The following is a 57,671-nucleotide window of genomic DNA, read 5'->3' as shown; positions in this document are numbered from 1 at the left end:
AATCTTTTCACATTCAAACGGACCATACGCTTCAGCAGTATCAAACAAGGTTACTCCATTATCAAAAGCAGATTGAATGATGTTGTGCATTTCCTTGCGTGATGGAACAATTGTATGATAGGTTCTGTGCATATTTTGAACTCCAAGACCAATTGCTGAAACTTCTAATTTGCCTAATTTTCTTTTATCAGAAACTAACAAAGAAGTGTTGTCGTTTGTCAAGCTATTTTGGTTCTCATTGGATGTTCTAGCTAAAGCATCAAAAGGTAAAATAGCACTTCCTGCAATGGCTAATCCTGCTGTTTTTAAAAGGTTTCTACGGTTCATAATTTATTTTTTAAAGGTTAATGTCTTTTATAAATTTACTCTGTATTCACTTAAATTTTTTACCATTTGTGGATTTCGATGATCAAAAAACAGACTTTGGTTTGTGTCTATTACTGCTATGGCTTTCATATCTTCATCAGAAAGTTGAAAATCGAATATATTGAAGTTTTCTTCCATACGTTCTTTTTTAACCGATTTAGGAATTACAACTACACCACGTTGTGTTAACCAACGAAGTACAACCTGTGCAACCGACTTGTTATATTTATCGCCAATAGACAAAAGAATTTCGTTTTGAAAGATGTTATTTTTTCCTTCTGCAAATGGTCCCCAAGATTGGATTTGAACCTTGTTTTCTTGAAGAAATTGTTGGGTTTCTGCTTGTTGTAGAAAAGGATGTGTTTCAATTTGGTTAATAGCTGGAATAAAACCACTATTCACAATTAAATCCATTACTCTATCAGGATGAAAGTTTGCTACACCAATAGCTTTAATTTTTCCTTGTTGTACTAATTCTTGCATCGCTTTCCAAGAACCAAAAACATCTCCATAAGGTTGATGAATAAGATATAAATCAAGATAATTTAATTGTAATTTATTCAATGATTTTTCAAATGCTTTCATTGTTTTTTCATATCCCATATCTTGTACCCAAATTTTGGTTGTAATAAAGAATTCTTCTCTTGAAATACCACTTTTCCTAATAGCATTACCAACGGCTTCTTCATTCATATAGGATGCAGCAGTATCAATTAGACGATAACCACTTTCAATGGCTTCTAAAACTGCTTTTTCACATGCTTCTGCATCAGGTATTTGAAAAACTCCAAATCCTAAAATTGGCATTTCTATTCCGTTGTTTAATTTTATTGTTTGCATTATTTTGTATTTTAAAAATTTGATTTATTATTCCAGAAAAAGCGAACTTATATTTCTGTTATGCAAATTTCCTCTAGAAAATCGAAGTGGAAAGTATATTGATTACGGATTGTTCTACCAATATTACTTATTGCTCTAACAGCGTGGTCATTGATGTTGTTAAATGTCTAAATTTGTGTCATCAAATGAGTGAATTTATGGAAAATATAGTCAAGTTTGAGACCATTAGTCAATACAACGATTTTAACAATACGGAAACTTTGCATCCATTGATCAGTGTCATCGATTTTTCAAAAGCAAGTGAAAGATCCTGGAATGGTCAAAAAAGTGTCAAGATTTACTATGGTTTTTATTGCATTTTTTTGAAGGATATAAAATGTGGTGATTTACGTTATGGCTGCAATTATTACGATTATCAAGAAGGGACATTGGTTTTTACCGCTCCTGGACAAGTAATGGAGATCGAAACTACAGGTGAGGTATATCAGCCTAAAGGATATGCACTGGTTTTTCATCCTGATTTAGTACACGGTACATCGCTTTTTAAAAGTTTGAATGATTATAATTTCTTTAGTTACCATACTAATGAAGCTTTACACTTATCAGAGCGTGAACGACAAATTGTTTTGGATAGTTTTTCCAAAATAAAATCGGAGTTAGAAATTGGTGTGGACAAGCACAGCAAGAAACTGATTGCTTCTAATATTGAGTTGTTCCTCAACTATTGTGACCGATTTTATGACCGGCAATTTATAACTAGAGAAAGTGTAAATAAAGGTGTTTTAGAAAAATTTGAAGATATTTTAAATCATTATTTTGCATCAGATAAACCCAATACTATCGGTTTGCCATCAGTTGCCTATTGTGCTGACGAACTGCATTTATCAGCCAATTATTTTGGTGATTTGATTAAAAAAGAAACTGGGAAATCGGCTCAAGAGTATATTCAAAATAAAATAATTGATGTAGCCAAAAATCAAATTTTAAGTGATAATAAAACAGTAAATGAAATTGCTTACGAACTCGGTTTCAAATATCCTCAACATTTTTCAAGATTATTTAAGCAAAGGGTAGGTTATACTCCGAATGAGTACAGAAGTTTGAATTAAAATAATAACGCAAGTTCCTAAATTAGTAAACTTGCGTTTTTTGATTTTTTACATTGATAATAAATTTATCTTTCAAAATCTTCATTTCCTCACTCACTTTTTCTTAGAAATATTTAAACTTCCAATTCGTTTGTAACCAATTCAAGGTTTTTTGATTGATTCGAAAACAACAAATCCTTTTTTTCTATTCGTTCCAATTCCACAGTGAAATGACGCATAATAGGCGCTTCCCAAATAATGGTGAAGCCACTTTTCAGCTCCTCGCGACGATCAAAAACATTTTTTAATGCCACTGCCACATATTCCATGTGATTATTGGAATACACCCGTCGGGGAATTGCCAAGCGCACCATTTCCAGCTTGGGATAACGATTTTCGCGTGTTTCTGGGTCACGGTCGGCCAGCAAAATACCAATTTCGACACCACGAATTCCTGCCTCAATATACAGTTCAACCGCTAGAAGTTGCGCCGTATATTCCTTTTGCGGAACATTGGGCAGCATTTTTTTTGCATCCACAAAAATAGCGTGTCCACCAAAAGGTTCTTGTACCGGAATGCCAAATTCTTTTAATTTGGAACCCAAAAAGGCCACCTGACCAATACGGGATTCCAGATACGAAAACTCGGCAGATTCTCTCAAACCTTGTGCCAAAGCGCCCATATCACGTCCTGCCATACCGCCATAAGTGATAAATCCCTCATAAATAATGTTGAAAGTAGATGCTTGACGGAATGTTTCTTGGCTGCGCAAACCGATAAAACCTCCAATGTTAACGATACCGTCTTTTTTGCTGCTCATGGTGCAACCTTCCGCATAAGAAAACATTTCCAAAATAATTTCCTTGATGGATTTATCTGCATAACCGTCTTCACGAACTTTGATGAAATAAGCATTTTCAGCATATCTTGCCGCATCAATAAATACCGGAACACCGTATTTCTTTCCCAAAGCCGAAACTTCACGCATATTTTGCATCGAAACGGGTTGACCACCAGCGGTATTATTGGTAATCGTTATTAAAATAAGTGGTATTTTTTCTTTAGGATTTTCCTGAAGCACTTTTTCGAGCTTGTTCAAGTCTAAATTGCCTTTGAATGGATGATAAACTGAAGTGTCGAAAGCTTCGTCGATGGTAACATCTACAGCTTTGGCTTTACGAAATTCAATATGGCCTTTGGTCGTGTCAAAATGCGAATTTCCGGGAACAATGTCTCCGTCTTTGACAAGAACCGAAAAAAGCACGTTTTCGGCAGCCCGACCTTGATGAGTTGGCAAAAAATATTCGAAACCCAGCAGTTCTTCGATAGTGTCTTTGAGTTTATGATAGGAAAGTGAACCGGCATAACTTTCATCCCCAAGCATAATTTCGGCCCATTGTTTGTCGCTCATGGCGCCAGTTCCTGAGTCGGTTAACAGGTCAATGGTTACTTTGTCCGAGCTTAATTTAAAAAGGTTGAATTGACATTCTTCAATCCATTGTTTGCGTTGTTCTTTTGTGCTGACAGGCACATTTTCGACCATTTTAGTTTTAAACGGTTCTATATAGGGAAGTTCCATTTTTTTTGTGTTTATGTTAATGATTTGCGTTGAAAAGAACTTCAACGCAAGAAAATAGTACAAAGAATTACTACGACAAAAAAGCGTCTCGTCGTTTGATATTTCGATATCTGAAAATATCTATTGTAATATTTATCATTGGGTTCATTAACATCCCTTTTTTATCTACAAAAATGCTCCTTTGGAGCCTTGATTGCCAGAGTACAAAAGTAATCAATTTTAAGATTACTTTTTTAAATTTAGCGATTATTCAATCTTGCTTTTTCCTTGATGATGTCGCTTATTTTTCGGTTTTCGATTTTGCTTTCCAACCACGAAATGATATCGAGATACAGGAAAGCCCTTTTTTCGTAGGTGTTTTTTTCCAATTCAACAAAACGTTCCTTCACTTTTATAAACTCCTTTTTGATGTCGCTTGGATAAATGGTGTTCAGTTTTTTCAAAAAGCGGATGATTTCTTTTTGCACTTCATGCAAATCATTCATTTTAATCAAAAATTTATAAGTGCTTATCAACTGGTTTTCGATGTTGAAATCTTTCCCGGATTCATAATGGGCAATCAAGCACAATAATCGGGCAAAGCACGCTAAATCTTCCCGAACATATAGGTTTTTGTTGTTGATGATTTTTTCCAGGTAAAAGATGCACTCCGTATATTTTTCGGTGCCAAAATAAATACAGGCAATTTTATAGTAAAACAACATTTCGTGATGTTCGTCCAGATGCTCGCTGTGCAACTTTATTTTGTCCAAAACTTCGGGAATCAGGTATTCGCTTTCGGCAAAAGTACCTTCGAGAATGTGGTAATTCAATTTGTTGTTGTACAAATACAGGAACGACAGTGAAGTAATATTGTCGTTGATGGGAAATTGGGGATCGTTGATGGTTTCTTCCAGCATTTCCAAATATTTCTTGAAATTGGTCTTGTATTTCAACATGAACAAAGATTCCAACAAATAATGGTTTCCTTTCAAGAAAAACACGGGATTGAGAAAAATCATGTTCCTGTTGTCATAAAAAAGCGTCACCCATTTGTGCGAATATTTATAGCAGGACAAAAAGTCCTGAACCAGGAAACTGCGCCAGAGATAGGCATTGTAATACCAGTATCTTTCCCGGAATCCAAACTTTTTTTCGTCAAATTTAGAAATGTGTTTGTTGAAATAATCATCGATATATTTGTACTCCGCATCGCTTTTTACATAACCTGTTTTCAGCATGATGCCGTACAATTGCAGGGATAAATTCGACAATTTGCTGGAGATGGTGTTCTTGTAATTCAATTCCTTGGCTTGAACGACCAATTCATCGGCGCGACCTTGAATACTTCGGGTAATGTATTGGGATTCAATCAGTTTTTCGAATTCCACGATTTCATAAGCCATGTATTTCTCGTCGTTCTCCATGGCTTGCTGCTTGGTTTTGTCCAATATTTTCAAACTTTGCTTGTACAGGCCTTTGTTATAAAGAATGACAGCAAAATCGATTTGTTCCCGCAATTGGTAACGTATGTTTTGGCTGGGAATATTCAACCGAATACTTACCAAAATTTGTTTGTATAAATAGGATTTGAGATTGGATAATTGCACCTTTTTGATGATGCCGTTTTTCAATATAATTTTCTCGTCGTAGACTTCTGATTTGTCCAAAATGTTGAATAATTCAATGAACTTTGTATTGGAACTTGTTTCAAGCCGACTCGCAAAAATCTTGAATTGTCTTTTTTCAGATTTAGAAAGTGATTTAATCAATACAAATAAAGAATCTTTTTGATGGTTAGCCATTGTAAAATATAATGATGTAACTTATTGTTTTTTAGATATTTACAAAGTTTTTATTTGTTTTATAAATAGTATAATCTATAAAAATGAATTTTATTTTAAAGTAATGAAATCTATTTTTGTTCGAAGATGTGAAATTACATTAAATATTTTAAAATGAATAGAGAGAAAGTCCAAATTTTTGATACCACTTTACGAGATGGGGAACAAGTCCCAGGATGCAAATTAGATACCAATCAAAAACTCGTTATCGCAAACAGGCTTGACGAAATGGGAGTTGATGTTATCGAAGCCGGTTTTCCAGTTTCAAGTCCAGGCGATTTTTTATCCGTTTCAGAAATAAGCAAAATTGTAAAAAACGCCACTGTTTGCGGTTTGACCAGAGCAGTAAAAAACGATATTGATGTTGCTGCCGCCGCTTTAAAATATGCAAAAAAACCTCGTATTCATACCGGAATTGGAACATCGAATTCACACATTGTACACAAACTCAACACCACGAGAGAAGATATTATTGCCCGTGCAAAATATGCCGTTTCTTATGCCAAATCCTATGTTGAAGACGTAGAATTTTACGCGGAAGATGCCGGAAGAACCGAGAATGATTTCTTGGCTCGAGTCTGTGAGGAAGTCATAAAATCAGGAGCTACCGTACTTAATATTCCGGATACAACAGGATACTGTTTGCCAGAAGAATACGGTGCAAAAATAAAATACTTGAAAGAAAACGTAAAAGGAATTGAAAACGTAATTATTTCTTGTCACTGTCACAACGATTTAGGAATGGCCACTGCCAATTCTATTGCCGGAGCCATCAATGGAGCCCGACAAATAGAATGTACCATAAACGGAATAGGGGAAAGAGCCGGAAACACGGCATTGGAAGAAGTAGTGATGATTTTCAAGCAACATCCTTACTTGAATTTGGATACCAACATCAACACCAGAGAATTGAACGAAATGAGTCGTTTGGTTTCTGACAGCATGGGAATGATTGTACAACCCAACAAAGCCATTGTGGGTGCCAACGCCTTTTCACACAGTTCCGGAATTCACCAAGACGGCGTCATCAAGAACAGGGAAACTTATGAAATCATGGATCCGTTGGAAGTGGGCGTCAATGAATCTTCCATCATTCTTACCGCCAGAAGCGGTAGGGCAGCCTTGGCTTACAGAGCCAAAAAAGTAGGGTATGAGTTGACAAAAATACAATTGGACATCGTATATGTAGAATTCTTGAAATTTGCCGATATTAAAAAAGAAGTTTTGGATACCGATATTCATCAAATTATTGAAGCTTGCAAAATACAAAGTGAATTGATAAGAAATTAGTATTCCGTGTTCTGTATTTTTACAACATTAAGTAAAAAAACGACAAGAAATTATAAATTTAATTTCCCAACCCCTTCTTAGTTTGGAAAGCGTCAGGGAGAGAAAAAATAAAAAAATGAACTTAAAAATAGCAGTACTTTCGGGGGACGGGATAGGTCCAGAGGTAACTTTGCAAGCCAAAAAAGCCTTGTACGCTATTGGCGTGGTTTACAATCACGAGTTTGTTTTTGAAGACGCTTACATAGGAGCCATCGCCATTGAAAAAACGGGCAAACCGCTTCCGGAACAAACCTTGAATTTGTGCAGAAACACGGATTCTATTTTGTTTGGAGCCATTGGAGACCCAAAATACGACAATGATCCGAGTGCCAAAGTACGTCCTGAACAAGGATTGCTCAAACTTCGAAAAGAACTGGGTTTGTTTGCCAACATTAGACCCATAAAAGCCTATCCTAAATTGATGGATTCTTCTCCCATAAAGAAGGAAGTATTAAAAGGAACCGATTTTATAGTTTACAGGGAATTGAACGGCGGCATGTATTTTGGAGAAAAAACCATGAATGAAGCCGGAACTTATGCTTCGGATTTGTGTGAATATAACGAAGACGAGATTGCAAAAATCACGCATTTGGCATTCAAAGCCGCCCAAACCAGACGCAAGAAAGTAACCTTGGTGGACAAAGCCAATGTATTGGAAACTTCCCGTTTGTGGCGAAAAGTGGTTTCGGAAGTTGCCAAAGAATATCCAGAGGTAACTTTGGAATGTTTGTATGTTGACAACGCTGCCATGCAAATTATTTTGAACCCAAGACAGTTTGACATTTTGCTAACCGATAATTTATTTGGAGATATTTTGTCCGATGAAGCCAGCGTAATTTCAGGTTCAAAAGGATTAATGTCTTCTGCATCGATAGGAGACCAACATTCCCTTTTTGAACCCATCCACGGTTGTTATACCGAAGCCAAAGGAAAAAACATTGCGAATCCAATAGCATCCATACTTTCGGTAGCCTTGCTATTGGAACATTTTGGATTGTCGAAAGAAGCCAAAAAAGTCATCGCAGCTGTAGAAAGAACCATTATCAACAATGTCGTCACGGTAGATTTGAAAGTAGATTCCCAATTTGGGACGAATGAAGTAGGCGATTTTATTGCCAATTATATATTAAATGAAGGTGATTCTTATTTCAAAAATGATTTTGTGCAAATAGGACAATCAACCATCGTTTAAGGGATAAAAAATAGACATCGTAATTGAATATAATCATAATTTTATAGTTCCCTTTTTTTATTTCATTTGTTTTTATACATTTGATGCAGAAAAAAAGACAAATGAAATTATTCGCAATTATTCCTTCAATTATTAATGTCAATGTGGTAATCACATGTGCAGGAGGAATGTTATAGATATAATTAAAAAAATATTTAAAACCTTCCGATGATTTTGGAAGGTTTTTTTTTGGCCTAAATTTAAAAAGAATACAAAAATAATGGAATTAAACAAGTACAGCAAGACCATCACCCAAGACGTAACACAACCTGCTGCGCAGGCAATGTTGTATGGAATTGGCTTGACCGAAGAGGATTTGAAAAAAGCCCAAATCGGTATTGTCAGTATGGGATATGAAGGCAATACTTGTAATATGCATCTGAATGATTTGGCCAAAGATGTCAAAAAAGGGGTATGGGATGCCGATTTGGTGGGATTGATTTTTAATACCATTGGCGTAAGCGACGGAATTTCAAACGGAACCGACGGAATGCGTTATTCCTTGGTTTCCCGTGACGTAATTGCCGATTCCATCGAAACCGTAATGGGAGCGCAATGGTACGACGGATTGATTGCCATTCCGGGTTGCGACAAAAATATGCCGGGAGCCTTGATTGCGATGGGAAGAGTGAATCGTCCATCCATTATGGTTTATGGAGGAACGATAAATTCCGGAAGATGGAAAGGGGAACACCTGAACATCGTTTCCGCTTTTGAAGCCTTGGGAAAAAAATTTCAGAAAACCATTTCCGACGAAGATTATAAAGGAGTGATTCAAAATTCTTGCCCAGGACCAGGTGCTTGTGGCGGAATGTACACTGCCAACACTATGTCCTCGGCCATTGAAGCATTGGGAATGAGCTTGCCTTACAGTTCGTCCAATCCCGCTTTGAGCGAAGACAAAAGACGCGAATGTGACGAGGCTGGAAAAGCCATCCGAATTTTGCTGGAAAAAGATATCAAGCCTAGAGACATCATGACTCGCAAGGCTTTTGAAAATGCCATTACTATCGTGGCCGTTTTGGGAGGTTCGACCAATGCCGTGATGCATTTGATTGCCATGGCGCATGCTGTGGATATCGAAATTACCTTGACAGATTTTCAAGAAATCAGTGATAAAACCCCGGTACTTGCCGACTTAAAACCAAGCGGAAAATATATGATGGAAGATTTACATGCCGTGGGCGGTGTTCCAGCGGTAATGAAATATTTGTTGAAAGAAGGATTCATCCACGGAGACTGTTTGACCGTAACCGGAAAAACAATCGCCGAAAACTTAGCCAACGTACCAGATTTGCAGGACGGTCAAGAAGTGATTCATGAAATCCAAAAAGCATTAAAATCGACTGGAAACATCCAGATATTATACGGAAACTTGGCATCTGAAGGATGTGTTGCCAAAATAAGCGGCAAAGAAGGAGAATATTTTGAAGGAACCGCCGTTGTTTTCGAAAGAGAATTCGATGTTATTCCGGGTATTCAAAACGGAATGGTCAAACCTGGGGATGTAGTCGTCATTCGGTATTGTGGGCCAAAAGGTGGTCCAGGGATGCCGGAAATGCTCAAACCAACCTCTGCCATCATGGGTGCAGGACTGGGAAGCAGCGTTGCCCTGATTACAGACGGTAGATTCTCTGGAGGCTCACATGGATTCGTGGTAGGCCACGTAACACCAGAAGCTTACGACGGAGGCGGAATAGCCTTGGTTGAAAATGGGGATTTAATTACTATTGATGCCGTGAAAAACACCATCAATCTTAAGATATCTGATGCAGAATTTGCCGAAAGAAAAGCCAAATGGGTTCAACCCGCTTTGAAAGCGACAAAAGGAGTTTTACTTAAATATGCCAGATCGGTTTCGAGTGCCTCGACAGGATGCGTAACCGATAAATAGTTTTCAGTTGGCAGATTATAGTTTGTAGAATACAGTTTTAAAATAATATAATAAATCTCCTTTGCCAATGTCGGCTTTATGTCTAGGCTTGGTTGGAGAGAGGAAAAATAATAATAACAATAATGAAAAATAATAAAATATCAGGCGCAGAAGCTGTTATACGATGTTTGCTGGAAGAAGGAGTAGACTTGGTTTATGGTTATCCAGGTGGTGCCATTATGCCGGTTTACGACGAATTATATAAATTTAAAGACGAATTGCACCACGTTTTGGTGCGTCACGAACAAGGAGCAACACACGCGGCACAAGGTTACGCCAGAGCAACTGGAAAAGTTGGCGTTGCCATTGCCACTTCGGGACCAGGAGCTACTAATTTAGTAACCGGAATTGCCGATGCCCAAATAGATTCCACACCCTTGGTTTGCATCACGGGACAAGTTGGGAAACATTTATTGGGTTCAGATGCCTTTCAGGAAACCGACATTATCGGAATTTCTACTCCGGTAACCAAATGGAATTACCAAGTTACGGAAGCTCACGAAATTCCGGAAATTATCGCAAGAGCTTTTTACATAGCAAAATCAGGACGTCCGGGACCAGTTTTGATTGACATTACCAAAAATGCCCAATTTGACGAATTGGAATTTAGTTATAAAAAATGTACCAGCATTAGAAGTTACAATCCAAAACCAACGCTGAATCTTGAAAAATTGCAAGAGGCAGCAGATTTAATCAATTCTGCCAAAAAACCTTATATCCTTTTTGGACAAGGAATAATTCTTGGTGAAGCGGAAGCCGAATTAAAAGCATTAGTGGAAAAATCTGGAATTCCAGCCGCTTGGACACTTCTGGGACTTTCTGCACTGCCAACGGATCATCCGTTGAATGTGGGCATGTTAGGAATGCACGGAAATTACGGACCAAATTTATTGACCAACGAATGCGATGTTTTGATTGCATTAGGAATGCGTTTCGATGATCGTGTGACTGGAAATTTGGCCACTTATGCCAAACAAGCCAAGGTAATCCATTTTGAAATTGATCCATCGGAAATCGACAAAAATGTAAAGACAGACGTTGCCATTTTAGCCGATGTCAAAGAATCTTTGCAAGCATTGCTTCCTCTTATCGAAAGCAAAACGCACGATTCTTGGCACAATGAATTCAAGAAAAAATATAAAATCGAATTTGACAGTGTCATCAAAGAAGAATTAACGCCAACCAATGGCGGAATTTCGATGGGAGAAACCATCGAAATGATCAACAAACATTCTAAAGGAGATGCCATAATGGTTTCAGACGTTGGACAACACCAGATGTTTACCTGTCGCTATTCCAAATTTAATTCCTCTAAAAGCAACATTACTTCAGGAGGTTTGGGAACAATGGGATTTGCTTTGCCTGCAGCCATTGGAGCCAAAATGGGAATGCCGGATCGCGAAGTGGTTGCCATTATTGGAGATGGCGGTTTTCAAATGACGATTCAAGAATTGGGAACTATATTTCAAACCAAAGTTCCGGTAAAAATTGTGGTGCTCAACAATGAATTTTTAGGAATGGTTCGCCAATGGCAAGAACTGTTTTTTGACAGCAGATATGCTTCCACCGTGATGACAAATCCAAACTTTATTGCCATTGCAGAAGGCTATCACATTAAATCAAGAAAAGTGACCAAAAGAGAAGAATTGGATGGAGCCGTTGCCGAAATGTTGGCTTCAAAAGAATCTTATTTCTTGGAAGTGATGGTAGAAAAAGAAAACAACGTATTCCCAATGATTCCAACAGGAGCTTCGGTTTCAGATATGCGATTAAGTTAAAATTATGGAAAATAAAATATTCACCATTTCTGTTTATTCAGAAAACAATGTAGGTTTATTGAACCGGATTTCAGGAATATTCTTGAAACGCCACATCAATATTTTGAGTTTAAATGTATCCGAATCGGAAATTGAAAACGTTTCCCGATTCATCATCGTGGTCAACACCACCGAAAAATGGGTACATAATATTGTAGGTCAAATCGAAAAACAAATCGAAGTCATCAAGGCTTTTTATCATATTGACGAAGAAACCATTTTCTTGGAAAGTGCCATCTTCAAAATTGAATCGAGCTTACTTTTCGACGAAAGACAAATCCAGAACATCATCAAGGAAAGCCACTCTGAAATCGTAACCGTGTCCAGAGACTTTTTCGTGATTTCAAAATCAGGAAAACGCTCTGAAATCAACGACTTGTACAACAAACTAAAACCTTTTGGAATCATGCAATTCGTTCGTTCCGGAAGAATATCCGTTTCCAAGGAAAAAATGGAAATATCAACTTTATTAGAGGAATTAAAATCATAAATTAAATACTAAACAATGGCAAATTATTTCAATTCATTACCACTTAGATTACAGTTAGAACAATTAGGCGTTTGCGAATTCATGGACCAGTCCGAATTTTCAAATGGAATAGAAGCACTTAAAGGAAAAAAAATAGTTATCGTAGGTTGCGGCGCCCAAGGTTTAAACCAAGGTTTGAACATGAGAGATTCAGGCTTGGATATTTCTTATGCTTTGCGTGCTGAAGCCATCGCTCAAAAAAGAGCTTCTTTCATGAATGCTGCCGACAATGGATTCAAAGTGGGAACTTATGAAGAATTGATTCCAACGGCCGACCTCGTTTGCAATCTTACACCAGACAAACAGCACACTGCGGTTGTTACGGCTATTATGCCATTGATGAAACAAGGTTCCACATTGGCTTATTCGCACGGTTTCAACATCGTGGAAGAGGGAATGCAAATTCGTAAAGACATCACGGTTATCATGTGTGCACCAAAATGTCCAGGATCTGAAGTTCGTGAAGAATACAAAAGAGGTTTTGGTGTTCCAACTTTAATAGCGGTTCACCCCGAAAATGATCCAAACGGAGAAGGTTTCGAACAAGCAAAAGCCTATGCCGTTGCCACTGGTGGACACAAAGCAGGAGTTTTAAATTCGTCTTTCGTTGCCGAGGTAAAATCGGATTTGATGGGAGAACAAACCATTCTTTGCGGAATGTTGCAAACCGGTTCCATCTTGTGTTTTGACAAAATGGTTGAAAAAGGAATCGAGCCAGCTTATGCCTCAAAATTAATCCAATACGGTTGGGAAACCATCACGGAAGCCTTGAAACACGGCGGAATCACCAACATGATGGATCGTTTGAACAATCCTTCAAAAATCGAAGCGTTCAAAATTGCCGAAGAATTGAAAGACATCATGCGTCCATTATTCCAAAAACATCAAGATGACATCATTTCTGGGGAATTCTCAAGAAACATGATGATTGATTGGGACAACAATGATGTTAATTTATTGACTTGGAGAGCTGCAACAGCTGAAACTAATTTCGAAAAAACAGCTCCAACAGCTGCCCACATTTCGGAACAAGAATATTTTGACAACGGAATTTTGATGATTGCAATGGTAAAAGCCGGTGTTGAATTGGCTTTCGAAACCATGACAGAATCAGGCATCATCGAAGAGTCGGCTTATTATGAGTCTTTGCACGAATTGCCTTTGATTGCCAACACTGTAGCCAGAAAAAAATTATACGAAATGAACAGAATCATTTCTGATACAGCAGAATACGGTTGTTATTTATTTGACCATGCCTGCAAACCATTATTGGCTGATTTTATGAAAACGGTTGAAACCAATATCATTGGAAAACCATTTTCTACCACAAACGGAGTTGACAATGCAGTTCTTATTGCTGTAAACAAAGAAATTCGTCAACATCCTATCGAAGAAGTGGGAGCGTGGTTGAGAGAATCGATGACGGCAATGAAAAAAATTGGTTAATACGACATACACCTTTGGTGCGCAGGGATTTTGACAAACATCTTTATTGGCTAATATAATTGAATTAGTTAAAACATATTAAAGAAATCAATTAAAGATAGTCATTTTACATTCACTTAACTTGAAAACCGAGTTGAAGGTTAAGTGAAGTAGTCCCGAGTAAAAATTAAAAAAGCGAGATAGAATTTCTATTTCGCTTTTTTTTCGCCATAATATTCGTTCTCTTTACAGGTTTAATTTAATCCCAGTCTTGATTTTAATTTCAGGAAAAGCAAGGCAATTTTATAAGCATCTTCTGTAGAGGAATTCCTGTCACTTTTAGGAATTTTGTAAATATTGCATAATTCTTCAAGAGAAAATTGTTTGTTATTGATGTCCGTCAGTTTTCGATACATCACATCAATATCCAAAGCTTCGTTTTTTAATCTTCCACAACCCAATCTTTCCAAGGCTGCATTGATCATTTCCACGTCAAAATCAATGTGGTGTCCCACCAATACCGAATTTCCGATAAATTCCACCAAAGCTTGGATTGCCTCGGGTTCTCCAAGTTTTTTCATTTTGGTTTCAATGGTAAATTCATTTGAAATTCCGTTGTCGTGAAAAAATTTGTATTGTGCCAAAATGGTTTCAAAACTATCTGCAATGATGATGCTATTGTTGATTACCGAAAAAGCGCCAATCGATAAAATCACGTCTTTTTCAAGACTCAAACCGGAAGTTTCAGTAGATAAAACAACGAAACGCTTCGATTTTTTGTCAAATTTAGAAAGGTATAACTTCCAAAATTCAGGATATTCTTTATTGATGTTTTTTATCCAGTCTAACATTTTATGAAAATTGGGTAAGTTGAAACTTTGTTTTAATTAATTCTTCTAATTCTCTCATTGGAGCCAAAGCATTTTTTAAATTTTCCTTGTCTATTTTTGACAATTCTTGCAAATTTATAAATTGTCCCGAATTATCATTTTTTAACCCTTCCAAAGTCCTGAATTTAGACAAAATCAAAAAGGCTTCGGCACAATTTAAATAAATCTCTGCATTTCTTGGATCCACTATGGCCAATTGCTTAAATCTCATGTATGTATTATTGACTCCTCGAATGTTGTGGCTCAACGAAAATAATCGGGCTCCATCAATAAGCGGCATCAATGCACGCGTTTTGATGTCGAACTTGTCCTTGTTTATGCCTTCTTCTTCCACATTAAATTTCTTGAAAAAACTTAATGGAGCATTTTTTCTCAAGGCGTCATTTCCAAGAAAATCAAAGAACAAGACATTGTTTTTTGCATTATTGAAAATAACATTCTCCATTGCTTCCTCTATTTTTTGTTCTCCAAAAGCTATTTCGAAGTCAAAGAAAATACTACTAATTTCATTGCTGTTTTCTCCTGGAGTATTCATCCAATTGTCATATTGTTTCACCCAGTCAGTCAGCGATTTACACCAAAGCATATTGCTTCCCATGTGTCCGTTTGGACAGAATTCATAACCCACTTTTTCCAGAATGGCAGTCGTCCTTTTTCCTAATTTCAGGAAATAATCTTTTACGTCCCTGTACTTATCTGCAGTGACGTCTTCAAAAATCAAAATACTGTCCTGGTCTGTGGGCAATAATTGCTCTTTTCGTCCTTGACTACCAATGCTCAACCAAGCAAAACGGACAGGAGGGGAGCCCAAATCCAAAATGGACAATTCAACGGAACGCTTGATAATAGCCAAATTGATTTCGCTCGCAATATTGTTGATATTGGCAATGGATACATTTTTGTGAATTGATTTTTGAATAAGAGTGGTCAATCGGTCACGAATTGATTTTAAATCTTTTGCCGATTGGGAACGTTTTATCTCTTTTATCAAAACCCCGGGATTATTGGCTTGGGCAACAATTAAATCGTGTTCTGAAATAATTCCTTTAATTTCCGATTTATCGGAACCATCTTTGGTCACGCACAAATGCGTCACGTTATTTTTTAACATTATCAATTGCGCTTCGGCCAAAGAAATGTTCTCCACAACGGTTACCACGGGCGATGACATGATTTTGTCAATTGCGGTGTTGATGGAAAATCGTCCTGTCGCAATTTTTGCACACATATCAGTATTGGTAACTATTCCTACAGGAAAATTATCTTTGGCAATGATGGCGCCAGTAGTCAAGGAATCCGTCATTTGTTGGGCGACTTCTTGAATACTTTTTGTTTCGTCCACTTTTACAGGAGAATTATTGTAAGCCAATAACTGAAAATATTGAATTTCAGATTGTTGGTTCGAATAGTAAACGTTGTCAGAAATTAGTTTTCCACGAAAATTTTCCTTGTCATTGGGATTACTTGTATTTGTTGCAAAACTTTGCAAAAGGAAGTCCAAAACCTCCGAATTATTGGCAACAAAAGGACGGAAAACAGCGATGGGAATAGCATAAATAATGCTTTCTTCACGAGCTTTGGCCGTCATCATGTAATTGTTTTTGGCAAAAAAAGGACGTAGACCAAAAATATCTCCATCAACACATTTATTCAATAATGTTTCCTCGGCATCGGCAATTACGGATAAATTGACAATTCCCGAAGCAACCACATAAAAGCTATCGTGTAAAGCATCGTTTATTTGGAACAAAATTTTGTGTTTCTCCAAATTTATCACGCGAATGCTTGTAGCAATTTCTGATAATTCTTGAAAATTCAAATGATCAAACGGCGGATATTTTTTTAAAAAATCGGCAATGTGTTCTGCAATTGTGTTCATAAGGGTTTAAATATAGTCGAATGTAAAAATAATGAATTAAAAAATTATAATACCAGCATTGATGTAGTAAAACGATTTATTTACACATTTCTTATTTATTAAATAGAAACTAAAGTTTTGATAATCCTTTTTTAATGGTTAACGATAAAAAAGCATTGAAAAACCTGATTTTTGGTGCTTTCATATGGATATTATTTTGAACTATAATTTATATTATGTAAAATAGAATTTTTAAATTATTGTTAACAATTTATTGCTACAAAGAAATTTAATAGATGAGTATTTAGGATATTTGAAAGAAAAGAATTGCTAAGCATCCCCTTTTGTTCTTTTCTCTGGCCTGATAATCATCCGCAAGGATTGGTCTTTCGAAAAATACGCAATCATCCAATGGTAAAATGTATTAATTCGGTTACGATAAGTGATTAGCGACATCAGGTGGACAAAAAGCCAAATCATCCAGGCAAAAAAGCCCTTGAAGTGCATTTTGGGTTTGGGCAAATCCACGACGGCCTTGTTTTTTCCGATAATCGCCATAGAACCCTTGTCGTTGTATTTAAAAAGTTTCAACGGTTTGTTTTGGAGCATCAACTTGAAGTTTTGCGCCAAATTCACGCCTTGCTGGATGGCTACTTGTGCCAATTGCGGATGGCCTCCGGGAAAATCAACATCGGTCAATTGAATGCTGGTATCGCCAATGGCATAGATATTTTCGGTACCGTTCACTTTGTTGAAAGCATCGGTTAGCATTCGTTTACCGCGCCCGTAACTTTCTGCCGGAATTCCTTCAAATTCCCTGGCGGAAACGCCTGCCGCCCATATCAAGTTTTTGGTCTTGATGGTTTTCCCATCGGCAAAGAAAACCGTATCGTCTTTATAATCAATTACTCGGGTATTGAGTTTTACAATAACTCCCAATTTGGTCACGGCTTCAAGAGTATCTTCTTGCGATTCCTTACTCATTGGCGACAGCAAAGCATCACCACCATCGACCAAATAAATATTGCTGGCAGACGTTTCCAATTCGGGATATTCTTTGAGTAAAATATTTTTTCGCATTTCGGCAAACATTCCGGATACTTCCACCCCTGTTGGCCCACCGCCGGCGATTACAATGGTCAAAAATTTTCTACGTTCTCTTATGTCTTTGCAAGTGGATGCTTTTTCCAAATTTTTCAACAAAGCATTGCGCATTTCGATGGCATCATTGAGCGTTTTCATCGGAATGGCATTTTTCTTGACATTTTCCATCCCAAAATAACTCGTTTCAGCTCCGGTGGCAAAAACCAACTGGTCGTACTGCAATTCGCCGTTGTTGAGGATGATTTTATTTTCGGCCGGAACCACTTTTTGCAATTCGCCCAAACGGAATTGCAGGTTCTTTTTGCCCACAAAAAATTTTCGAAATGGATAACTGATACTGGAAGGCTCCAAAAAAGCCGTTGCCACCTGATAAATCAATGGTGGAAAGAAATTGTAATTGTTTTTGTCAACAAGCGTTACTTCAATTCCTTTATAATTTGTCAAGTCTTTGGCCAAATTAATGCCTGCAAAACCGCCTCCTATGATCACTATTTGCATATCGAAATTTTTATAAAAATGATTTTTATAAAAGTACAATATATATTCAGCTGCAAAAATTAGTTTTTGAATTTTTTAACAAGCTTTGCTGCATTGGAACTGGCCAAACTTTGTAGCAAGAGCGTTGTTCAAGATGGAACACTTTAGATCTTGATCAACTTTTCAATAATTTTCCCCTGATTTTCAGTCTTGAATTCAATCAAATAAATTCCCTTTTGCAAATGTTCCAATGAAAGTTTAGAAATATTCTTTTCCAACCCAAGAATCTTCCCATTTAAGTTCATTATTTTGACTTCATCCATTTTTTCTGAAAAATTCAGGTCAGATTTTACCGGATTGGGATAAAAATTGACTTTTTTGTCTTTCGAGAAATTTTCATTGGAAAGTATCTGATAATCCAAAGCGAACAATCCTTTGTTGGTGGCATTCTCTCCATAAAAATACAGAGTGTCGTCTTCGGTCAAAAGCTTGGATATTAAACTGAATTTGCTGTTGTCCAAGATACAAACCGTCCCGTCCGAAGTTCCGTCAGTGACATATAATGAATAAGCCAAAGAGCCAATATTCGCAATATACAAGAGTTTGTTTTTGTGTAAATTTCCACCACTAATATTCCCTGCAAAAGAACCTTCAGTGCCGGGAGTGATGTCTTTTACCAATTGTTTTTGCATAAGAGTCCAATTGTATTTCCAAAGTTCCGCACCATATTCTGGACTATATTGTTGGATATAAGATTCATTGTTATAATTTACGACATCAATGGAATAGCCCGTGGAATACTCAAAAAATGGTTGATAATTGGTTTCAACGGGAGTTGTCACGCCATCGGATGTCAAAACCTTGCCACCGCTGGTAATATAAACGGTATTGTTATTAACCATTACATCATTGACCGAAGTGTCAAATACCGTATTAGTATTGAAAGTAAAGGAAGTATTGAGCAGTCCCGTGGTTAGATTTGCCGAAAAATATTTCATTTTATAATCCGTGTCTTTCATCAAGAAAACGAGGTTGTCGTTTACTCTGGCAATTTCATCCCTATTTTGATAGATTTCAGAGCCTGACACCACATTTCTTCCCACAATTTCCGTTATTGCTTTAGTGGATGGATTGTATTTGTAAAATCCATAATAAACCCCCATAGTAATGTATTGGCTTCTAAAATATAACATTCCGGTATCTTTATCGTAATAAGTTGCCCCAAGTCGGTAGAAATTTCTACTGTTTGGAGAATATAGTTGTGTAGTTGCATTAGTGTTTAAATCAAGGATATAAAGTCCTGAAGAATTATAATTTTCATACATTATGTAACGGTCAAATATCTCGTAATCTTCGGCGTCATTCGAAATTACGGTTAGTTTGTTCGTCGTCGTATTTATTCGGGCAAGTCGAATTCCAATGTTGAAAAAAATGTTGTTGTTCAATTTTTTTGCATTGAAACCACCATTTGTCGGTAAATAAACATCGTCTGGATATACATATTGACTGTTGTCCGAAATATTGACCCTGACGATGCAGCCTTTCCTGACAATCGGATTTGTGGATGTCACTTTGTAGGTCGAGCAATAAATATAGGATTGGTCTTTAAAAAATGGCACCAATGTTCTGTCATCGGCAGTAGCATTGGTTCCATATCCTGAAGGACCGGGTATGTAGGTTAAATTTTGCGAAAATAATTTTGTGCCAATGATGAATAAGACGAGGCAAACTAGTATTTTTTTTTTCATTTAAAATATTCAGGCAGTTAATAATCGTAGGTAATTAAGCCGACAGATGTTGTCGGCACAAACTGTTTGACAAAGTAAATATATTATTTTTCTTAAATAATTTCAAAAAGATCACATCATTTTTCTGCAAAACAATTATGAAATTTTTCTTTTCAAGATTTGAAAAGTTTAGTGCTTCTTTTGGATTTTTTTACCGGTTTTTCTTTAATGGAATCGGTTTTGGTTTGAAGCAATTGGTTGGCCAACAATTTTTCGATCAATTCGTCTTTGGTCAAATGATGGAAAATGGTTTTGACCTTGTTTTTGAATTCGGCCGAAACTTCGTGATTGGGCTTGGTTTTGAAGATTTGTTTGGCCCACAAAAGCGTGTTGTTTTCCTCGATATTTTCGGCAGACGGTTTTTGAAATTTGGTAAATTGAATTCCCAATTCTCTTTCGAAATCGGCAATTTCTTCCACTTCTTCTTGTTGCAAAACGGTCAATGAAAGCCCCTTTGCTCCTGCCCTTGCGGTTCTTCCGCTGCGGTGAACATAATTTTCATAAGTATCAGGCAAATGGTAATTGACCACATAAGCCATTTCTTTTACGTCTATTCCCCTAGCTGCCAAATCGGTGGCAACCAAAATATTGATGTGTCCTTCACGGAATTGTTCCATGATTCGGTCACGGATTCCTTGCGACAAACTCCCGTGCAAAGCACCTGAAGAAAATCGGTTGATGGCCAGATTTTTAGCCAATTTATTGACCGCAGCCTTGGTTTTGCAAAAAATAATACCGCGTTCTCCTTCTTTGGAAGTCAAGAAATGCATCAAAACGTCCAATTTCTCGATGGGATCAACCACAATATATTGGTGATCAATTCCTTGATTTCCCAATGTTTCCATATTGGCACTAACTTGAACCACATTTTTGTTCAAGTAGTTCTGAATCAATTGTTTTATGGTTCCGGGCATCGTGGCCGAAAAAAGAAACGTTCTGCGATTTTTGGGTAATTCGGCAATGATTTCGTCCAAGCCTTCTTTCAGGATGGTAACCATTTCGTCGGCTTCATCCAAAACCAAAAATTGGGCTTCTTTCAAACTGATGGCTTTGCGCTGAATCAAATCGATCAATCTTCCCGGTGTAGCCACAACAATATGAGTTGGCGAAGCCAATCGTTCGATTTGGGGTTTTATAGGGATTCCTCCACAAGTTTCGGCAATGGAAACTGCTGGGAGATATTTGGCGAAAGCTTCCAAATTGGTAAAAATTTGGTGTCCCAATTCACGAGTCGGAGCCAAAATAACAGCTTGGACAGCAGTATTTTTAGCATCAATCAATTGAAGTAATGGTAATCCAAATGCGGCGGTTTTTCCTGTTCCCGTTTTGGCCAATCCAACAAAGTCGGTTTTGGTGGATAAAAGCAATGGAATTGTTTTTTGCTGGATTTCCGTTGGCACAACAATTTTTAAATCATCAAGTGCTTTTGTAATTGATTCCTGGATTCCTAAATCGGAGAATTGTTTTGACATTTTTTGAATTTAATGATTTATAAATTTGTTGTTTTTTTAATATTCAACGGATTAAAATCCGTTTCTACAACATAATACGTTCCTATGGAACTTTTACGCGTATTAACTGAACACTGAATTCTGAACACTGCCTACTTTTTTTAATCTGCTTCGTTCATCACTTTTTCACGGTATTTTTTCCCGATCAGCAACAGTAATTTTTGTTTGTAATCGTCCACCAGCCATTCGCGATAATTCTTGCTGCATTGACTCAAACATTTTGCGTATCGTTTCAATCGACATTCAATATCTGGGTCCAGTTCCTTGAATAGTGCTTTTGCATCGCGCAATTCTTCGGTATTGTCCACGCACATTGCGGCGTGTTGTTCCAATGATTTGTCCAAAACTATCTTGGAACGCAAATTTTGGGCAATGGCGAGCTTATGTTCTTCGTCTACATCAAAAGTCACGACTTCGGTTTTGGCAAATTTAGCCCGCAATTCTGGAGGCATCGTGTATTTGAAATACAGTTCAATCTCGGTATCGTCACGCAGGTTTTCCAAATAAAATTCAGGCGATTTGAAGATGTGTTGCCAATTTACTGGGTCGCTCCACAACCCGAAACGGGCGGCATTATTTCCTAAATCGATAACCGTAAATTCGTCTTTACCGGGCAATTTTCTAGAACCACGACCAATCATTTGAAAGTATAAAGTCAGGGATTTTGTAGCTCGATTCAAGATGATGGTTTCCACGGTGGGTTCATCAAAACCGGTGGTCAAGATGCCAACCGAGGTCAAAATGGCGTCCGGCGTGTGTTTGAACCAATGCAAAATATCTTTACGTTCCTCTGTGCTACTGGTGTTGTCGAGATGTCGAATTACATATCCAGCTTCCCTGAACGTTTCGTAAACGTATAAAGAAGTGTTGATACCATTATTGAAAATCAAGGTTTTTTTGCCCAAAGATTTCTCGGTATAAGCATGCAATAATTTTTCCTGCATTGCCATATTGGTATATAAATCATCGGAAGATTTTACGGTATAATCGCCATTTATACCAACTTTTAATGAGGTCAATCCCACATCATAGCTATAAGTGACTGCTTTTGCCAAAAATCCGTTGTCTATCAAGGAACTTATGGTGTCACCTACAATCAATTCATCATAATTTTCGTGCATTGGCAACTTGATGTTCGAACTCAAAGGAGTTGCAGTAACACCCAAAATGAACGCATTTTTGAAGGAACTCAATAATTTTCGGAAGGAATTGTAATGGGCCTCGTCTATAATTACCAAACCAATGTTATCGAGATGCAATTTCTCGTCATTGATACGATTTTTCAAGGTTTCGACCATAGCCACAAAACAGGAATAATCGTTTTGGTCCGGTAGTTCTTTTACTTTGCTGTTAATGATTTTGTTTTTTACTCCAAAACCTTTCAACATTTTTGAAGTTTGCTTGCATAACTCGATTCGGTGAGTCAATACGACCACTTTCATGTCATGTTTGGATAAATATTGTCGAACAATTTCTGAAAACACGACTGTTTTTCCTCCACCAGTAGGCAATTGATACAATAAATGATGGTTGCTTGGGGCATTGTCCAGCCGTTCAAAAATGGTTTCTATATCTCCTTTTTGATAGGAATAAAGTTCTTTTTTATCTTCTATTTCTGTTTCTAGAGTGTTTTGAGACATTGCTTTTTGTTGGATTTTTGCAAAAATACACCTAAAAAACAGTTATTGCACCAAATTATGTTATAAATAAAAAGAAGTCATTAAATAAAAACGTTTATGAGCTTTATTTTAGTATTCGAAACGGTCCACAATAGCGCCAAATTCCTCTTTGTTGTACCAGTTTTGTTGCATCGATTCATTGCTTATGGCTAGTATTCTGGTTTTGAATTCTTCCAATATTCCATTTGAAATCATGAACTTAACAGCTTGCTCAAAGGAGTTCAGCATACTTTTAAAAAACAAATCTGGTTTTACAAGTCGTTCCGCCGAGAATGTTTGGGCAATTTCTATGGAATAAAGCATGACATCGCCAATTATAAAGGGATCTACTCCCAAAAGGATGAAATGTTTGATGTATTTTTGGGCAACGGAACGTCGCATCTTGGGTCTTCTTGGTTTTCCCGAGGTTTTTTGAGGAAAATATTCATTCGAAATTTTGATCTTGCATTCTTTCAGTAACGCATCTTCTTTGGGATTAAAAACAAAATCATAATATGTCTTGACTGTGCTGAATTTTTCATATAATTCAAGAACTTGCTCTTCGAGTTGTTGTTTATTTAATTCGGCCAGGTATTTTTTTAAATCGCGTTTGCTCATCGTGAAAGTTTAGTAAGTACAAAAGTAAACTAGTTTTAAGAATCTATTAGGAAAAAGAATCAATGTTAATCGTTAGTTTTGCATTTTTATAATTCAAAAAACACTATTTTTAATGGTTAAAATTTTTAAAAACATCGCCATCCTGGAAGGAATTTCTTACTTGGTTTTATTTGCCAACATGCTTTTAGTCAAACCTACGAATTTAGCGCTATATAAATCTTTTTTGTATCCCATAGGAATGACTCATGGAATACTTTTTATAGGATATGTTGCCTTGGCTCTTTTTATAATGAAATCACAAAAATGGAGTTTCAAAACACTTTCCATTGTACTGATTGCTTCACTCCTGCCTCTTGCCACATTTTTTGTGGAAAGAAAATATTTGCAACTTCCCGTAAGTAAATAAAAACTATTTTCTACCGCAAATTCGCCAATTCTATTTCAAACTATTGAAACAAAATTCGCGAATTTTCGGTTATTTTATTCCTGTAAACGGTCTTTCACGAATTCTATTTCCGTTTTTCCGTGGGCTTTCGGTTTTCCGTCAGCTCCCAGGTTTACCATTGTGGTGTGGTCAATGGTTATGATGGTTTCGCGTGTCATCATATTTCGAGCTTCACATTTCAATGTCAGCGAAGTAATTCCAAATTTCACGACATCAATTCCTATTTCTATAATATCGCCTTGTCTAGCAGAGCTTCTGAAATTTATTTCGGACATGTGTTTGGTCACTATTCTAGTATTTTCCAATTGGATAATGGTGTACAAAGCCAATTCTTCGTCAATCCAAGCTAATAATTTCCCGCCAAATAAAGTTCCATTTGGATTCAAATCTTCTGGTTTTACCCATTTTCTAGTGTGAAATCTCATATTGTTTTTTTATAAATGCGAAATTAAGGTATTCTTATTACAATTTTTTTTATTTTTAAAGAAAAAAGATGGATCAAAGAGATGTATTTTTGAAGGAATTTCGAGGACAAACCATTGGCACGGTAACCAATCAATCTTCATCGGATGAAGTATTCCAAAACGAAGTCCTTCGTCCTATTTTGAAATTGCAAAATGATTTGTTTGTTGCTTCTTTCGCTAATTATGTCGCAAAAAACAAAATTGATTTCAGCACTTTTTCCATCGAAAAAAAAATGACAATAATAGAAACTGCCCTTCAAAAAGACATCAAATATAGAAATGCCCTCAAGGGAATGATTATCGGATTATTTACCACTGATGAATACGCACAATACATAAAAAACTCTTCCGGACTCAACAAAAGAATGATGGGAATGCTCATCGAAAGGTTGAAAAATCAAGTACAATTATTTGAAAACAATACCGATTAATTATTGACATTATTTTTTATTAAAAAATTGGTTTTCTAAATTATTAATGTTTTTACTTGATTGTTTTTATTATAATTGTCAAAAAGAAGGATGTTTCATTTGTACAATTACCAAATTAATTTATACGAAAAATTCAAGAACCATTATCCTTTTTTAAAAGATTTGACGCCATTTATTAATGACATTTCAACACAAGAATATTTCGAAACGAAATGATTGGCGTAAAATTCAATAAAGACAAGGATTGGGTTGGCGGAACTTTGGCGTTGTTTGAAAGAGCTTAAAGAATCTTTTAAAATCTTGCTTCAATTATTTAATCTTCTCCACATTCACATAAAAATCCTTGTCCACTTCCAGTTTCGAAACTTTTGCAGTTTGCGGCAAAATTGTCCATTCCACATTTGGTTTCAGCCATTGTTCTTTTCCGTTCAAAGTTACTTTTACTGGCATATTGAAATCGGGAACACAATTCGTCCAGCGATACTCGAGCTTGTTTCCTTGAACTTTATATTCGAAAGTCGGGATTCTAACATCTCTCAAATATTGGTTGAAAAACGGATTCAAATCAAGTCCTACGTTTTTGCTTAAATAATCCTCGATTTGTTTGGTGGTAACGGTTTGGTGGTAAAAAGTACTATTCAAACCTCGTAAAATGGTTCTCCATTTTTCGTCATCATTCAAGATTTGGCGCAGCGTGTGCAACATATTTCCTCCTTTTGGGTACATATCGCCAGAACCTTCAATGTTTACATCGTACTGTCCAATGATGGGTTTGTCATTTTTTATTCCTTTTCTTGTACCTCTAACATATTCAGCACCAGCTTCTTTTCTATGGTAATATTCCACAAAAAGGCTTTCAGAATAGTTCGTAAAACTCTCGTGAATCCACATATCGGCAATGTCTTTGTAGGTAATATTATTGGCAAACCATTCGTGCCCGGATTCATGGATTATGATAAAATCAAATTTTAATCCCCAACCTGTTCCACTCAAATCGGTTCCTCGATAACCGTTTTTAAAACCATTTCCATAAGTGACACTGCTTTGATGTTCCATTCCCAAATACGGGGCTTCAACCAGTTTATAGCTGTCCTCGTAAAACGGATAAGGGCCAAACCAATGTTCGAAAGCTTTCAACATTCGTGGCACATCTTGGAATTGGGTTTTGGCTTTTTCCAAATTACCTCGCAAGACATAATAATCGCAATCCAAATCGCCTTTTTCACCCTTGAAAATTTCGGAAAAAGTCACATAATCACCAATGTTTATATTTACGCCATAATTATTAATTGGATTGGAAACATACCAATTGAAAGTTCTCGTTCCATCTTTCAAATCGATTACACTTTGCAAACGACCATTGGAAACATCCGTCAAATTCTTGGGGACATTCACGCTGATGAGCATATCATCCACTTCGTCATACATGTGATCCTTGTTGGGCCACCAAACACTCGCGCCCAATCCTTGACAAGTTGAAGCAATAAAAGGTTTTCCATTGGCATCTTTGCTCCAGGTAATTCCTCCATCCCAAGGCGGACGAACGGCGATTTTGGGTTTGCCTCCATAAAAAACTTGGAGTTCTTTTATTTCGCCTTCATTTTGTGCCGCAACCAAATCGATAAAAAAAGCATTGCCGTTTCTTTGATATTTTAATTCATTTCCATCTTGAGTGACTTTTTTGATTTCCAATGGCTCTTGCAAGTCAATTTGCATCCTGTTATAGGAATTCAAAACTTTGTAGCGAATGGTATTCGAACCTGAAATGGTGCTGTCGGCAGGATTTACCTTGATGTCTAGATGGTAATATTTTACGTCCCACCAAGCTCTTTCCTTGGTAATACTTCCCCGCAAAGTGTCCTGATGTGTGAAAACCGTTTCTGATTTTCCCATAAGTCCTTGAGCATTTGCAGTATTAGAAACAAGAAATGCAATAAAAAAAATGCTTACATATTTATTCATAAAATCAATTTTAGATGAAAATTTTAATTCTTTAGACATTCAATTTTATAATTTCCGTTGCCGAAGCTTCGGAACGCGGTTTCAAAACCCAAGGAGGCAAAATCTTGTCGGCAAAAGTGTTGATGTCGTGATCGTTGAACAAGGAACAAAAATTGGGATTCGAAATTCCGCAACTCTTGGCTTTCATTCGCATCACCAGTTTGTCCCTGAAATAGTGACCAGTGCCTTTGAAATAATTAGAAACACAGATGAAAGTTTTGGCAGTTTCCATAAATTATAAATTTTCAATGAATTTAGTCAATAAATGAACGCCGTAAGCTGTAGCATGTTTACTTTTTGCAAATTCGTCATCGACAAAAGCCACTCCGGCAATATCTAGATGCGCCCAAGCTTTGTGGTTTTCGGTAAAATATTCCAAAAACTTGGCGGCACTTATGGCTCCGGCAACGGGTTTTCCGCTGTAATTTTTGACATCAGCAATGTCGCTTTCTATGTCGGATTTGTAGCAATCCCAAAGCGGCAATGGCCATAACCGTTCGCCAACTGCATCGCCATATTCTTGCAATTTCTTCGAAACAGAGTCATTGTTGGTAAACAAGGCCGCACATTCGTAACCAAAAGTTCCCACGCTGCTTCCCGTCAAAGTGGCGACGTCAATAATATATTCGGGTTTGAAATTCTTGATTAAATAGGACAAACCATCAGCCAAAATCAATCGGCCTTCGGCATCGGTGTCAATTATTTCAATAGAAGTTCCGTTATACGAATGAATCACGTCGCTCGGGGCAAATGATTTGGCGTCCACGGAATTCTCGGCACAAGGCACAATTGCGGTCACTTTCACGGGTAATTTCAAAGCGGCAATTAATTGCATCGCCCCAAAAATGGCAGCTCCACCAGCCATGTCACATTTCATGTGCAACATTCCCGAAGTCTTGATATTCAATCCGCCGGTATCGAAAGTAATGCCTTTTCCCACCAAGCCAACGTGTTTAGTTTTGTCATTTGCATCTTCAGAAACGTAATTCATGATGACAAATTGTGGTTCGTTTTCACTCCCTTTTCCAACGGATAAAAAAGCACCCAAACCTGCAATTTTAGCAGCTTCAAAACCCAAGACTTCCACATCGAAACCGAATTTTTTCCCTGCTTCGTTTGCCCAATTGGACAAATATTTTGGCGTGATTTTGTTGGGTGGCAAATCGACCAAACGCAGCGTTTCCAGTTGGGCTTGCGTAATTTTTAAGGCTTTGGAAACAGTTTCTGAAAAATCTTTTTTGGACAATAACGACAATTCAAAACCTTCGTTCAAGAAAGGATGTTTTTCTGTTTTCTTGAAATGTCCCAAATCATAAGTGCCCAAATACAGACCTGAAATAGTCGCTTCCACTTGTTCTCCAGTGAATTGTTCCGGTAAAACCAAAGCCACGTTCGAACTGAATGATTCTTTCTGGTTAGAGGAAATTCTTCGAAAAATGGTTTTCAAGGATTTATAATCGACGTCTTTTCCCAACCCAATGAAAATATGGGTGCAATCGTATTTTTCGACCAAATAATGAGTGTCTTTTTTTCCGTAAAACACTTTCGAATGAACCGAAACTCCGTGGAATTCTATGGGAACCAAACTTTTTGAATAGGTTTCGAAGACTGGAATCAAAATGGTTCCAACAAATTTATCGAGATTTTTAATTGTATTTGTTTTCATTATTCAAATTTAAAAATATATAGTAAATATAGTCTAATGCTGTTGGATATAAAAGAGAAACCCGACAGGTTTTTGCAACTGTCGGGTTTATTGTGTAAAATTGAATTTGAATTTTATTTCTGACGCGCTTTCAAGACATTCACAACATCGTTCAACTCAAAACCTTTGGCTTGCAAAAGAATCAAATAATGGAAAAGCAAATCAGCACTTTCTTCCAAAAACAAATGATCGTTGTTGTCTTTGGCTTCAATTACCACTTCTACGGCTTCTTCGCCTACTTTTTGGGCAATTTTATTGATTCCTTTTTCGAATAATAAAGCTACATAACTTTTTTGGGAATCGGCATTTTCTCTGCGTGTTTTGATAGTTTCTTCCAAATCTGAAATAAATCCAAAATTCTGGTTGTTAGGTTCTTGCCAGCAAGTATCCGCACCTGTATGACAAGTTTGTCCCACCGGTTTTGCCTGAATCAAAAGCGTGTCTCCGTCGCAATCATTTTTGATATCTACCAGTTCTAAAAAGTTGCCGCTTTCTTCCCCTTTTGTCCAAAGTCTTTGTTTGGAACGGCTGAAAAAAGTCACTTTTTGTGTTTCAATTGTTTTTTGAAGCGATTCTTCGTTCATATAGCCCAACATCAGGACGTTTTTAGTTTCTGAATCCTGAATAATGGCCGGAATTAATCCGTGTGCGCTTTTGATATCTATATTCATTTTATTTTAGATTTTAGAATTCAGATTTTAAATTCTGACCTCAATATTATTGTTCTTTAATTCTTTTTTCAATGTTTTGATTTCAATTTCCTTGAAATGAAATACGCTTGCCGCCAAAGCTGCGTCGGATTTTCCTTCGACAAAGGTATCAACAAAATGCTGAATATTTCCAGCTCCGCCAGAAGCAATTATCGGGATGTTCACGATTTCGGATAATTTGGCCAAAGCTTCATTGGCAAAACCATTTTTGGTGCCGTCGTGATTCATTGAAGTGAAAAGGATTTCTCCTGCGCCTCTTTGTTCCACTTCTTTTGCCCAGTCAAATAATCTGATTTCGGTTGGCACTTTTCCTCCCACCAAATGCACCATCCATTCGCCGTCAATTTGTTTGGCATCAATGGCAACAACCACACATTGGCTTCCGAATTTCTGTGCCAAATCGTTAATCAACTGTGGTTTTTTTACCGCAGATGAATTAATGGAAACCTTATCAGCTCCGTTTTGTAGCAATACTTCTACGTCTGAAACTGCCGAAATTCCACCACCTACCGTAAACGGAATATTAATCGTTGAAGCTACTTTTCGAACTAAATCAACCAAGGTTCTTCTTCTTTCTTCCGTTGCCGAAATATCCAGAAAAACTAATTCATCAGCTCCTTCATCCGAATAGATTTTAGCCAATTCCACAGGATCACCGGCATCACGCAAGTCCACGAAATTAACACCTTTAACGGTTCTTCCGTTTTTTATGTCGAGGCAAGGAATAATTCTTTTAGTAAGCATAATTTATTGATTAAACCAGACAGGTTTTAAAAACCTGTCTGGTTTGTTATGATATAATTCTCTAATTGTTTCAACGAAATTCTTCCTTCGTAAATTGCTTTGCCAATTATCGTCCCTTCGCAACCTAATTCTGCCAGTTTTGGCAATTCATCAAAGGTAGAAATTCCTCCGGAAGCTATTAATTTTAATCCTTTTGCTTCTTTTAAAATCTTGGCATACAAATCAAAACTTGGTCCTTCGAGCATTCCGTCTTTGGCAATATCCGTACAGATTACATACTCAATTCCTTTAGACTGATAATCTTGTATGAACGGAACTAAATCTTCATTCGAATCTTCTAACCATCCCGAAACAGCTACTTTTTCGTTATTGGCATCTGCACCCAAAATGATTTTGTCTGCACCATATTCAGCAATCCATTTTTCGAAAATAGCTCTGTTTTTTACAGCAATACTTCCTCCTGTGATTTGGTTTGCACCCGATTCAAAAGCGATTTTTAAATCAGAATCAGCTTTTAATCCTCCACCAAAGTCAATTTTTAATTTCGTTTGCGAAGCGATTTGTTCCAATATTTTATAATTGACAATCTTGCTTGATTTTGCACCATCCAAATCCACCAAATGCAAATATTCAATTCCGTGTGCTTCGAATGATTTTGCTACTTCCAGCGGGTTTTCGTTATATATGATTTTGGTATCGTAATCGCCTTTGGATAAACGAACGCATTTTCCTTCGATGATGTCTATTGCAGGTATTATTCTCATTTGAAAGTTAGAGGTTAGAGGTTAGAAGTAAGAAGTTTTTAAGGATTTGTTCTCCAATATCCCCACTTTTTTCAGGGTGAAATTGAGTTCCGTAGAAATTATCGTTTTCCAATGCCGATGAATATTCTAGCTCATAATTGGTTGTGGAAATGGTTTCAGCGCAAAGCGGAGCGTAAAAACTATGTACCAAATACATATATTCATTCTCAGCAATTCCTTTGAACAAATCCGATTTTAGGTTGTAAATCGTGTTCCATCCCATTTGTGGTACTTTGACCTTTGGAGAAAATTTGATTACATCTACATCAAAAATTCCCAAACCTTCCGTGTTTCCTTCTTCTGATTTGTTACACATCAACTGCATTCCTAAACAGATTCCGAAAACAGGTTGTTTCAGCGTTGGAATCAAAGTATCCAATCCACTTTCTTTCAGCATTTTCATTGCATAACTCGCCTCTCCCACTCCGGGAAAAATCACTTTGTCGGCAGCTTTTATTTCGTCAGGATTGTTGCTCAAAACCGCTTTGTATCCCAATCTTTCGATTGCAAACATAATGCTTTGAATATTTCCTGCTCCGTAATTTATGATTACTATTTTCATTATTCTAAGTTAGAAGTCAGAAGTTAGAAGTTAGAAGTTTCAAACCTCCCACTTCTAACTTCTAACTTTATTTTATAGCATTCCTTTTGTTGATGGCAAAATCATTTTCTCCGTATCACGTTTTACGGCTACTTTTATTGCTTTGGCGAAAGCCTTGAAAATAGCTTCGATTTTGTGGTGTTCGTTATCTCCTTCTGCTTTGATGTTGATATTCGCTCTAGCTCCATCAGAAAACGATTTGAAGAAATGATAGAACATTTCTGTTGGCATTTTACCTACCATTTCACGTTTGAATTCCGTTTCCCAAACCAGCCAGTTTCTTCCACCGAAATCAATTGCTACCTGAGACAAGCAGTCGTCCATTGGCAGACAAAAACCATATCTTTCTATTCCTAATTTATTTCCTAATGCTTTGGCAAAAACTTCTCCCAAAGCAATCGCAGTATCTTCAATCGTGTGGTGCTCATCCACTTCTAAATCACCTTTTACCAGAATTTCCAAGTCCATTTGTCCGTGACGCGCGATTTGATCCAGCATATGGTCGAAAAAAGCAATTCCCGTTTCAATTTTACTTTTTCCGGTTCCGTCCAGATTCAGTTTGATATAAATATCTGTTTCGTGGGTTTTTCTAGTAATCGAAGCGGTACGTTCTTCTAATTTCAAAAACTCGTAAATGGTTTTCCATTCCGTTGTCTGCAAAGCAATAACCGAATCCAATTCGTGTCTTTTTGACGAGATTTCATCACTTCCTAATTCTACTTCAGTACTAATGAAAATAGCTTTTGAACCTAAGTTTTTAGCCAATTCTACATCAGTTATTCTGTCGCCAATGACGAATGAATTCTCCAAATCATATTCAGGATTGTTGATGTATTTCGTCAGCATAGCTGTACCAGGCTTGCGGGTTGGTACATTTTCGTGTGGAAATGTTTTGTCAATCAGAACATCACTGAAAACAACTCCTTCATTCTCAAAAGCTTTCATCACCAGATTATGAACCGGCCAAAAATTAGCTTCCGGATGAGAATCTGTTCCCAAACCGTCCTGATTGGTTACCATTACCAATTCAAAATCCAATTCTGAAGCAATTTTACCCAAATATTGAAAGGCTTTTGGATAGAATTCCAATTTTTCAAAACTGTCTAATTGATAGTCATTTGGTTCCAAAACCATTGTTCCGTCACGGTCTATAAAAAGTACTTTTTTCATTTATTTATTTTTTATTATACCTGACAGGTTTTAAAAACCTGTCAGGTATAAAAATTAAGCCTGTAAAGCTTCTATCAGTTTTTTATTTTCTTCTTTCGTTCCAATAGTCAGACGCAGTGTGTTTTCGCATAAAGGCTGTGTTGTTCTGTTACGAATTACAATTCCTTTGGCGATTAATTCGTCGTATCTTTTATTGGCGTTATCCACTTTTATTAAAATGAAATTAGCTTCTGTTGGATAAATTTTTTCGACAAAACTAACTTTACTCAATACTTTAAGTAAATACTCTCTTTCTTCAATAATTGAATTTATTTCAGATTTAATTTTTTCAGGATTACTTAGTCTTTCCAACGCTCTTAACTGTGTCAATTCGTTCACGTTGTAAGGTGGTTTGATTTTGTTCAAAACAGCAATTACCTCGGCAGAAGCATAGCAGATTCCCAAACGAATTCCCGCTAAACCATACGCCTTTGACAACGTTTGTGTAATAATCAAATTCGGATATTCGTCCAATTCGTTCATCCAACTTTGTTTTTTCGAGAAATCAATATAGGCTTCGTCGATTACAACCAATCCTTTGAAATTTTTTAATAAATACGCCACACTTTCATCCGAAAAGGAATTGGCAGTGGGATTATTTGGCGAACATAAAAAGAGGATTTTCGTATTTTTATCAACAGCATCAAGAATCTTTTCAACTTGTGGTTGAAAATCATTTGAAAGCAATACTTCTCTATTTTCAACAGCATTTATATTGGCCAAAACGCCATACATTCCATAGGTTGGTGGCAAAGTAATTACATTGTCCACTTTGGGTTCGCAAAAAGCCCGAAAAATTAAATCCAGTACTTCGTCGCTACCGTTTCCAAGTAAAATTTGATTAGCTTTTACGTTTTTTTGTTTGGCCAAAACCTTTTTCACGTTGCTTTGTTGTGGATCTGGGTAGCGATTTACTCCATTTTGAAACGGATTTTCATTAGCATCCAAGAAAATCATATCCGCTGTATCGAAATCCTCAAATTCGTCACGTGCCGAAGAATATGGCTTCATCGACTTGACGTTTTCACGGACTAAATTATTTATATCGAAATTCATTTCGTTCAATCTTTAAATTTTTAAATCTTTCAATCTCAAAGTAACTGCATTTTTATGCGCCTGCAATCCTTCTGCTTCTGCCATTATTTCTATCGCTTTACCAATGTTTTGAATTCCTTTCTCGGATATTTTTTGAAAAGTCATTGATTTGGTAAAACTGTCCAGATTCACTCCGCTGTAATTCTTGGCATATCCGTTAGTCGGCAAGGTATGATTGGTTCCCGAAGCATAATCTCCAGCACTTTCCGGAGTATAATTTCCAATGAAAACCGAACCTGCGTTTCCTATGTTTTCAACATAAAAATCTTCGTCTTTGGTACAGATAATGAAATGTTCTGGACCGTATTCGTCGATTAATTCCAATGCGATTTTGTCATTTTCAACATAAATCAGCTTCGAATTTGCAATGGCTTTTTCGGCAATGGCTTTTCTTGGCAGAACATCCAATTGGGTTTGCACTTCTTTTTCCACTGCATCCATCAATACTTTTGAAGTGGAAACCAAAATCACCTGACTGTCCGTTCCGTGTTCCGCCTGCGACAATAAATCGGAAGCGATATAAGATGGAACCGCCGTATCGTCTGCAACAATCAACAATTCCGAAGGACCTGCCGGCATATCAATTGCCACACCAAATTGAGTTGCCAATTGTTTAGCCACAGTCACAAACTGGTTTCCTGGTCCAAAAATTTTGTACACTTTTGGAATTTTTTTCGTGCCAAAGGTCATAGCCGCTATGGCTTGAATCCCACCCACTTTCAATATTTTGGTCACACCGCATAAATTGGCAGCGTATAAAATAGCTGGATTAATGTTTCCGCTTTTGTCTGGTGGCGAACACAAAACAATTTCGTTACAGCCAGCGATATTTGCCGGAACAGCTAGCATCAAAACAGTAGAAAACAAAGGTGCTGTTCCACCGGGAATGTATAAACCAATCTTTTGAATAGGTCTTTTTTCTTGCCAACAATTGACGCCTTCGGTGGTTTCTACAACAACTTTAGCCGTTTTTTGTGCTGAATGAAATTTTTCTATATTCGATTTTGCCAATTGAATGGCGGTTTTTAAATCTTCGGGAATAGTTGCAATGGCTTGCTCAATTTCAGCTTTAGAAACTTCAATATTTTCAAATTTGACTCCGTCAAAAAGTGAAGTGTATTTTGAAACGGCAACATCGCCTTTCTTTTGAACTTCCTTGAAAATTTCCTTCACGGTCACTTCAATGTCGTCGATAGTTTTTGTTGGTCTTTTTAAAATAGAAGACCAAGTTTCCGGTTTTGGATTGAATATTTTGTTCATTTTTTTCTCTTTAAACTTTATAAAACCATTTTCTCGATTGGACAGACCAAAATTCCTTCGGCGCCGGCATCTTTCAATTGGTCGATAACGCCCCAAAAAGTGTCTTTGTCAATTACCGAGTGAACGCTGCTCCAACCTTCTTCAGCCAAAGGCATAACGGTAAGACTTTTTAAAACCGGTAGAATCTTGCCAATTTCCTCAATTTTATCATTGGGAACGTTCATCAAGATGTATTTTGATTTTCTGGCTCTTAAAACGGATTCAATCCTGAATTGAAGCGTGTCAATAATGGATTGTGCTTCGGGAGTCACTTTGGGTGAAACGGCCAACACGGCTTCACTTTTGAAAATTACTTCCACTTCTTTCAGATTGTTTTTGAATAAAGTGCTTCCGCTGGAAACGATATCCACGATTCCGTCGGCAAGACCTATGTTTGGCGCGATTTCAACCGAACCCGAGATTTGGTGAATGTCGACGGTCATTCCAAAGGAAGAAAAATATTCGATAACGGTGTTTGGATAAGAAGTCGCGATTCGCATTCCTTCCAAATCTTTGATGGAGTTGTATTCGAATGTTTTGGGAACGGCTACGGAAACTTTGCATTTCGAAAAGCCCAATTTCTGGATTACCTTGATGTTTTTTCCTTTTTCGACCAAAAGATTGTCGCCTACAATGGCTATATCTACCACTCCATCAATTAAATATTGGGGAATATCGGAGTTTCTCAGGTACAGCACTTCCAATGGAAAATTAGTGGCTTCGGCTTTGAGTTGGTCATTTCCGTTGTTGATGGAAATCCCACAGTCTTTTAGAATTTGGATGCTGTCTTCGTTTAGGCGTCCTGATTTTTGAATGGCAATTTTTAAAGTACTCATTTTTGTTTTGTTTTTTAATTTTTACTATTTTGTTTGAGTACAAAGGATATGTAATAAAAAACCCGTTTGATGTACTCAAACGGGTTTTTAAATATGATTTTTACACACATATCATTAACACATCGCTTGAGAGCAATACTGTAAATGATGGTGATGTAATTGAATTGATAACATAATTTTTAATTTGGTAATCCTTTTATTCGTTTGCAAATATAAGGAAAACTTTATTTAAAATAAACTTTTTATTTTAACGAATCGAAAAGAAATTGTTAAAAAATATTTTAAAATAAAAACATCTGCAACTAATAGCCTTTAGAATATTAGAAGCAGATGTTTAAACAACTACTATTTTAAATCTAGTTTAGAACTGGCTCTAGTGAAGGTCCAGCACTAACTAAACGTCTACCTTCTTCGGTATTTGTATATTGCTCAAAGTATTTGATGTAACGTGAGGCCAAATCTTTAGCTTTAGCACTCCATTCCTCTTCGGTGGCATAAGTATCTCTTGGATCCAAAATTCCTTTGCTCACATTTGGCAATTCTGTTGGGATTGTCAAATTCAAGTATGGAATCTCGCTTTTTTCTGCTGCATCAATTTCTCCGCTAATGATGGCATCGATAATGGCTCTGGTGTTTTTCAAAGAAATTCTTTTTCCTGTTCCATTCCAACCTGTGTTTACAAGGTAAGCTTTAGCTCCGTGTTCTTTCATTTTTCCAATTAATGTTTTAGAATACATTGTTGGGTGCAAAGTCAAGAAAGCTTCACCAAAAGCCGGAGAGAACGATGGTTCTGGAGCAGTAATTCCTCTTTCGGTACCAGCTAATTTAGACGTGTATCCGCAAAGGAAGTGGTATTGCGCTTGGTCATCATTCAAAATGGATACCGGAGGCAATACCCCAAAAGCATCGGCAGAAAGATAGATGATTTTGCTGGCGTGTCCTGCTTTAGAAGGCAACACAATTTTATTGATATGGTAAATTGGATAAGAAACCCTGGAATTTTCAGTGATGGAATGGTCATAATAATTGATTTCTCCATACTCGTCAACGATAACATTTTCTAATAAAGAGTCTCTTTTGATGGCTCTCCAGATATCTGGTTCGTTTTGTTCGCTCAAATCGATCACTTTAGCATAACAACCACCTTCAAAATTGAAAACTCCGTTGTTGTCCCAACCGTGTTCATCATCACCAATTAAATATCTTTTTGGATCTGCAGATAGCGTTGTTTTTCCAGTTCCAGAAAGACCAAAGAATACGGCTACGTCCCCTTTTTCACCAACATTGGCAGAACAGTGCATGGATGCCATTCCTTTTAGTGGAAGGTAATAGTTCATCATGGCGAACATTCCTTTTTTCATTTCTCCACCGTACCAAGTTCCACCTATAATTTGGATTTTTTCGGTAAGGTTGAATACCACGAAGTTTTCTGAATTCAATCCTTGCTCTTTCCAATTTGGATTGGTTGCTTTAGAACCATTCATTACGATGAAATCAGGCTCTCCAAAGTTTTGCAATTCATAAATGGAAGGTCTGATGAACATATTGGTCACAAAATGCGCTTGCCAAGCCACTTCCATCACGAAACGTACTTTAAGTCTGGTGTCAACATTTGTTCCACAATAAGCATCAACCACGTATAATTTAGGTGAAGTTGAAAGTTGTTGTAGTGTAAGGGCTTTTAATTCGTCCCAAACTTCTTTTGTTGTAGGATAGTTAGGAGTGCTGATTCCTGATTCTTTATCCCAACATATGGTATCTTTTGTAATATCATCTTTTACTATATATCTGTCTTTTGGAGAACGACCTGTAAAAATTCCAGTTTTTACTGCCACTGCTCCAGTATCTGTCAAGGCTCCTTTTTCGAATCCTTTTCTTTTGTGAGAAACTTCAGCTTCATATAATTCTTCGTAAGAAGGATTGTAAGCTACTTCATGATAACCCGTAATTCCTAAATCGTGTAATTCTTGGATGATTTTAATGTTTTTCATAGTGTATTAATTTTTTAATTTTCTTTGTTCTTTATTTCTCTTTCAAAATTACGGAATACTATCCTAAAAAACCTGATAATTATCATAAAAAAAATAAATCTACGCAAACGTTTTCTTTGTTTACGCGGGTTCACAAAGGGTCGTTTATGATAAATATCATATTCAATCAATAATAAATTACTAATTTTGACAGTATAAATAAATCTAACAATTATTATGCAATTAGTTTAAAAATCTTGTTTTGCCATCATAATATATAGATAAAATCTCACGAAATGATTGAAGAAAGAAAGGCACAAACTGTATTAAATTTGCTTACTGAAATTGGTGAAATGATGATCACTAGTGGCGCCCATACAGCCCGAATTATTCGAAATCTGGAAAGAATCGCCAAAGGTTTAGGATATCATTGCGAATTGGTTTTGACCTACACCGGGATTGTAATATCTGTATACAAAGAAAATAAATTAAAGGCACATACTCTTGCCCGGACCGTTAAAGCCAAAGGGCTGAATTTTGAAACTATTTCAGAGATCAGCATATTGTCGTGGGATGTTTTAGAAAACAAAATTTCGATTTCCGAAATAAAATCTATCCTTAAAAAAATAAAGAAAAAAACGGTTTATTCAAATCTTCAATTATATGTTTTGGCTCCCTTCGCCAGTGTGGCTCTTTGCATGTTGTTTGATGGCGATTGGTTGCAATCCCTAATTGTTTATATTTCTACTTTGTGCGGCTATTTTGCCCGAAGAACTTTGATGTTAAAACATCATAATCACATATTTGCTTTTTTTATTGGTGCTACCATTTCTACCTTAATCATACATTTTTCAGGCATATTTTTCAATATTCAAGTAAAGGAAGCTTTAGTTGTATCGGTTTTATATCTTATTCCGGGTGCAGTAATGATCAATTCGTTTATTGATTATCTTGAGGGTTATTTCGAATCGGGTACAGCTCGTTTTATTTATAGTTTGATGATTGTTTTGATGATTGCTTTTGGTTTTTTTACATCGGCGATGATTTTTGATTTGCCCATCATGAATAAGCTGAATCTTTTTGATTTATCGCAATTGCAAACCAGTGTAAAAGAAGCATTTGTACCAGTAGGTTTAGGTATAGAAACTTCAAAACTCATCTTTGGAGGAATCACCTCATTGGGATTTGCTCTTATGTTCAACACGCCAAAAAGAGCTTTGTGGACAGTCTTTTTGCTGGGCGCTGTGGGTTATTTGATAAAATTTCTTTTGTTTCAAGAATTAGAAATGAATCTTATTTTGTCAATATTTATAGCTTCGTCATTTGTGGGAATTTCAGGAATGTATTTTGCACATAGAACGCACACCCCGCCTATTATTTTCATGATTCCTGCCGTCATCAACATGATTCCCGGTTTGATTAGTTATGAATTTATGATGGGAATGATTGACTGGATTAGTAATGACAAAGGCCAGAAACCCTCTGTTGAAGAAGTCATCCAGACTTTTTCTTATGGCATCAGCACCGTGTTTATTCTTTTTGCACTGGCATTTGGAGTTGCGTTCCCCATTATTGTGTTCAAATCATACACCGTAAAAGGGAAAGATTTGAATGTACTCATTTTAAAATTATTCAAAAAAAATACCTAAAAAGTTTTTATATTTTTATACTCAAATAATTAATAACAATTAAATTTTTACTCTATGTTAGAATGGTTTAAAATATTATTTACTCCGACCGATGAGCCGGAAATGACACAAGCACTAATTGTATTATTCTTGGCTATCAGTGTCGGTTTTTTTGTTGGAAAAATCAAAATAGGAAGTGTTTCATTGGGCGTTTCCGCCGTAATGTTCGTGGGTCTTTTTTTAGGTCATCTAGGCTACAGCATGGATGCGGAATTGATTCAATTCGTGCGAGAGTTTGGTTTAATCCTCTTTGTTTATGGTATCGGTATTCAAGTAGGGCCTTCCTTCTTTTCTTCTTTTAAAAAGGAAGGATTAATTTTTAATGCCTTGGGAGTTGGAACCGTGTTTTTAGGCGGAATTATTACGTATTTAATCCACTTGTTGGCCAATGTCAAAATTGAAAATGCTGTTGGATTAATGTCGGGGTCGGTTACCAATACGCCAGGATTGGGAGCTGCAAAATCAACACTTATTGAAATTCAAAAACAATTGAATCTTCCTTCCGACCACTTTTCGGATCCAGCCATTGCTTATGCCATCACTTATCCTGTTGGGGTTTTCGGTATTATTCTTATCATAATATTGGCCAAAAACTTTTTGAGAATTGATTTGTCAAAAGAAGCCGTCATGCTGAATGAAAAAAACAAGGATTCTGAAAACAAAATCGTTCGTCAAAAATGTAGGGTGACCAAGCCTGAAGTCATTGGAAAAACTATCAAGCAAGTATTCAAGGAATTCCACATTGAGAATGTCATTATTTCCAGACAAAAACAAAGCGGAACAAAAGTGGTTTATTCTCCTTCCATAGAATCAATCATCAAAGAGAAAGACGTTTTGATGGTTGTGGCCAAACAAAAAGATATTGATGCATTCATAAACATTGTTGGAAAAGTGTCTACCGATTTGTTTATCGAATCCGAAGATGATGTAACCACAAAAATCCTTAGCGTTACCAAGAAAACTGCCACTCATAAAACATTGGCACAACTGGATTTGTACAATCAATATGACGTGAGAGTTACCCGTGTCATCCGTTCTGGATTAGAAATTTTGGCACAACCTTCTTTGGAACTTTATTATGGTGATACTTTAATGGTCGTTGGCGACAAACATGCCATTCACGAGGCCGAAAAAATTATTGGTAATTCAAAAAAAATACTTTTGGAGCCAGATTTCCTTTCCCTTTTTGGCGGATTAATTTTTGGAGTTATCATTGGCTCCATTCCTATCTTGATTCCGTCTTTGCCTGTTCCATTAAAATTAGGATTGGCCGCAGGACCGCTCTTGGCAGCATTATTCATCAGTAGATATGGTGGTGTTGGAGTTATTCATTCTTACATCAACAACGGTGCGATTCACTTTATGAAGGATTTCGGAATTTGTTTGTTCTTTGCCGCCGTGGGTATCAAGGCCGGTCACGGTTTCTATGATAATTTTATCGCAAATAACGGAATGATGTGGATTTACTACGGCTGTTACATCACTTTTATTCCATTGACTATATTGGTATTAATCAGCCGATTTGTGTTTAAACTCAATTTTTATCAAATGGTGGGTATCATGAGCGGTTCATACACTGATCCTGCTGCCTTGGCTTTTAGCACCAAATACTTGGATTCAGACATTCCCAACCAATCTTACGCCACGGTTTATCCATTGGTAACCATCAGCAGGATTTTGGTCGCACAATTGCTTATTTTGCTTTTTACAAGTTGATGATATTAAATATATCAAAAGAAAGTCCCGCAAATTGTGAGACTTTCTTTTTTTACTAAAATTCGAACGCAATCAAATTAATCATCCTCTCCTTCGCTTTCGTTATTTTTCTTTTTTAATTCTTTGTTTATGTAATTCCTCACTCCATTTTCATCCATTCTAATATCATCTTCATTGCCGCTTTTATGGCATTTTACGCAATCATCAAAGTTAGAAATACCTTCTTCAAGATGCTCGGTCCTAATATTGTTCATCGAATGTTCGTGACATCCGAAACAAGTATAGGTTTTAAAATTATTATTTGCATGACAGGTTATGCAGTCGGCAGCATGATTTTTATCTAAAAGAAAAGCACTGTCATGATTGAATGTTGAAGGCTTCCATTGTTTTATACTGTGACAGGAAATGCAATTGTTTGTGGCACTAGCGTGATAATTATCTTTTGGACTTTGATGGCAAGCCAAACAATTATTTCCAATGGATTCTTTTATTTCAGCATGATTAAACAAAGTTGTCGAAGTCCAGTTTGTAGTTGAATGACAGCTTACACAAGAATTTGTGACCTGGCCGTGAAGTTCATTTTTGGGTTGAGAATGACAGCTAATGCAATTATTTCTATTGGTTTCATCCAATAAAACATGATTAAATTTCTTTAAAGACAGTTTTGAATCCAGTCCTTTGTGATCCGAATGACAAGAAATACAATCTTGATTTTGAAGATTTTTGTGAAATAAAATCTTGTCGTTAATAGAAGTGCCATCACCTTTTTTATTGTTTTTCAGACCAATTTCGGAAACTTTGTGGCAAGAAACACAGTTTTCGTTTGGCGTTCCCGAAAATACTTTATGACAGGAAAAACAGTCATTATTCAAATCGGAATGGGCTTGATATAAATTACCCGGCGACAACATTTCGTGTGGAAAAACGATAACGATTACGATGATTGCCAATGTTATAACCAAAAAAACATGTTTTGTTTTCATCAGTTAAAAAGTATTACAGACAGAATATGAAGCAATGAAAACAAGCCTAAAAAATAAGTTATGGGCAGATGGATTTTTCTCCATTTTTTCATGTTATCCACCGTGATTGTGTCCCAAAAAATCTTTTTTGTAATCTCATCATCGGACAAACCGGAATCTTTCAATTTTATTTTACGATTTTTCATTGTCTGATTGGCTTGTTGTAGAATGTATTTGCCAATCAAGCCACTGGCGACATTGATTATCAACATCAAGATAGCCAACCAAGGCAAAATGGAATGAATGTGGATTCCAGCATGAACCAATAGCATTATCGAACCTGCCAATGCAAGATATTCATGATAATCCAACAATTTTTTTGGAGTTCCATAGCGTATCTTTTTTCTTTTTTTCAAGGAATATGCAAACGAAATTATTATGATAAAAGTTCCCAAATAACCTAGATAACGTCCTATGAAAACAATGTCAAAATAGTGAAGAATAAAATCCAATATGATAGCGCTAAAAATCATACTGGAAAACCAAATAATAAAGGGAAAAACATCTTTTAAAATTATGCTATTTTTCATTTTGAATATTTTTGGATAAAAAAACCCAAAACAAGTATTAGCAAATATTGAAATTCATAATACCAGTTTTGGGTTTAACCAATTGATTTTTAATAAAAATTAAAAATCAATCGTTGTCTTCTCCTTGTTCACCTGTAGCGGCATTTTGCTCTGCACCCGATGTTTGCACGGCAGTTGACCTAATTTCCGTGTGACGAATTTCACCGCCTGTAGTTCCTGTTTGTTGGGCAAAAAATACGCCAACGAACGCCACAACAACGGTTAGATAAGAAACCAATTTCGCTTTGGAATTATTTTTATAATTCAAAAACAAACCTCCAAGAGAAATTACTCCCAAAACATATAAAACAACAGCCAATTTCTCGGCCATTTCTTCGTGTTCGTGGATAATTTGTTTGCCTACAGAAGGCATATCTTCAACCAATTCTTCTGCTCCTTCGCCAGTTCCCATACTAAATGCGGCAAAAATCGCTGCAACAACAAATAAAAAATAAGCGGTATTTTTTACCGAATTATTTTTTAAAATTATTCCCGTAATCAAAATTCCTAACCCTAAAATCGTCCCGATAATAGGAAAATGGTTTACTACCATGTGCAAATGTGCGTCGTTCATAATATTTATTTATAGTTAAAATTTCAATTTATCCGGCCAATGAAACACCTATCAATGTTCCTATTCCATAAGTCACCGCTGCTGCCGCCAATCCGAAAGCCACTTGACGCATTCCTGAAAACAAAATACTTTTTCCCGTCAATAAAGTGATGGCTGCGCCAATGCCAAAAAGTCCCACAACACTGCTCGCAATACTCAAATAAATGGCATTTTTTCCGTCCAAAATCATAAAAGGATACAACGGAATAATCGCTCCAATGGCAAACAGGATGAAAGAAGCAATCGCGGCTTCCCAGGCGGAACCTCCCAATTCTTCTTTGTCGATTCCCAATTCTTCGGTAATTATCGCATCAATTGCGGTATCGGGATTCTCGAATGCTTTTTCGGCTAATTTTTGTGCTTCAACAGCATTCATTCCTTTGGCTTGGTACAACAAGACCAATTCTTTTTTCTCTTCCTCTGGCGAAGCTGCCAATTCTTCGGTTTCTAAATCAATCTGTCTTTGGTTCAATTCTCGGGAACTTTGTACCGAAAGCCATTCGCCCAAAGCCATCGAAATGGCTCCAGCCATGAGACCCGCAATTCCGGTCAATAAAATAGTATCATTCGAAACTGCCGCTCCGGCAACTCCCATAACCAAACTCATGTTGGAAACCAGTCCGTCATTCGAACCCAAAACAGCCGCTCGCAACGCATTTCCTCCAACGGATTTATGGCGACTTTCGAATTTGGACAACAATCCTCCCGAAACATTCAATGCCGCGTTATTGTTGACCGCTTCAATGATATTGAGGTGATTGTGTTCGAAACCGTTAGGCTTCTCCCCTTTTTCGATTTTGTTTTTGATGGCGTTTACGGCAAATTGTTTTTCCACATTCGACAAACTGCTAATGATGGAACTATATCCAAAAAGTTTCCCTAATTTCAATTGAAATTTAGCTCTGGAAGAGGGCAAAGGCATACCATAATTGGGGCTAATTTCCCTGACTTTGTCGAACATGTGTTTGGCATGTCCCTTTTCAATTTTGGCTAAACCTTGTAAAACACGAGCCAAATTTTCATCCGATTGAATTTTGGCTATACTTTCGTATAAAAATGCCGTATCAACTTCGGTTTGCAATTGTCCTTTTAGTTTATTTAAATCCATAATTGTAAGTTTTAATTCGCCAAATCAAAAACGCCTTTAACCAGTATTTTTGAGGAAGCATTAACTTGGTTGTCGGGTATGATTTCAACCTCATTTTCAGACTTTTCACCCACGGTTACTGCCACTTTTTTGAAGGAATAAGTATTGTTTTTATTATTGTCCAATAAAAGTACGAAATTTTTGTTATTATCTGAAATCAAGGCATCTATAGGAATGGACAAACCTTTTTTCGAATTGATCTTGATCTTGGCTTCCACAAACATTCCCGTGAGTAATTTTTGCTTGATGTTATCGTCCAAATGTCCGTGAACATTGATGGTTCTGTCATTTCCTTCAATTGATTTTCCAACCAGATGTACTTCGGCATCAAAGACTTCTTTGGTGGCTTCCGGCACGGTAAAACTAATTTTTTGACCCATTTTAACCTTTAAAATATCTTTTTCAAAAACTGCTAATTCTAGGTGCAAATGATTCGTATCAACGATTTCCAAAATCACGTCCGAGGGCGCAACAGGCATTCCAACATTGGCATTCATAATGACAATATCTCCCGTAATTGGGGCATAAATGGTAACAATCGAAGTCAATTTCCCCTTCTCCACATTACTTGGATTGATGTTTAACAGCAATAATTTAGACCTCAAACTTTGATACATTCCTAGGGTTCTTTTGTAATCGCTTTCGGCTTTGAAGTAATTCTTTTGGGAGGTAATTTTCTCGTCGTAAAGTGTTTTCTGTCTTTCGAATTCCGATTTCAAGTATTTAATTTGTTCGGCAACTTCAAGATAATCCTTTTGAATATCAAGGTATTCCGTGTTTTCTAAAGTTAAAAGCGCTTGACCTTTAGTCACTTTATCGCCAACCAAAAGTTTAGTCGATTTTACATATCCTCCAATAAACGAAGTCACTTGAGCCCGGTTTTGAGGAGGAACGTCAATTTTTCCGGAAGTGTTTATGGTCACATCAAAATCCTGTTCAACGGGACTTGCAATTTCCATTCCCGACGATTGAAACTGGGCTTCCGTAACCGTAATTAAGCCGTTATCTTTCTCTGTTGGTTCTTCTGTTTTAGCGTCTTTACAAGAAAACAAAAGCGAAGTTATGATGAGGGTGCATATGATTTTTTTCATTGGTAACATATTAAAAATTAAGATATTGTAAATCTAATTGGGTTTTATTGAATTGCAATACATTGTCCAAATAATCGACTTGAATGGCTGTTGCGTTTTCCAAGCTTTGAATGTATTGAAAGAAGTCTATTTCTCCTTGTTTGTAGCTTCTATTCCCTACTTTGATGATTTCTTCCGACAGTTTTTTTCCGTATTGATTGTAATAATTGATGGCTTCCTGGTATTTGGCCAATTCATTTATTTTTTGGCTGATGTATTTATCAATTTTTTGCTCTTCGTTTTGCTTTTGTTGTTCCCAAGATTGCAATTCCAATTGGGCTACTTTCGACTTGGCTTTGTTGCCAAAATAGAACAAAGGAATTCCAACTCCAACCTGAAAACCATACAAGGATTGCGATAATCCACTATTTTTTCCTTGGAAATAATCCAGGTTTAAATCGGGCAACCAATGCTGTTTTTGCAAACTAATTTGGTTTTTATAATTTTTGGTAACACTTTCCAAATAAGAAGAATACAACAATTTACTTTCTTCATTAGTTACTTTAAAAATTGGTTCGATTTGATTGTTGTTTATCACGATTTTTTCTTCAGATTGAACCAAGGATTGCAAGATTTCATATTGTGCTTTTTTGTCGTTTTCTAGCTGCGAAAGCGTGGTACTTATCTTTCTGAATTTGGCTTGAGCCGTAATCTTTTCGAGATAATTAGTTTCTCCCAATTCGAATTTTCTGTCGCTGGCTTTGGAAAAATTTTGGTACAAACTGTCTAAATAGCGATACAATTTTTCCTGATTTTGCAAATACACGATATAATGATAAGCATTGGAAACACTAAAAGTCAATTTGTTTTTCTGAATTTCAAAACTGGTTTTTTCTTTCTCGTATTCAGCAATATTGACATTTTTTTGAGCACCATAAACAGTTGGAAAAGCAAAACGCTGTTGGATTCCAAAAACCTTTAAGGGTTGGTTATTTACCGCCAAATTATTTTGGTCATAGCTGTAATAAATATTGGTTTTATCAAAAGAATACGCATTATTGATGTTCGCTTTTGTTTTATCGACTTGCAATTGTGCCGCTTTTAATCCGTTGCTATTTTCCAAGGCTTTGGCAATCAAACCATTTAATTCGCTATCATTGGAAACCGAGTTTGTATTTTGAGAAAAAGCAAAAGAAGAAAACAACAACCCAAAAAGTAGGTAAGTTTTGTTCTTGTGAATTTTGAATTTGGCTTTCCTGAATTCTTTTTTATCAAAAACTTTATACAAAATAGGCAAAACGACCATTGTCAAGATTGTTGCGGTAAACAACCCGCCGATAACCACCGTTGCCAACGGACGTTGCACCTCTGCTCCTGCCGACGAAGAAATAGCCATAGGCAAAAATCCCAATGCGGCTGCCGCGGCAGTCAAAATTACAGGACGCAATCTATCCGTGGTTCCTTTCAAAATTAATTCGTCCATATCTTCCATTCCGCTGTGTTTTAATTCTTTAAAATGTTCTATAAGTACAATCCCGTTGAGCACCGCGATTCCGAAAAGCGCAATAAAACCAACACCTGCCGAGATACTGAAAGGCAAATCGCGCAACCATAAAAACAGTACGCCTCCCACTGCCGAAAGTGGAATGGCAGAATACACCATCAAGGCTTCTTTAATGCTGCCAAAGGCAAAATACAACAAAACAAAAATCAAGAACAAGGCAATTGGAACAGCAATGGCCAATCGTGCTTTGGCACTTTGAAGGTTTTCAAATTGTCCACCATAACTTACCGTGTAGCCCACAGGCAGTTTAATTTTGTTTTCCACAATGTTTTGAATATCAAGAACAACGCTTTGCAAATCTCGGTTTCTAACGTTGATTCCTACCACAATTCTGCGATTGGTGTTGTCTCTCGAAATTTTTGCTGGCCCTTCCGTGTATTCGATGCTGGCCAATTCACTCAATGGAATTTGTTGTCCATTGGGAACCGAAACGTACAAATTTCGCAAATCTTCAATGTCTCTGCGATTGGTTTTGTCCAATCGAATGACCATATCAAAGCGTTTTTCGCCTTGGAAAACATTTCCAACCGTTTTTCCGGCAAAACCAAGGGCTATCATTTCATTCAAATCGGCAATATTCAAGCCATAACGAGCAATTTTGGAACGATCATAAGCCACAGCCATTTGTGGCAAGCCTTCCGTTTTTTCGATAATGACATCCGATGCACCTTCAATATTTTCAATGGCTGCTTTGATTTCTTTGGCTTTTTGTGCCAAAACATTCAAATCTTCACCAAAAATCTTCACGGCCACATCTGAACGCGTTCCCGATATTAATTCGTTGAAACGCATTTCTATGGGTTGTGTAAACTCGATATCCATATTGGGAATTTGTTTCTCGATGGCTGCTTTTATTTTATCGGCCAATTCGTCTTTGCTGGAAGCAGAAACCCATTCAGATTTTGGTTTCAACTTAACGATAATATCGCTTTCCTCCATACTCATTGGGTCCGTTGGCACTTCGGCAGCACCAATTCTGCTCACCACTTGTTCTACTTCTGGAAAGTTTTTGAGGATAATTTTTTCAATTTTTGTTGTGGTACCAATAGTTTTTGAAAGCGATGTTCCCGTTTTTAAAACCGGTTGAATCACAAAATCGCCTTCATCCAATGTAGGAATAAACTCTCCTCCCATCGTTGTAAACAAGGCCATTGCCATAAATAATAATCCTACCGCAGCATACATCACTTTTTTGGTATTGGCCAAAGCCCAAGTGATTACGGGTAAATACCAAGATTGCATTATATGGATTAATCTATTGGATATCGATTTTGGATTTTCTTCCGCTGGTTTTAAAAATAATGAGGAAATAACAGGAACATAAGTGAAACAAAACAGCATCGCTCCCACCAAGGCAAAACTAAAAGTCATCGCCATTGGTTTAAACATTTTGCCTTCAATACCGGTCAATGAAAGTATTGGAATAAAAACAATCAGAATAATCATCTGTCCAAAAATGGCTGAATTCATCATTTTTGAAGCGCTTTTATACGTAATTTGGTCAATTTCTATTTGGCGGTCTTCTTTTGTCAAAATCTCCAAACCTTTTGATTTGTGTGCAATTTGAAAGGCAATAAACTCGACTATAATTACGGCTCCGTCAATGATAATCCCAAAATCGATGGCGCCCAAACTCATCAAGTTGGCATCGATTCCAAAAACATTCATCAATGAAATGGCAAAAAGCAAACACAACGGAATTACTGAAGCGACCACCAAACCCGAACGCCAATTGCCCAACAATAAAACCACGACAAAAATCACGATCAAGCAGCCTAGAATCAAGTTTTCGGCTACGGTAAAAGTGGTTTTTCCCACCAATTCACTTCGTTCCAAAAAGCCGTTGATGTAAACGCCTTGTGGTAAACGTTTTTGAATTTCGGCAACCCTGTTTTTCACGTCATTAATCACTTGTTTGGAGTTTCCTCCTTTGAGCATCATCACTTGTCCCAATACTTTTTCGCCTTCGCCATTGCCAGTTATGGCTCCAAAACGATTGGCATTTCCATAGCGAACTTGTGCCACATTTTTAACATAAACGGGTAAACCATTCGTGTTTTTGACCACAATATTCTCGATATCTTGAATGGATTTTACCTTTCCTTCGGCACGAATGAAATAGCTTTGATTTGTTTTTTCGATGTAAGCACCACCGGCAATACTGTTGTTTTTTTCCAAAGCATTGAACACGTCCAATGTCGTGATGTTCATTGCTTTTAAACTGGAAGGAACAATCGCGATTTCATATTGTTTGAGATAGCCACCCCAAGTATTTATCTCTACAACGCCTTTGATACCGGACAGTTGTCGTTTCACCACCCAATCCTGCATCGTTCTTAAATCGGTGACGGAATATTGGGATTTGAATTCGGGTTTTACTTCCAGTGTATATTGGTAAATCTCGCCCAAACCGGTTGTTATTGGTCCCATTTCGGGAGTTCCAAAGCCTTGAGGAATTTTTTCGGAAGCAGTTTTGATTTTCTCGGCAATAAGTTGTCTTGGAAGATAAGTTCCCAAATCATCATCAAACACTATTGTCACCACTGAAAGTCCGAATTTTGAAATGGAACGAATCTCTTTGACCCCAGGCAAATTGGCCATTTCAATTTCGACAGGATAGGTGATGAATTGTTCAATATCTTGCGTGGAAAGATTGCGGGAAGTCGTGATGACCTGAACTTGGTTATTGGTCACGTCAGGAACAGCACCAATGGAAATTTGGGTAATGGAAAAAAGTCCAAACCCAATGACCAATAGAGTGAACAGTAAAATAATTAGTTTGTTCCGTAAGCTAAATGCGATTATTTTCTCGAGCATATTTTCCTATATTTTTATAATACAAAGGTATTTAGAAATATAAAATGAAATACTTAAGAACGCCTTAAGATATGCTTATTGGAAACTTAAAAACACCGTGGTTCCAATGTTTTCTTTGCTCGTGATTTTTATGTCAATGTGCAGTAAAGCACAGAGTCGCTTCACGATGGACAAGCCCAATCCACTTCCTTTAATTCCGGTAAGTTCTATTGTTTTTGAGCGGTAGAATTGGTTGAATATTTTTTGCAAATCTTCGGCTGGTATTCCTATTCCCGAATCGATTATGAGGCATTCAATATTTTTATTTTCATCGGTTAGGACAATATTCAAATTGGCATTTTCATTGGAATATTTTAAGGCATTTGAAACCAAATTATTAATAATGATGGATAATAAATAAGCATCATTTTCCACATAATATTCTTTGGTAAAATCTGTTATAATTTGAATTTTTTTAGCTTGAATACTACTAGAATAGCGCGAAATAGTGTCTAAAATTATGGCATTCAAACATACTTTTTCAATTTTCAAACTTTTATTTTGGTTTTCAAATCGGGCCAACAAAAGCAACTGGTCGACCAAATGGTTCAAGCGATTGACTTCGGAGACGCAAAAATTGATTTTTTCCTGATATTCATCTTGATTTCTTGGTTTCCGAATCAAAACTTCCAGCGTTCCCTTGATAACCGTTAGCGGAGTTCTCAATTCGTGAGAGGCATCGGAAGTAAATTGTTTTTCTCTTTCGATAGTATTTTCAATTCTATCCAGTAAGTTATTTATGGTTTGGGAAAGTGTGTAAAGCTCGTCCCGATTTTGAGGCAATGGAATTCGGGATTTTAAATTGTCTTTTGTAATGATATTTGATGTTTTTATAATGGAATTTATGGGTTTAATACTCCTTCCTGCAATTAATCTTGCGATTACAAAAAGCACTAATAAAATTAATGGATAAGAAAAAATTAAAATTTGAAATAAATTATGAAGTACCATTTTAGCATCTTCCAATGACATTGCGACCAACAAATAGCCTTTCTTGACATCATTTTGAAATATGGGCACTTGAATCTGTCTAATGGATTTGTTGACTAATTTGGTGTCAAAAAATTCATTATCACCAATATTTCGATTAAAATTTAAAGTATATATTTTTAGGTTTGGAGATTTTTCGGCAAGATGTCCTTTTTCATCATAGAATTGTATAAAAACTGGATTTACGGCAACGGAATTATGTTCGCGCTCCCTCCATTCGTCATCGTGAATCAGGCCAATATGATTTTCTTTGATTTCAACTTCAGTCAAATGTTTGTTCACTTCACTCTTGATGTCATCGTTTATATGGCTATAAACACTGATTTTCACGATGGAATATATAGAAAAAAACACCACGGAAATCAATAATCCTGTAGTGATAATATAGTAAAACGCTATTCTATTTTTAAAAGAAAATGGTCGCATATTTAATTAATCATTGGCAATATATCCTACTCCTCGAATGGTTCGTATATAATTTTCTTCAATTTTCAAGTTGAGTTTCTTGCGAATGGCATTCATGAAAACATCAATAACTCCGGTATCATAATCAAAATGAATGTCCCAAACATCCTCTATTATTTGTGTTCTTGAACATACTTTCCCTTTGTTTCGAACCAAATAACACAGCAATTCGAATTCGCGTTGGGTCAGGCTGACTTCGTTTCCTTCGACAATGACAAGATGCTTTGCAACATAAATTTCGATGGCACCCAGTTTTAATATTTCTGGCTCCGTTTGATTTCTGAAATGAATTTTGATGCGTTCCAATAATTCATCAAAGCTAAAAGGTTTTTTAATGTAATCATTGGCGCCTGCTTTTAGACCTTCAATGGTTTCTTGCACCGTATCCCTGGCGGTCAAGAAAATAATTGGAGTAATTTTATCTTTAATTCTTATGGATTTGCAAACATCAAGACCGTTCATTTTGGGCAACATCCAATCCAGGAGAATTAAATCAAAATTTTCTTTTTGAGTCAATTCAAATGCCATTAAACCATCACTGGCAGTACTGATTTCATATCCTTCTTCCTCCAATCCTTGTTGGAGAAATTGAACAATTCCAGCTTCATCTTCTACAATTAATATTTTCATTTTTGTGGCAATATGTATTTAAATAAAGTAGGGCAATTTAGTCTTGAACCTTCATTCTTCTATCCTGTTTGGACTATAATAATTGTAAAAATAGAACATAAATCTTCATTTTGAATTGTAAAATCATGTTATTTAAGTCAATATTAAGTTTGAGATTTTATGGAGGATTAAAATTTAAACTGTGTGGATTTTTTTAAATTAATAAAAAGTTTAGCCAAAAATAAAGTAATTTTGTACAAATCAAACAACTCATATTCAGGTTTTATTCATGACTTGAATTCGTGAAATAAAAACATTATGTTTCGTCACAAGGGAAAAAACAGGACTTTTGCACATGATTTGAGATTGGCAACTTTGCTGTCATTTGTTGCAGGATTAGTCAATATAACGGGAGTTTTGGCATTAAAAACGCTGACAACAAACGTAACGGGTCATTTTGCTTTTTTTGCCGAAGAGATTATGAGGCACGATTATGCCACAGCTTTTACCTTTTTTATATTTACCATTTTCTTTTTAATGGGTTCCTTTATTTCGAGTTTTTTGGAAGAATTGGTAGCCCAAAAAAATTCCGAATTTTCACATATAATTCCTATCACGTTAGAAATGTTAATTTTAATAGGTGTCGGTTTTTTAGGATATCAATCCAGTATTTTCACCTTTGAAGGAAAATTAACTGCCTTTTTTATGCTTTTGGCAATGGGAATCCAAAATTCATTGGTAACCAATATTTCAAAATCAACTGTTCGAACAACTCATTTAACGGGCTTGTTTACCGATTTGGGAATAGAATTATCCCAGTTGTTTTTTTACAAAAAACCCGAAGAAGTAAAAAAATTAAAAACCAGCATATTCTTGCGATTATCCATCATCACCTTCTTTTTTATAGGCTGTTTTTCTGGAGGAATCATTTACCAATTTCTGGAAATAAAAACTCTTTTTATCGCCGCTTTTTGCCTTTTGATTGCGCAATGGTATGATTTTTTGCGCTTAAAATTTCATTTGATCAAAAGAAAAACGTTTCATAAATAAATTTACAACATTCCATTGTATTTTCTCGTAAACCATTCTGCAGCAAGCGAAAAGGCAATCAGAATTAGCAACCAAACCCAATCTATCAAAGGAGTTTTGGCAACAATTTCTTTCTGGATGGCTTTGTAATTTTCATTTTTCAAAAGTGTTTTGATTAATCCATCAACCTGGTTTGGATAATGCACTTTGCCTTGAGTTTGCATGGCCAATTGGTTTAATTTTTCCACATCTGGATTTACAAATTGCTTTTCAATGTCAAAATCCAGGATTTCAAAATGACTCGAATAAATTGTTTTTGAATTTAATTCCTTTACCGAAAAATTGTAAGTACCTGCTGAAAGCCCGTCAAGATTGACTTTGTAGAAATTATTGCTTTTTAATAAATCGTAGTTTTTGGTTTGATTCGTTTTGGCATTGGTCACAGAAATGGTCAAACGTGCCTTTTCATCAAATTCGTAGTTTTTGTTAAAAAACTGTGTCGAAATTTCAATTGCCTCTCCCGAATTATAGAAACTTTCGTGATTGACCACCAATGATTTCTTGGCATCATTTGTTGTCAAAAATTGGATGATTTTATCCACGAAAACATCAAATTTTTCAAAAGATTGATTGTCGACCTGACTTTGCATTCTCCATTTCCAAAGATTTTCTCCCAACAAAAAGGCCGAGCGTTTTCCTTGATTTTCGGCGAAAGCCAACAATGGCGAATTGGTTTCAATATTTCGAATTTTTGAAGAAAGCAAAGTCGAAACACTTCCTTTTATGGTTACCGTTCCAAAAGCATTTTGCAATGGCGGAAAATTTTCGAAACCCAAATTATCAATCGCAAAGAGGTTGAAGCGCGAATTGAATTCGGCCAAATACTCTTCATTTTGACCGCTCATTTTAAAAACCAAATTGGATTGTTGTTGGTTCAAAAAATTAAAATCGGTGTTGGTTCCCGTGATAATAAAAGTATTGATTCCGGCTAATTTATTGTTCTCAAAAACCGACTTGAATTCTGTTGTTGGTTGGTATAAAATTAAAATTGAATGCCCTTGTAATGACTTGATATCATTTGGTTTAACTATTGTTACTTTTCGTTGTGCATTAGCTTCGACGGCTCGTTTCAAAGCTCCAACATCCGGATGGTTTATTGCCGAAACAATCGCCACATTTGTCTTTTGGTCGATGATTTCAACGACAAAATTCTTTGCATTATTGTACGTGTTTTTCTCTTTTTCATTGAAAGAAATCGTGGCTTTAAAAACTTGAAATCCCACTTTATCGGCGGGCAGCAAAACGTTTACAATTGCCGCTTTTTTGGATGGAGAAAACGAAACGCTTTGTTTAACCAAAATAGAATTTCCTTGTGAAATACTAAAATCGGCAACTAATTTTTTGTTTCCTGAATATTGCAAAAACACTTCCACAGGAAATTTATTCTTGTGAAAAGCATATTTATTGAAGTTCAATTGGTTTATCTTCAAATCCAAAAACTTGGTGGTGTCACCAACCACCAAAGGGTAAACTGGATTATTTGCATCAAAACTATAAACATAATCATTCCCCGAAGTTTGGTTTCCGTCGGTAATCAAAATAGTTGGAAAAAAGACATTTCCATAAATGCTTTTCAGGTTTTTGGCAACTTCATCTAGATTCGTTTGGTTTCCTTTAAAATCAAATTCAGCTGATTGTTGCAACTGGCTGTCAAATTGATAGGATTGCATATCAAATTTCTCTTGCAATTCTTTGTTTTGGGACAGTTTTTGGTATATTTCCAAAACAAGTTCTTTGGCTTTTAAATCAACAATAGAACTCGAATTATCGACAACAATTGGCAAAGGCACTTTGATAGTTTCCAATGTTTTCCGGGTTATTATTGGATTAATCAACAACAACAAAACCCCAAAAATGGATACAAAACGTAAAAAAGCCAAAACCAAGTTGATTTTCGACTTGGTTTTGGCTTTGTAATAATATTGAAAAAACGACAAACCGCCCGCTATTAGTAAAGAAAGTAATAATAATAGAATCGTGTTTGTTGTCATCGTTTTTTAGTGTTCAATATTCAGTGTTCAGTGTTCAGCTGATTACTGAAAACTGCCAACTCTTTTAGGTAAGCATTCCTCCGCAAACATTCAATACTTGTCCGGTAACATAAGCACTCATGTCTGAAGCCAAGAAAAGACAAGCATTGGCAACATCTTCAGTCGTTCCGCCACGTTTCAAAGGAATTCCTTCTCTCCATCCTTTTACTACATCTTCACTCAATTTGGCCGTCATTTCAGTTTCGATAAATCCAGGAGCGATGGCGTTGCAACGAATATTTCGAGAACCTAATTCTAACGCCACAGATTTTGTAAACCCAATAGCACCCGCTTTTGAAGCTGCATAATTGGTTTGTCCTGCATTTCCAGAAACTCCCACAACGGAACTAATATTGATGATGGAACCCGCGCGTTGTTTCAAGAATGTTTTTTGAATGGCTTTGGTCATATTAAAAACGGATTTCAAATTCACGTTGATAACTTGGTCAAAATCAGCTTCAGACATGCGCATTAGCAAATTGTCTTTGGTAATTCCAGCGTTGTTTATTAAAATATCAACAGTTCCAAATTCGGCCAAAACAGCATCCACAAAAGTTTGGGCTTCGTTGAAATCGGCAGCATTCGATTGGTATCCTTTGGCTTTTATGCCCATTGCGTTCAATTCATTTTCCAATGCCAAAGCAGATTCGACAGATGAGCTATAGGTAAATGCCACATTGGCACCGTTTTTAGCAAAAACTTCGGCGATTCCTTTTCCAATTCCGCGACTTGCGCCTGTTATTATGGCTACTTTTCCTTCGAGTAATTTCATATCTAAGCTATATGTTTATTTATTATTGTGTTTCAAATATAAGAATAATGTAGTGAGTGCCAAAAAAAATGCCCTACGAATATGTGGGCATTTGTATTTTGGTATAAATTGTACTAAAAAGCCACATTCCATCTTGGCAACTTCGCGTTTTCATCCAAGAAATTTTGTAGAATTTGTCCTTCCAGGAAAGTTGGAATTACTTTATTCTTGTCGTTGAAAGTTTCGTACCAATATACTTCCAATCTTTCGATGTTTTCCAATTTCATTTGCGCTGGCCAAGAATATTTTCTTCCTGTTTTGGCAAATTGGTGTCCGTTCACGATTTTGTCAAACAAACCACCGTTTTTGCTTTTTAGGGTTCCGTCATTTTGTATTGTTCCTGTAGAACCTACCATAATCAATTCTTTTTCTTCGCCATCAACAGCATAAACAAGGAAAATTCCGCTTCCTGTTTCTGTTGCGTTGCACACTTCCTCTAAACTATCGTCAGTTGAAAAACTAAACTGATTTTTGACTTTGAATTTTTTTAATTCTTTATACATTTTATTTTCTATTATTATTAAATAAAATACCCCACGAAAACCGTGAGGTATTAGATTTTATTGTGTGTTTTAGATTATCCCAAAACTTCTTTTACTTTTTTTCCAATTTCAGCAGGAGAATCAACCACGAAAATTCCACACTCTCTCATGATGCGTTTTTTGGCTTCAGCAGTGTCATCAGCTCCACCAACAATTGCACCTGCATGTCCCATTGTTCTTCCTTTTGGAGCAGTTTCTCCAGCAATGAATCCAATAACTGGTTTGCGGTTTCCATCGGCTTTAATCCATTTGGCAGCATCAGCTTCTAGTTGACCTCCAATTTCACCAATCATCACGATACATTCCGTTTCTGGATCGTTCATGAATAATTCGATGGCCTCTTTTGTGGTTGTTCCAATGATTGGATCTCCACCAATACCAATGGCAGTGGTGATTCCCAATCCTTGTTTTACTACTTGGTCAGCAGCTTCATAAGTCAAAGTTCCTGATTTAGAAACAATTCCTACTGTTCCTTTTTTGAAAACAAAACCTGGCATGATACCAACTTTTGCTTCACCTGGTGTAATTACCCCCGGACAGTTTGGACCTACTAATCTACAGTCTCTATTTTTAATATAATTATTTGCTTTAATCATGTCAGCCACAGGAATTCCTTCTGTGATGGCGATAATCACTTTGATACCAGCATCGGCAGCTTCCATAATTGCATCAGCAGCAAAAGCCGGCGGCACAAAAATAATGGTTGTATCAGC

At 36.5% G+C, this 57,671-nt stretch carries 48 protein-coding genes (1 of these 48 running past the window's edge); 12 read left to right on the top strand and 36 right to left on the bottom strand.

The window, feature by feature from the left end; all coding sequences use genetic code 11:
* Together C0430_RS03490 and C0430_RS03485 are read right to left on the bottom strand one after the other, a co-directional pair.
* On the bottom strand, positions 1 to 327 hold the 5' end (the start) of the coding sequence (locus C0430_RS03490; RefSeq protein WP_290865525.1) for an aldo/keto reductase. The gene continues 816 nt to the left of window position 1, outside the view; 327 of the gene's 1,143 nt are visible here — the first part of the coding sequence; it begins with the start codon at positions 325 to 327; the stop codon falls past the left edge of the window.
* A 27-nt stretch (positions 328 to 354) separates the two neighbouring features.
* Positions 355 to 1,206, bottom strand: a complete 852-nt coding sequence (locus C0430_RS03485) for an aldo/keto reductase (protein ID WP_290865523.1) — start codon at positions 1,204 to 1,206, stop codon at positions 355 to 357.
* A 197-nt stretch (positions 1,207 to 1,403) separates the two neighbouring features.
* Between C0430_RS03485 and C0430_RS03480 the strand changes: the two genes are divergently transcribed.
* Positions 1,404 to 2,315, top strand: coding sequence for a helix-turn-helix transcriptional regulator (locus C0430_RS03480; protein WP_290865521.1), 912 nt, complete (start codon positions 1,404 to 1,406; stop codon positions 2,313 to 2,315).
* A 113-nt stretch (positions 2,316 to 2,428) separates the two neighbouring features.
* Here C0430_RS03480 and C0430_RS03475 read toward each other — a convergent pair whose 3' ends face one another.
* Positions 2,429 to 3,874 (bottom strand): tryptophanase, encoded by a 1,446-nt coding sequence (locus C0430_RS03475; RefSeq protein ID WP_290865519.1) that lies wholly within the window; start codon positions 3,872 to 3,874, stop codon positions 2,429 to 2,431.
* 239 nt (positions 3,875 to 4,113) lie between these two features.
* Positions 4,114 to 5,658, bottom strand: coding sequence for a hypothetical protein (locus tag C0430_RS03470; RefSeq protein WP_290865516.1), 1,545 nt, complete (start codon positions 5,656 to 5,658; stop codon positions 4,114 to 4,116).
* A gap of 153 nt (positions 5,659 to 5,811) precedes the next feature.
* Here C0430_RS03470 and C0430_RS03465 point away from each other — a divergent pair, with 153 nt between their 5' ends.
* From C0430_RS03465 to ilvC, 6 genes are all read left to right on the top strand, one after another.
* The gene (locus C0430_RS03465) at positions 5,812 to 6,987 is read left to right on the top strand and encodes a 2-isopropylmalate synthase (RefSeq protein ID WP_290865514.1); all 1,176 of its coding nucleotides are present in this window, start codon (positions 5,812 to 5,814) and stop codon (positions 6,985 to 6,987) included.
* A gap of 115 nt (positions 6,988 to 7,102) precedes the next feature.
* Positions 7,103 to 8,218 (top strand): 3-isopropylmalate dehydrogenase, encoded by a 1,116-nt coding sequence (gene leuB / locus C0430_RS03460; protein WP_290865512.1) that lies wholly within the window; start codon positions 7,103 to 7,105, stop codon positions 8,216 to 8,218.
* Positions 8,219 to 8,477: 259 nt separating this feature from the next.
* Positions 8,478 to 10,151, top strand: coding sequence for a dihydroxy-acid dehydratase (gene ilvD, locus C0430_RS03455; RefSeq protein WP_290865510.1), 1,674 nt, complete (start codon positions 8,478 to 8,480; stop codon positions 10,149 to 10,151).
* 122 nt (positions 10,152 to 10,273) lie between these two features.
* Complete coding sequence (ilvB, locus tag C0430_RS03450; RefSeq protein ID WP_290865508.1) at positions 10,274 to 11,968, top strand: biosynthetic-type acetolactate synthase large subunit; 1,695 nt, start codon at positions 10,274 to 10,276, stop codon at positions 11,966 to 11,968.
* Positions 11,969 to 11,972: 4 nt separating this feature from the next.
* A complete protein-coding gene (gene ilvN, locus C0430_RS03445; RefSeq protein WP_290865506.1) occupies positions 11,973 to 12,497 on the top strand; it encodes an acetolactate synthase small subunit in 525 nt (174 codons plus the stop codon).
* Between the two features lie 15 nt (positions 12,498 to 12,512).
* Positions 12,513 to 13,982, top strand: a complete 1,470-nt coding sequence (ilvC, locus tag C0430_RS03440; RefSeq protein ID WP_290865504.1) for a ketol-acid reductoisomerase — start codon at positions 12,513 to 12,515, stop codon at positions 13,980 to 13,982.
* A gap of 233 nt (positions 13,983 to 14,215) precedes the next feature.
* On the opposite strand, the gene C0430_RS03435 is transcribed toward ilvC, so the two are convergent.
* The 7 genes from C0430_RS03435 to C0430_RS03405 form a co-directional block, all read right to left on the bottom strand.
* Entirely contained in the window at positions 14,216 to 14,812 is a 597-nt protein-coding gene (locus tag C0430_RS03435) for a 3'-5' exonuclease (protein WP_290865502.1), read from the bottom strand.
* A 1-nt stretch (position 14,813) separates the two neighbouring features.
* Positions 14,814 to 16,730: a DUF294 nucleotidyltransferase-like domain-containing protein gene (locus tag C0430_RS03430; protein ID WP_290865500.1), complete on the bottom strand. Its 1,917-nt coding sequence runs from the start codon at positions 16,728 to 16,730 to the stop codon at positions 14,814 to 14,816.
* A 309-nt stretch (positions 16,731 to 17,039) separates the two neighbouring features.
* A complete protein-coding gene (locus C0430_RS03425; RefSeq protein WP_290865498.1) occupies positions 17,040 to 18,311 on the bottom strand; it encodes an NAD(P)/FAD-dependent oxidoreductase in 1,272 nt (423 codons plus the stop codon).
* A gap of 143 nt (positions 18,312 to 18,454) precedes the next feature.
* Positions 18,455 to 20,038, bottom strand: coding sequence for a T9SS type A sorting domain-containing protein (locus C0430_RS03420; RefSeq protein WP_290865496.1), 1,584 nt, complete (start codon positions 20,036 to 20,038; stop codon positions 18,455 to 18,457).
* A gap of 152 nt (positions 20,039 to 20,190) precedes the next feature.
* A complete protein-coding gene (locus C0430_RS03415; protein WP_290865494.1) occupies positions 20,191 to 21,549 on the bottom strand; it encodes a DEAD/DEAH box helicase in 1,359 nt (452 codons plus the stop codon).
* Between the two features lie 140 nt (positions 21,550 to 21,689).
* Complete coding sequence (locus C0430_RS03410) at positions 21,690 to 23,228, bottom strand: DEAD/DEAH box helicase (protein WP_290865492.1); 1,539 nt, start codon at positions 23,226 to 23,228, stop codon at positions 21,690 to 21,692.
* A gap of 108 nt (positions 23,229 to 23,336) precedes the next feature.
* Entirely contained in the window at positions 23,337 to 23,864 is a 528-nt protein-coding gene (locus C0430_RS03405) for a DUF6155 family protein (RefSeq protein WP_290865490.1), read from the bottom strand.
* Positions 23,865 to 23,976: 112 nt separating this feature from the next.
* Here C0430_RS03405 and C0430_RS03400 point away from each other — a divergent pair, with 112 nt between their 5' ends.
* Positions 23,977 to 24,270, top strand: coding sequence for a DUF3817 domain-containing protein (locus tag C0430_RS03400; protein ID WP_290865488.1), 294 nt, complete (start codon positions 23,977 to 23,979; stop codon positions 24,268 to 24,270).
* Between the two features lie 74 nt (positions 24,271 to 24,344).
* Here C0430_RS03400 and C0430_RS03395 read toward each other — a convergent pair whose 3' ends face one another.
* The gene (locus C0430_RS03395) at positions 24,345 to 24,734 is read right to left on the bottom strand and encodes a hotdog domain-containing protein (protein WP_290865486.1); all 390 of its coding nucleotides are present in this window, start codon (positions 24,732 to 24,734) and stop codon (positions 24,345 to 24,347) included.
* A gap of 68 nt (positions 24,735 to 24,802) precedes the next feature.
* Between C0430_RS03395 and C0430_RS03390 the strand changes: the two genes are divergently transcribed.
* Complete coding sequence (locus tag C0430_RS03390; protein WP_290865484.1) at positions 24,803 to 25,204, top strand: glyoxalase; 402 nt, start codon at positions 24,803 to 24,805, stop codon at positions 25,202 to 25,204.
* A gap of 309 nt (positions 25,205 to 25,513) precedes the next feature.
* Here C0430_RS03390 and C0430_RS03385 read toward each other — a convergent pair whose 3' ends face one another.
* The 12 genes from C0430_RS03385 to pckA form a co-directional block, all read right to left on the bottom strand.
* Entirely contained in the window at positions 25,514 to 27,166 is a 1,653-nt protein-coding gene (locus C0430_RS03385; RefSeq protein WP_290865482.1) for a M1 family metallopeptidase, read from the bottom strand.
* A gap of 31 nt (positions 27,167 to 27,197) precedes the next feature.
* Positions 27,198 to 27,437, bottom strand: coding sequence for a hypothetical protein (locus C0430_RS03380; protein ID WP_290865480.1), 240 nt, complete (start codon positions 27,435 to 27,437; stop codon positions 27,198 to 27,200).
* Positions 27,438 to 27,440: 3 nt separating this feature from the next.
* A complete protein-coding gene (locus C0430_RS03375) occupies positions 27,441 to 28,871 on the bottom strand; it encodes a M17 family metallopeptidase (protein ID WP_290865478.1) in 1,431 nt (476 codons plus the stop codon).
* 113 nt (positions 28,872 to 28,984) lie between these two features.
* A complete protein-coding gene (gene hisIE, locus C0430_RS03370; RefSeq protein ID WP_290865476.1) occupies positions 28,985 to 29,581 on the bottom strand; it encodes a bifunctional phosphoribosyl-AMP cyclohydrolase/phosphoribosyl-ATP diphosphatase HisIE in 597 nt (198 codons plus the stop codon).
* A 27-nt stretch (positions 29,582 to 29,608) separates the two neighbouring features.
* The gene (hisF, locus tag C0430_RS03365; RefSeq protein ID WP_290865474.1) at positions 29,609 to 30,364 is read right to left on the bottom strand and encodes an imidazole glycerol phosphate synthase subunit HisF; all 756 of its coding nucleotides are present in this window, start codon (positions 30,362 to 30,364) and stop codon (positions 29,609 to 29,611) included.
* A gap of 26 nt (positions 30,365 to 30,390) precedes the next feature.
* Positions 30,391 to 31,128, bottom strand: coding sequence for a 1-(5-phosphoribosyl)-5-[(5-phosphoribosylamino)methylideneamino]imidazole-4-carboxamide isomerase (gene hisA, locus C0430_RS03360; RefSeq protein ID WP_290865472.1), 738 nt, complete (start codon positions 31,126 to 31,128; stop codon positions 30,391 to 30,393).
* Positions 31,129 to 31,135: 7 nt separating this feature from the next.
* Complete coding sequence (gene hisH / locus C0430_RS03355; protein ID WP_290865470.1) at positions 31,136 to 31,729, bottom strand: imidazole glycerol phosphate synthase subunit HisH; 594 nt, start codon at positions 31,727 to 31,729, stop codon at positions 31,136 to 31,138.
* A 72-nt stretch (positions 31,730 to 31,801) separates the two neighbouring features.
* On the bottom strand, positions 31,802 to 32,938 hold the full coding sequence (gene hisB, locus C0430_RS03350; protein WP_290865468.1) for a bifunctional histidinol-phosphatase/imidazoleglycerol-phosphate dehydratase HisB: 1,137 nt from the start codon (positions 32,936 to 32,938) through the stop codon (positions 31,802 to 31,804).
* Between the two features lie 54 nt (positions 32,939 to 32,992).
* The gene (gene hisC / locus C0430_RS03345; RefSeq protein ID WP_290865466.1) at positions 32,993 to 34,033 is read right to left on the bottom strand and encodes a histidinol-phosphate transaminase; all 1,041 of its coding nucleotides are present in this window, start codon (positions 34,031 to 34,033) and stop codon (positions 32,993 to 32,995) included.
* A gap of 12 nt (positions 34,034 to 34,045) precedes the next feature.
* Positions 34,046 to 35,332, bottom strand: coding sequence for a histidinol dehydrogenase (gene hisD, locus C0430_RS03340; RefSeq protein WP_290865464.1), 1,287 nt, complete (start codon positions 35,330 to 35,332; stop codon positions 34,046 to 34,048).
* Positions 35,333 to 35,349: 17 nt separating this feature from the next.
* The gene (hisG, locus tag C0430_RS03335; protein WP_290865462.1) at positions 35,350 to 36,207 is read right to left on the bottom strand and encodes an ATP phosphoribosyltransferase; all 858 of its coding nucleotides are present in this window, start codon (positions 36,205 to 36,207) and stop codon (positions 35,350 to 35,352) included.
* Between the two features lie 356 nt (positions 36,208 to 36,563).
* Positions 36,564 to 38,198 (bottom strand): phosphoenolpyruvate carboxykinase (ATP), encoded by a 1,635-nt coding sequence (gene pckA / locus C0430_RS03330; protein WP_290865460.1) that lies wholly within the window; start codon positions 38,196 to 38,198, stop codon positions 36,564 to 36,566.
* Positions 38,199 to 38,473: 275 nt separating this feature from the next.
* On the opposite strand from pckA, the gene C0430_RS03325 reads away from it, so the two are divergent.
* Together C0430_RS03325 and C0430_RS03320 are read left to right on the top strand one after the other, a co-directional pair.
* A complete protein-coding gene (locus C0430_RS03325; RefSeq protein WP_290865458.1) occupies positions 38,474 to 39,826 on the top strand; it encodes a threonine/serine exporter ThrE family protein in 1,353 nt (450 codons plus the stop codon).
* Between the two features lie 54 nt (positions 39,827 to 39,880).
* On the top strand, positions 39,881 to 41,581 hold the full coding sequence (locus tag C0430_RS03320) for a putative transporter (RefSeq protein WP_290865456.1): 1,701 nt from the start codon (positions 39,881 to 39,883) through the stop codon (positions 41,579 to 41,581).
* A 77-nt stretch (positions 41,582 to 41,658) separates the two neighbouring features.
* Here the strand turns inward: C0430_RS03320 and C0430_RS03315 are convergent, their stop codons facing one another.
* The 8 genes from C0430_RS03315 to C0430_RS03280 all read right to left on the bottom strand — a co-directional run bounded on the left by C0430_RS03315 (position 41,659) and on the right by C0430_RS03280 (position 52,507).
* A complete protein-coding gene (locus C0430_RS03315; protein ID WP_290865455.1) occupies positions 41,659 to 42,564 on the bottom strand; it encodes a cytochrome c3 family protein in 906 nt (301 codons plus the stop codon).
* Positions 42,564 to 43,133, bottom strand: a complete 570-nt coding sequence (locus C0430_RS03310; protein WP_290865453.1) for a hypothetical protein — start codon at positions 43,131 to 43,133, stop codon at positions 42,564 to 42,566. Before C0430_RS03310 ends, C0430_RS03315 begins: the two co-directional genes overlap by 1 nt.
* A gap of 106 nt (positions 43,134 to 43,239) precedes the next feature.
* The gene (locus tag C0430_RS03305; RefSeq protein WP_290865451.1) at positions 43,240 to 43,746 is read right to left on the bottom strand and encodes a hypothetical protein; all 507 of its coding nucleotides are present in this window, start codon (positions 43,744 to 43,746) and stop codon (positions 43,240 to 43,242) included.
* 28 nt (positions 43,747 to 43,774) lie between these two features.
* On the bottom strand, positions 43,775 to 44,893 hold the full coding sequence (locus C0430_RS03300) for a VIT1/CCC1 transporter family protein (protein ID WP_290865449.1): 1,119 nt from the start codon (positions 44,891 to 44,893) through the stop codon (positions 43,775 to 43,777).
* Positions 44,894 to 44,904: 11 nt separating this feature from the next.
* Positions 44,905 to 46,023, bottom strand: coding sequence for an efflux RND transporter periplasmic adaptor subunit (locus tag C0430_RS03295; protein ID WP_290865447.1), 1,119 nt, complete (start codon positions 46,021 to 46,023; stop codon positions 44,905 to 44,907).
* A gap of 10 nt (positions 46,024 to 46,033) precedes the next feature.
* A complete protein-coding gene (locus C0430_RS03290; protein WP_290865445.1) occupies positions 46,034 to 50,383 on the bottom strand; it encodes a CusA/CzcA family heavy metal efflux RND transporter in 4,350 nt (1,449 codons plus the stop codon).
* A 75-nt stretch (positions 50,384 to 50,458) separates the two neighbouring features.
* Positions 50,459 to 51,838, bottom strand: a complete 1,380-nt coding sequence (locus C0430_RS03285; protein WP_290865443.1) for a HAMP domain-containing sensor histidine kinase — start codon at positions 51,836 to 51,838, stop codon at positions 50,459 to 50,461.
* A 6-nt stretch (positions 51,839 to 51,844) separates the two neighbouring features.
* Positions 51,845 to 52,507, bottom strand: coding sequence for a response regulator transcription factor (locus C0430_RS03280; RefSeq protein WP_290865441.1), 663 nt, complete (start codon positions 52,505 to 52,507; stop codon positions 51,845 to 51,847).
* A gap of 297 nt (positions 52,508 to 52,804) precedes the next feature.
* On the opposite strand from C0430_RS03280, the gene C0430_RS03275 reads away from it, so the two are divergent.
* On the top strand, positions 52,805 to 53,536 hold the full coding sequence (locus tag C0430_RS03275) for a YoaK family protein (protein ID WP_290865439.1): 732 nt from the start codon (positions 52,805 to 52,807) through the stop codon (positions 53,534 to 53,536).
* Between the two features lie 2 nt (positions 53,537 to 53,538).
* Here the strand turns inward: C0430_RS03275 and C0430_RS03270 are convergent, their stop codons facing one another.
* The 4 genes from C0430_RS03270 to C0430_RS03255 form a co-directional block, all read right to left on the bottom strand.
* Entirely contained in the window at positions 53,539 to 55,566 is a 2,028-nt protein-coding gene (locus tag C0430_RS03270; protein ID WP_290865437.1) for a hypothetical protein, read from the bottom strand.
* 64 nt (positions 55,567 to 55,630) lie between these two features.
* Positions 55,631 to 56,377 carry a 3-oxoacyl-[acyl-carrier-protein] reductase gene (gene fabG, locus C0430_RS03265; protein WP_290865435.1) on the bottom strand — a complete coding sequence of 249 codons (747 nt, stop codon included), beginning with the start codon at positions 56,375 to 56,377 and terminating at the stop codon, positions 55,631 to 55,633.
* A 113-nt stretch (positions 56,378 to 56,490) separates the two neighbouring features.
* Complete coding sequence (locus tag C0430_RS03260) at positions 56,491 to 56,919, bottom strand: hypothetical protein (RefSeq protein ID WP_290865433.1); 429 nt, start codon at positions 56,917 to 56,919, stop codon at positions 56,491 to 56,493.
* A 74-nt stretch (positions 56,920 to 56,993) separates the two neighbouring features.
* On the bottom strand, positions 56,994 to 57,671 hold a 678-nt coding region (locus C0430_RS03255), incomplete at its 5' end, for a succinate--CoA ligase subunit alpha (protein WP_290865431.1).

It is taken from the genome of Flavobacterium sp. (assembly GCF_013823965.1).
In the GTDB taxonomy this organism is placed as follows: Bacteria; Bacteroidota; Bacteroidia; order Flavobacteriales; family Flavobacteriaceae; genus Flavobacterium.
The sequence above is the reverse complement of the archived record's forward strand: the minus strand, read 5'-3'. Positions and strand labels throughout refer to the sequence as shown.

Coding starts and splice junctions, on each gene's coding strand:
- C0430_RS03320 (WP_290865456.1), top strand. CDS start 39,881: ATGTTAGAATGGTTTAAAATATTATTTACTCCGACCGATGAGCCGGAA.
- C0430_RS03390 (WP_290865484.1), top strand. CDS start 24,803: ATGGATCAAAGAGATGTATTTTTGAAGGAATTTCGAGGACAAACCATT.
- ilvB (WP_290865508.1), top strand. CDS start 10,274: ATGAAAAATAATAAAATATCAGGCGCAGAAGCTGTTATACGATGTTTG.
- C0430_RS03375 (WP_290865478.1), bottom strand. CDS start 28,871: ATGAAAACAAATACAATTAAAAATCTCGATAAATTTGTTGGAACCATT.
- C0430_RS03400 (WP_290865488.1), top strand. CDS start 23,977: ATGGTTAAAATTTTTAAAAACATCGCCATCCTGGAAGGAATTTCTTAC.
- C0430_RS03410 (WP_290865492.1), bottom strand. CDS start 23,228: ATGTCTCAAAACACTCTAGAAACAGAAATAGAAGATAAAAAAGAACTT.
- C0430_RS03295 (WP_290865447.1), bottom strand. CDS start 46,023: ATGAAAAAAATCATATGCACCCTCATCATAACTTCGCTTTTGTTTTCT.
- C0430_RS03310 (WP_290865453.1), bottom strand. CDS start 43,133: ATGAAAAATAGCATAATTTTAAAAGATGTTTTTCCCTTTATTATTTGG.
- C0430_RS03280 (WP_290865441.1), bottom strand. CDS start 52,507: ATGAAAATATTAATTGTAGAAGATGAAGCTGGAATTGTTCAATTTCTC.
- C0430_RS03425 (WP_290865498.1), bottom strand. CDS start 18,311: ATGCAAATAGTGATCATAGGAGGCGGTTTTGCAGGCATTAATTTGGCC.
- C0430_RS03435 (WP_290865502.1), bottom strand. CDS start 14,812: ATGTTAGACTGGATAAAAAACATCAATAAAGAATATCCTGAATTTTGG.
- C0430_RS03420 (WP_290865496.1), bottom strand. CDS start 20,038: ATGAAAAAAAAAATACTAGTTTGCCTCGTCTTATTCATCATTGGCACA.
- C0430_RS03285 (WP_290865443.1), bottom strand. CDS start 51,838: ATGCGACCATTTTCTTTTAAAAATAGAATAGCGTTTTACTATATTATC.
- hisG (WP_290865462.1), bottom strand. CDS start 36,207: ATGAGTACTTTAAAAATTGCCATTCAAAAATCAGGACGCCTAAACGAA.
- hisB (WP_290865468.1), bottom strand. CDS start 32,938: ATGAAAAAAGTACTTTTTATAGACCGTGACGGAACAATGGTTTTGGAA.
- C0430_RS03290 (WP_290865445.1), bottom strand. CDS start 50,383: ATGCTCGAGAAAATAATCGCATTTAGCTTACGGAACAAACTAATTATT.
- hisIE (WP_290865476.1), bottom strand. CDS start 29,581: ATGAATATAGATATCAAAAGCGCACACGGATTAATTCCGGCCATTATT.
- leuB (WP_290865512.1), top strand. CDS start 7,103: ATGAACTTAAAAATAGCAGTACTTTCGGGGGACGGGATAGGTCCAGAG.
- C0430_RS03300 (WP_290865449.1), bottom strand. CDS start 44,893: ATGGATTTAAATAAACTAAAAGGACAATTGCAAACCGAAGTTGATACG.
- C0430_RS03475 (WP_290865519.1), bottom strand. CDS start 3,874: ATGGAACTTCCCTATATAGAACCGTTTAAAACTAAAATGGTCGAAAAT.
- C0430_RS03395 (WP_290865486.1), bottom strand. CDS start 24,734: ATGAGATTTCACACTAGAAAATGGGTAAAACCAGAAGATTTGAATCCA.
- hisC (WP_290865466.1), bottom strand. CDS start 34,033: ATGAATTTCGATATAAATAATTTAGTCCGTGAAAACGTCAAGTCGATG.
- ilvD (WP_290865510.1), top strand. CDS start 8,478: ATGGAATTAAACAAGTACAGCAAGACCATCACCCAAGACGTAACACAA.
- ilvN (WP_290865506.1), top strand. CDS start 11,973: ATGGAAAATAAAATATTCACCATTTCTGTTTATTCAGAAAACAATGTA.
- C0430_RS03415 (WP_290865494.1), bottom strand. CDS start 21,549: ATGTCAAAACAATTCTCCGATTTAGGAATCCAGGAATCAATTACAAAA.
- C0430_RS03405 (WP_290865490.1), bottom strand. CDS start 23,864: ATGAGCAAACGCGATTTAAAAAAATACCTGGCCGAATTAAATAAACAA.
- hisD (WP_290865464.1), bottom strand. CDS start 35,332: ATGAACAAAATATTCAATCCAAAACCGGAAACTTGGTCTTCTATTTTA.
- ilvC (WP_290865504.1), top strand. CDS start 12,513: ATGGCAAATTATTTCAATTCATTACCACTTAGATTACAGTTAGAACAA.
- C0430_RS03380 (WP_290865480.1), bottom strand. CDS start 27,437: ATGGAAACTGCCAAAACTTTCATCTGTGTTTCTAATTATTTCAAAGGC.
- C0430_RS03325 (WP_290865458.1), top strand. CDS start 38,474: ATGATTGAAGAAAGAAAGGCACAAACTGTATTAAATTTGCTTACTGAA.
- pckA (WP_290865460.1), bottom strand. CDS start 38,198: ATGAAAAACATTAAAATCATCCAAGAATTACACGATTTAGGAATTACG.
- hisH (WP_290865470.1), bottom strand. CDS start 31,729: ATGAAAATAGTAATCATAAATTACGGAGCAGGAAATATTCAAAGCATT.
- C0430_RS03315 (WP_290865455.1), bottom strand. CDS start 42,564: ATGAAAACAAAACATGTTTTTTTGGTTATAACATTGGCAATCATCGTA.
- C0430_RS03485 (WP_290865523.1), bottom strand. CDS start 1,206: ATGCAAACAATAAAATTAAACAACGGAATAGAAATGCCAATTTTAGGA.
- C0430_RS03305 (WP_290865451.1), bottom strand. CDS start 43,746: ATGAACGACGCACATTTGCACATGGTAGTAAACCATTTTCCTATTATC.
- C0430_RS03275 (WP_290865439.1), top strand. CDS start 52,805: ATGTTTCGTCACAAGGGAAAAAACAGGACTTTTGCACATGATTTGAGA.
- hisF (WP_290865474.1), bottom strand. CDS start 30,364: ATGCTTACTAAAAGAATTATTCCTTGCCTCGACATAAAAAACGGAAGA.
- fabG (WP_290865435.1), bottom strand. CDS start 56,377: ATGAAATTACTCGAAGGAAAAGTAGCCATAATAACAGGCGCAAGTCGC.
- C0430_RS03270 (WP_290865437.1), bottom strand. CDS start 55,566: ATGACAACAAACACGATTCTATTATTATTACTTTCTTTACTAATAGCG.
- C0430_RS03465 (WP_290865514.1), top strand. CDS start 5,812: ATGAATAGAGAGAAAGTCCAAATTTTTGATACCACTTTACGAGATGGG.
- C0430_RS03260 (WP_290865433.1), bottom strand. CDS start 56,919: ATGTATAAAGAATTAAAAAAATTCAAAGTCAAAAATCAGTTTAGTTTT.
- C0430_RS03480 (WP_290865521.1), top strand. CDS start 1,404: ATGGAAAATATAGTCAAGTTTGAGACCATTAGTCAATACAACGATTTT.
- hisA (WP_290865472.1), bottom strand. CDS start 31,128: ATGAGAATAATACCTGCAATAGACATCATCGAAGGAAAATGCGTTCGT.
- C0430_RS03470 (WP_290865516.1), bottom strand. CDS start 5,658: ATGGCTAACCATCAAAAAGATTCTTTATTTGTATTGATTAAATCACTT.
- C0430_RS03430 (WP_290865500.1), bottom strand. CDS start 16,730: ATGAACACAATTGCAGAACACATTGCCGATTTTTTAAAAAAATATCCG.
- C0430_RS03385 (WP_290865482.1), bottom strand. CDS start 27,166: ATGAATAAATATGTAAGCATTTTTTTTATTGCATTTCTTGTTTCTAAT.